The sequence below is a fragment of the Roseateles sp. 22389 genome (assembly GCF_052044995.1).
Lineage (GTDB): Bacteria > Pseudomonadota > Gammaproteobacteria > Burkholderiales > Burkholderiaceae_C > Roseateles.
In genome coordinates this window covers 56,525-111,850 of record NZ_JBQEOF010000013.1, presented here as the reverse complement: position 1 = coordinate 111,850, position 55,326 = coordinate 56,525, and the positions used below count along the sequence as shown (strand labels likewise).

The following is a 55,326-nucleotide window of genomic DNA, read 5'->3' as shown; positions in this document are numbered from 1 at the left end:
CTGCTGTGGGACGGCAAGGCGACCGCTTCGAGCGCCGAGCAGAACAACAACAGCCAGGGCGGCCTGATCGGCATGCTGGTCAAGGCGGTGGTCGACCAGATCGCCAGCAACCTGTCGGACCGCAGCTACCAGATCGCGGGCATGACCAGCAACCGTCTGGTCTACGCCCCCAATGGCCTGCTGCCGGGTCCCCGGGCGCGCCAGCCTGTGAAAAACTAAGGGTCTCGACCACGAACCCGGAAACGGCGGGCGCCGCGACGCGCCAGCCGATCCCAACCCGCCGGTTCGCGCCGGTGGGTTTTCTTTTTTCAGCATGACCACTCCCATCTCCATCACCCGCCACCAGGGCCTCGAGGCCATCGAACTCCGTGCGCCCGATGGCGCTCGCGCGACGCTGCTGCTGCATGGCGCGCACCTGGTGTCCTGGGTGCCCGCGGGCGCCGACGAGCAGCTCTACCTCTCCCCGAAGAGCGCCTTCGCCACCGGCCAGGCCATCCGCGGTGGCGTGCCGGTGATCTTTCCGCAGTTCGCCACGCGCGGCCCGCTGCTGCGCCATGGCTTCGCGCGTGGGAAGCCGTGGCAGCTGGTCAGCGCCGAGTCCGGCAAGGACGACGCATTGGCCGTGCTGCGCCTGAACGACGACGGCGCCACCCGCATGGTCTGGCCGCACGCCTTCGAGGCCGAGATCAGCATCCGGATCGCCGGCCGCGCGCTCGAGATCGAACTCGCCTGCGAGAACCAGGGCGACACGCCGCTGTCCTTCAGCGCCGCGCTGCACACCTACCTGCGGCTGACGCAGATCATGTCGGCGTCGGTCCAGGGCCTGTCCGGCCTGGCGTATTGGGACTCGACGATCGAACGCGCCGCCACCCAGCACGAGGATCTGCTGCGCCTGGACGGCGAGACCGACCGCATCTACCAGGACGTCAAGCACGGCCTGACCCTGCGCGACGGCGACCGTCGTCTGGCGATCCGCCAGCAGGGCTTCGCCGACGCCGTGGTCTGGAACCCCGGCCAGGCCAAGGGCGACGCGCTTCCCGACATGCCCGAAGGGGGCTGGAAGCAGATGCTCTGCGTCGAAGCGGCGCAGGTGCTCAAGCCGGTCGAACTCGCGCCCGGCGAGAGCTGGGCCGGCATGCAGACGCTCGAACTGCTCTGAGCGCGCGTCCCCCGCGAATGCGGGGGCGCTGTTGCTTTGACCCGCAGCTTCCGGGTTCGCACGTAGCGCGCGAGAGGCGCCCTCGGCAAGAATCGCTCCCGCCAATACATAACGATTCCAGTCCGAGGGAGGAAGCATGCGCAGTTCCATTCGCGCCGCGGCGGTGCGCGTGACCGCTTTGGTCACCGCCGTCGCCTTCGTCAGCGCTTGCTCGACCGCGTCGAAGGACATCTCCGCCACCTATGTCTCGCCGTCGCAATACAGCAGCTACGACTGCACGCAGCTGACCGCCGAGACCCAGCGCCTGCAAGCGCGTTATCTCGAGCTCGGTGGCCGCCTCGACCAGGCCGCCACCAATGACAAGACCCTCATGGGGGTCGGCCTGATCCTCTTCTGGCCGGCGCTGTTCGCACTGGGCGGGACCAAGTCGCAGGAAGCGGAGTACGGCCGCCTGCGCGGCGAGTACGACGCCGTCCAGCAGACCTTGATCCAGAAGCGCTGCGCCAGCAGCGACACCCTGGCCGCCGTGTCGCCGGCAGGCCAAGGAACGCCTGCATCCCAGGGCGCCGCACCGGCGGTGGCCACCGTGGCCGCGGCTGATCCGGCCGCCTCCGCCCCGATCCCTGTCGACGCCGCTGCCAGCGCCGTCCGCTGACCTTTTCCATACCAAGGCCACCCGGCCGTTTCACCTCTGAGGAGTACCCATCCCGTGACTTTCCTGCACCGCGCCGCCCAACTGGCCGCCCTGTCCGCCGCCGTCCTGCTCGTGGGCTGCGCCAGCCCCGCCCGCACCGACCAGATGCAAGTCAGCAGCTCGCTGCAGGTCCGCACCGCGGCGTCGCAGTCCGAGCTGAAGGAAAACATCGGCATCAAGGACGTGACCGGCGGCAAGGACACCAATCCGATGTGGGTGTCCAACGTGTCGAGCGCCGACTTCGAGCGCGCGCTCGAAGCCTCGCTGAAGGATGCCGGCCTGCTGTCGGGCAACCGTCAGGGCAGCAAGTACACGTTGACCGCCGACATGAAGAAGCTGGACCAGCCGTTGTTCGGCGCCAGCATGACGGTCACGGCCACCGTGAAGTACACGCTGGTCGAGCGCGCCACCGGCAAGGCCGTGTTCGAGCGCGACGTCGCCGTGCCGTTCACGGCCGAGTGGAACGCCGCCTTCCTGGGCACCGAGCGCCTGAAGCTCGCCAACGAAGGCGCGATCCGCAGCAACATCACGCAGCTGATCAACGACCTGGTCGCGCTGAAGGTCGCCTCCGCCGGCGTGCAGCTGACCAAGTGAAGCAGGGCGCCGGCACGCGGGACCGGGAAGGTCACCGCGCGCGGCGCGCTAAGCTGCGGGCTCCCTCATCTCAGGAGCCCGCATGCCTGACAAGAGCAAGCTCTCCAAGTCCGACTACCTGGACCGCCTGCAGCCGATGCAGGTCGAGCTGAACAACCTGGCCCGGTGGCTGCAGCACACGCGCAAGCGGCTGCTGGTGATCATCGAAGGCCGCGACACCGCCGGGAAGGGCGGCGTCATCAACGCGATCTCCGAGACGCTCAATCCCCGCCAGTGCCGCACCGTCGCGCTGGGCAAGCCCAGCGAGCGGGAGCAGGGCGAGTGGTACTTCCAGCGCTACCTCACCCACCTGCCGTCCGCCGGCGAGATCGTGCTCTTCGACCGCAGCTGGTACAACCGCGCCGGCGTCGAGGCGGTGATGGGCTTCTGCACGCCGCGGCAGACCGAGGACTTCCTCGAGCAGGCGCCGCGACTGGAGCGGCTGCTGGTCGACGACGGCCTGCTGCTCTTCAAGTACTGGCTCACCGTCGACCAGCAGCAGCAGGAAGAGCGCTTCGCCGAACGCGCCGAGGATCCGCTCAAGCAGTGGAAGCTCTCGCCGATCGACCTCGAGGCCCGCAAGCATTACCAGGACTACGGCCGTGCGCGCGACCGCATGCTCGAGCACACGCACACCAAGCACGCGCCCTGGACGCTGGTCGACTTCAATGACCAGCGCCGCGGCCGGCTCACGCTGATCCGCCACCTGCTCGACCACCTGCCGGACGTGACCGTGCCCGCGAAGGAACTGGTGTTCCCCAAGCTCAAGGGCGGGCCGAAAGCCGAGCGCTTCGGCTGGAAGCTCAAGCCGATCAAGAGCTTTTGAGCGCTTGCGGACTGCGACCGCCGCTGGCCCTACAGCACGACGACCGCGTCCGGCAGCTCATTGCGCGGCACCGCGCCCGCTTCGGGCGGGAAGTGCTCGGCGAGCAGCGCCTCCACCGCGCGGATCGCCTCCACCAGGCCTTCCTCGAAGCGGCCATCGCGCAGCGACTGCCGCAGCCCGTCGACGATGGCCTGCCACTGCGCCGCGCTGACGCGCCGGTTCAGCCCGCGATCCGCGACGATCTCGATCGCGTGCTCCGCCAGCAGCAGATAGACCAGCACGCCGTTGTTGTGCTCGGTGTCCCACACGCGCAGCTTGCCGAACAGCGCCAGCGCCCGCTGCCGCGCAGACAGGCCGCGCCACAAGTAGCTGATCGGCAAACTGGCCTCGACACACACCCGGATCTCGCCGGCATGGCGCAACTCGCTCTCGGTCACCCGCGCGGACAGCCGCGCCAGCGCCGCCGCGGGCAGCACGCGACGCACGTCGGCCTCGTCCCAGAAGCGATGGCGGAAGAACCGCCCCAGCCGGCTGGCGTCGCCGGCGTGGCGCGCCTCGTGATCGGTCCGTCGGTTCATCACCAGTCTCCCGAGGCGCCACCGCCGCCGAAGTCGCCACCGCCGCCGGACGAGAAGCCGCCGCCGTCGCCGCCGCCCCAGCTGCCGCCGCCATCACCGCCGCCACCGCCCCAGATGATCGGCGGCGCGATGCCGCCCGATCCATGGGCGCTGCGCCGGTAGGCGCCGGAGGATCCCGAGCCGCGTCGGGCCGCGCCGATGCCGAGCACGCCCACCAGGATCAGCGAGGCGATCGCCGCGCCAGCGCCCAGCAGCAGGCTGCCGCTCAGCCCCCAGCCGACCGCGCCAGCGCCCACGCCAGTGAAGAGGCTGCCGATCTTGCGGCCGAAGATCGCCGTCAGCAGCGCGCCGGCCAGCGGCACGCCGAGGAAGGCGATCATCGCGATCTCGCCGAGGTCGATGCCATGGCCGCCCGTCGATGGCGCCGGTCGCTGCGTCGGTGCGGGCAGATGCTCGCCGCGGATGCGCGCCTGCAGCGAGTCGATCGCCCGGTTCAACCCGCCAGCGTAGTCGCCGGCCTTGAAGGCGGGCGTGATGTCGCGCTCGATGATCTGGCGCGCGGCCAGGTCGGGCACCGCGCCTTCCAGCGCCTTGGCGGTCTGGATGTTGATGCGCCGGTCGTTCTTGGCCACGACGATCAGCAGCCCGTCGCCGACGTCGCGCCGACCGATCTTCCACTGGTCGCCGACTCGCTGAGCGTAGGCGGCGATGTCCTCGGGCGCGGTCGTCGCCACCATCAGCACGACGATCTGCGGCCCGGCCTCGCGCTCGAAGGCGGCGAGCTTGGCATCGATCGCCTGCTGCTGCGCGGCGGTCAGGGTGCCGGTCTGGTCGATGACGCGACCGCTGAGCGCGGGGACCGCCTGCACGTCCTGCGCCCGTGCGCGCGGCAGCAGGCCGACGCTCATCAGTAGGCCGAGACAGGCGAGCGCGAACACGCGCAGCAGCGCGGACCAGCGCGCGGGACAGGCGCCGGCCTCGTTCATCGCCGGGAGTCGCGCCGCCACCGAGGCCGCCCGCATGCGCGGGTCCTCAGTTCGACGCCGGAGAGGCGGCCGGCGCCGGCGTCGCGGGCGCCGTGGCCGGGGCGGGCTTGTCGAAGCTCACCGACGGCGGCGCGGAGATCGCGGCCTCGTTCTGCACGGTGAAGTTGGGCTTGACCTCGTAGCCGAAGACCTTGGCCGTCAGGTTGGTCGGGAAGCGGCGCGTCAGCACGTTGTACTCCTGCACCGACTTGATGTAGCGGTTGCGAGCGACGGTGATGCGGTTCTCGGTGCCCTCGAGCTGCACGCGCAGGTCGCGGAAGCCCTGGTTGGCCTGCAGCTGCGGATATCGCTCGCTGACCACCATCAGCCGGCTCAGCGCGCCGGAGAGCTCGCCCTGCGCGGCCTGGAACCTCTGCAGCGCGGCCGGGTCGCGTGCCAGCTCGGGCGTGACCTGGATGCTGGTGGCCTTGGCGCGGGCCTCGACGACCTTGGTCAGCGTCTCCTGCTCGAAATTGGCCTCGCCCTTGACCGTGTTGACGATGTTGGGGATGAGGTCGCTGCGGCGCTGGTACTGGCTCAGCACCTCGGACCAACTGGCGTTGACCTGCTCGTCCAGGCTCTGGAACTCGTTGTAGCCGCAGCCGGTCAGCGCCAGGGGCGCCCCGACGATCAGCGTGGCGGCGGCCGCGGCGCGCGCGGCGGCAAGCAAACGGGACGGGGTCGATGTCATTCGCGTAACCTCCTTGTGCGCACTGGCATATCGTGTGCCAGCCGCGGGAATTCAAGAGCAGGAAGCCCCGAGGATAATCGCCCTCCCATGAGCGCCCCCCTTCAGAACGACGTCTTCCTGCGCGCGTGCCTGCGCCAGCCCACCGAATACACCCCCGTCTGGCTGATGCGCCAGGCCGGCCGCTACCTGCCTGAATATCGCGACACCCGCGCCAAGGCCGGCAGCTTCATGGGCCTGGCCACCAACACGGACTACGCGACCGAGGTCACGCTGCAGCCGCTGGAGCGTTACCCGCTCGACGCGGCCATCCTCTTCAGCGACATCCTGACCGTGCCGGACGCGATGGGCCTGGGCCTGTCGTTCGCGCAGGGCGAGGGCCCCAAGTTCGAGAAGGTCGTGCGCGACGAGGCGGCGGTGAGCGCGCTGGCCGTGCCCGACATGGACAAGCTGCGCTACGTCTTCGACGCGGTGAGCTCGATCCGCCGCGCGCTGAACGGCCGCGTGCCGCTGATCGGCTTCTCCGGCAGCCCGTGGACGCTGGCCTGCTACATGGTGGAGGGCGGCGGCTCCGACGACTATCGCCACGTCAAGAGCCTGATGTACGCGCGCCCGGACCTGATGCACCGCATCCTGTCCATCAACGCCGACGCGGTCGCCGCCTACCTGAACGCGCAGATCGAGGCCGGCGCGCAGGCGGTGATGGTCTTCGACTCCTGGGGCGGCGTGCTGGCCGACGGCCAGTTCCAGCAGTTCAGCCTGGCGTACTCGCGCCGCGTGCTGGCGCAGCTCAAGGGTGAGCACGACGGCCGCCGCATCCCCAAGCTGCTGTTCACCAAGGGCGGCGGCCTGTGGCTGGACGAGATCGCGGCCTCGGGCGCCGACGTCGTCGGCCTGGACTGGACGGTGAACCTGGGCCGCGCCCGCGCGCAGGTGCAGGACCGCGTCGCGCTGCAGGGCAACCTCGATCCGAACGTGCTGTTCGCGCCGCCGGCCGCGGTGCGCGAGCAGGCGCGCGCGGTGCTCGACAGCTTCGGCGCGCCGCGCCGCGCGGATGGCGCCTGGGGCGGCCATGTGTTCAACCTCGGCCATGGCATCAGCCAGTTCACGCCGCCGGAAAGCGTGGCCGAACTGGTCGACGAAGTGCATCGGCACTCGCGCCGGCTGCGGGGTGACGAGGCCTAGTTATCCCCAAATCCGTGCATGTCACCCAAACGCAGCACACGCGTTGGCTTGCAGCTAGGGCTTTCCCCGATGGGCGTGTAAGTCGTTGATTCCAAAGGGGAGGGAGTGTTTCCCCGGAATTTGACGCCGACAGGCCCTCGCGGCGGCAATCGCATCGGCCTCGAAAATCCCGGGGCGTTTCCCACAAAGTTATCCACAGGCTCTCGACCCCGTTGTGAACACCGTTGGAAATCAGGCACTTGGCGCGTTTTCCTCATGGCCGATGGAGGCCATCCGGGCTGCGGCGGTGGGCGAGCCCCCCAGAGGGCGCGCCCGATGAGCGAGGCGCCGGCCTCACGCCGCGTGCGGGTCGCCGTGGAGGCGCCCCAACACAGCGGGCTGACCGGACCGCTGGACTACCTCGGCCCGCAAGACTTGACCCCGGGCACCCTGGTGCATGTGACGCTGGGCCGCCGGGACGTGATGGGGCTGGTGTGGGACGACCTGCCGGACGGCGTGGACCTGCCCGAGGACGAGCGCCTGCCTGAATCCGAGCTGCGACCGGTGGGCGAGGCGCTCGATGCGCTGCCGCCGCTGTCCGACCGCTGGCGGCGGCTGGTGGAGTTCGCCGCAAGCTACTACCAGCGCAGCGTCGGCGAACTGGCGCTGGCGGTGCTGCCGCCGCAGCTGCGGGACCTGGACGCCAAGCAGCTGCAGGCGCGGCTGAAGAAGCTGGACAAGGCCGACGCAGCGGCCGCGGCGCAGGCGGCCGCCACGCCGGCCACGCCCGCTGACCGGCCCGCGCTGACCGCGCAGCAGCAGGCGGCGCTCGACGCCGTCCTGGAGCTGGCCGCTCGCGACGCGCCACCGCCCGCGCTGCTCTGGGGTCTGACCGGCAGCGGCAAGACCGAGATCTACCTGCGCGCCGCCGAGGCCGCCCTGGAGCGCGGCCAGCAGGTGCTGGTGCTGGTGCCGGAGATCAACCTGACGCCGCAACTCGAGGCGCGTTTCGCCGAGCGCTTCGCCGGCCACGCGATCGTGTCGCTGCACAGCGGGCTCACGCCGGCGCAGCGCCTGCGCCACTGGCTCGCGGCGCACCTGGGTCGCGCGCAGCTGGTGCTGGGCACGCGGCTGGCGGTCTTCGCGTCGATGCCGCGGCTCGGATTGATCGTGGTCGACGAGGAACACGACCCGTCCTACAAGCAGCAGGACGGCGCGCGCTACTCGGCGCGGGACCTGGCGGTCTATCGCGGCCACCTGGAGAAGGTCCCGGTGCTGCTGGGCTCGGCGACGCCGTCGCTGGAGAGCTGGCAGCACGCGCTGGGCGGTCGTTATCGGCGCATCGACCTGACCGAGCGCATCGGCGGCGGCGCGCTGCCGCGGGTGCGGCTGTTCGACATGAACCGGCTCGAGCGCAAGAAGGGCGTCACCACGACGCTGTCGGTGCCGCTGCTGGACGCGCTGCGCAAGCGGCTCGACCGCGGCGAGCAGAGCCTGGTGTTCCTGAACCGCCGCGGCTACGCGCCGGTATTGCATTGCGACCAGTGCAACTGGAAGAGCGACTGCCCGCATTGCAGCGCGCACCAGGTCTTCCACAAGGAGGACCGCACGCTGCGCTGCCACCATTGCGGCGTGTCGGCGCGCGTGCCGCGGGCCTGTCCGTCCTGCGGCAATCCGGACATCGCGCCGCTGGGGCGCGGGACCGAGCGCCTGGAGGAGCAACTCGCGCAGGCGCTGCCCGGGGCGCGCGTGGCGCGCATCGATGCCGACACCACCAAGCTCAAGGGCAGCCTCGAATCGCAGCTCGCGGCCGTGCATGAGGGCGATGTCGACATCCTGGTGGGCACGCAGATGGTCGCCAAGGGCCACGACTTCCGCCGCATCACGCTGGTCGCGGCGGTGAATCCGGACGGCGCGCTGTTCAGCAGCGATTTCCGCGCGCCGGAGCGGCTGTTCTCGCTGCTGATGCAGGCGGGCGGACGCGCGGGCCGCGATGCGGCGCAGGCCGCCGCCAGCGAGATGTGGGTGCAGACCTGGTATCCCGAGCACGCGCTCTACCAGTCGCTGCAGAAGCACGACTACGAGGCCTTCGCGTCCAGCCAGCTGCACGAGCGCATGTCGGCCAACCTGCCGCCGTTCGCGCATCTGGCGCTGGTGCGCGCGGAAGGCCGCAGCGTCGAGGCCGCGCGCGACTTCCTGACCGCGGCGCAGGAGGCGGCGCAGGCGCTGCCCTTGTCGCTCGGCCTGCTGCTGTATCCGCCGGTGCCGATGGCGGTGGCGCGGGTCGCGGACAGCGAGCGCTTCCAGATGCTGATCGAGGCCGGCAGCCGCGCGCAGCTGCAGCGCTTCCTGCGCGCCTGGCTGCCGGAGCTGCACGCGCTCAAGCGCCGTCAGAAGGGGCTGACGCGCTGGGCGGTGGACGTGGATCCGCTGGCGATCTGAGGCGCCAGCAGACGCCGTCTCACAGCAGGCGCGCGAGCGCCTCCTCCAGCACCGGCCACGCGGCGCGCACCGCGGCCAGCGCATCCTCCGAGCCGGTGGCGGCGTCCTGCGCGTCCTGCTCGAGCTGGCGCGCCACTTCGGCGGCATCGGCGTGGCCGAGCGTCAGCAGTACGCTCTTGAGGCTGTGCGCGAGGTGGCGCAGCTTCACATGCTCGCCCCGTTCGCAGGCGCTGCGACCGCTGGCGATGTCGAGCGGGAACTGCATCCGGCAGCGCGCCAGGAAGGCTTGGTACAGCGCGGCGTTGCCGCCGAAGTACTGCTCAATGGCGGCCTGGTGGATCGACGGCATTGCCGCCGGCGGCGACGCGGCGTCGCGCAGGCCGTCCAGGCACGATTGCAGGTCCGCCAGCGAGCAGGGCTTGGACAGGAAACGCGTCACGCCCAGCGCCTCGAGCTGCTCGCGCACCGTCGGATTCAGGCCGGCGCTGAACACGGCCAGCCGCGCCTTGCCGCGCAGTTCGGGCCGCTGCTTGAGCGTCTGCAGCAGGTCCAGCCCGTGACGGCCGGGCAGCATCAGGTCGCTGATGACGAGGTCGAAACTCTGCGTCGCGAGCGCCAGCAGCGCCTCGTCGACCGAGATGCAGGCCTGCAGGCGCACCTCGTCGTCCTCCAGCGCCATCGCGACGAAGCGCTGCAGCGTGGTGTCGTCCTCCACGAGGAGGACCCGGATGCGGGACGCCATGCTCAGCCGGCGAACTGCGGCTGACGGGCCCGGATGCGCTGGACCGCCGCGGCGAGCAGCGGCGGCAGGTCGGTGACGAGCCGCGGCTTGTGCACCAGCGGCAGACCGGCGAGCGCGAATGCGTAGGGCGAGCGCTGCTGTTCGTCCAGCGCGGTGACGAAGATCAGCTCGCTGCTGGCGAACTGCGGCTGCGAGCGCAGGCTGGTCACCAGCGCCGCGCCGTCGATGCCGGGCAGCAGGATGTCGACCAGCAGGATTTCCGGCTGCAACTGCCCGTACATGACCAGACCGCCGATGCCGTCGTTGGCGGTATGCAGGTCGAGGTCGGGGAACTCCTGCTGCGCCAGCAGCATCACCAGATTCTGGTAATGGACCGAGTCCTCGATCAGCAGCGCCTTCAGCCGCTGCGGCGCGCCGTCGGCGGGCGCCAGCTCGGCGGGTTTGGTGGGCGCGAGGCCCCGGCCGGTGAGCCAGGCGTCGAGCGAAGCTCGCAGGATGCGCCGGTGGCCGCCGGGCGTGCGCCAGGCCTGCAGCTCCCCGCGATCGACCATCAGCTGCACCGACCGGACCGCCATGCCGAGGCGCTGCGCGACTTCGCGCGTGCTGAAGTCCTCTTGCATGTCGTCGGGGGTCCGGGCAATGGCAGTCATGAGTCGATTTTGCCGAATTTCCTAAAGTTTTAGGTGGGCAATATCCTCATTTATAAGCGATAAAACTGATAGTCGATGTGACATCCGTGGGAGATCGGGGCTTCCCTTGCGGTCCGGTGGGGCGAACTCTGGTGCAATCCGGGTCCGAGGAGATGCAATGACGATGCGAAGGACCGGACAGGCCATGGCGGGCCGGCTGGCCGCGATGACGGCGGCCTTGTGGCTGCTTGCGTTCGCGCCGGCCGCGAACAGCGCCCCGAAGGCCTCCGAGCCGACCGCCGTGCCGGCGGCGGCCAGCACGCTGCAGCGCATCCAGGCCAGCGGCGTGCTGCGGGTCTGCATCTGGCCCGACTACTACGGCATCACCTACCGCCATCCTCGCGACGAGACGCTCAGCGGCCTGGACATCGACCTCTCCAACGAGCTCGCCAAGGACCTGGGCGTGCGCCTGCGCTATGTCGAATCCTCCTTCCAGCGCCTGATCCCCGATCTCGAAGGCGACCGCTGCGACGTGGCGATGTTCGCGGTGGCCGTGGTGCCGCAGCGCAAGGCGGCGCTCGCCTTCACCCAGCCCTACCTGCAGAGCGACATCTACGCGATCGCGAGCCGCGCGAGCCGCGTCGTCAAGCGCTGGGAGGACATCGACCAGAGCGGGGTGGTGGTCGCCGTGCAGGCGGGCACCTCGATGGAACCGGTGATGCGCGAGGCGCTCAAGCGCGCGCGGCTGCTGGTCGTGCAGCCGCCGGCGACGCGCGAGCGCGAACTGGAGTCCGGCCGCGCCGATGTCTTCATGACCGACTACCCCTACAGCCGGCGGCTGCTCGACAACGCCGACTGGGCGCACCTGATCGCGCCGCCCAAGCCCTTCCACGTCCTGCCGTATGCCTATGCCATCCGGCGCGGCGATTCGGCCTGGCTGGCGCGCCTGGACGAGTTCGTCGCGCGCATCAAGCGCGACGGCCGGCTGCGCGCCGCGGCCGAGCGCCACGGGTTGGGCGCGATCGTGGTCCCCTGAGGCGGAGTCGCGACGATGCTCGGTCCGGCCGTCCGATCCCTCCAGCGCCTGCGCCGCGCGGCGCTGTGGGCCGGCGTCGTCGTGGCGGCGGGCACGCTGGCCGGTCTGATCGGCCCGGCCTGGGTCGGCCGCCAGGAAGCGATCGACGAGGCCCGCGCCCGCGGCGCGCTGCTGGCGCAGGTGCTGGAGAGCGACGCGAGCCGCACCATCGAGACCGCGTCGCTGTCCCTGCATGCGATCGGGGATGGGCTGACGCGATCGATCGCCGATCCGCATGAGGCCGAGCACCTGGAAGCGCATTTCAGCCATGTGCTGGTGGGCTTGCCGTTCATCCGCAGCGTGTCGCTGCTGGACACCCGCGGGAAGGTGCTGATCAGCACGAATGCCGATGAAATCGGCCTGGAAGTGCCGCTGGACGACTTCGGCCGGCTGCCCGGTCCGGACCGCGACATGCTGATGCCGCTGCGACCGGGGCGCGGCCTCGCGGACCTGGCCCGGGGACGACCGCCGCGCAGTTCGCCGGTGGGGATGCTGCCGCTGCTGCTGCAACTGCCGGCGTCGCCGGACACGCCCGCGAGCGGCGCGTCCACGGCGGCCGGCGTCGCGCCCGGTGCGCGCGAGCGGGAGCCGCGCTGGCTGCTGGCGCTGATCAATCCGGATGCGCTGACGCAGGTCCAGCAGCGCGCGCTGCCCTCCGGGCACAGCGCCGCCTGGCTCGCGTCGACGGACGGCCAGCTGCTCGCCGCGATGGAGACGCTGCATCAACTGCCCGGCCAGCGGCTGGACGGCCACCCGGCGTTCGACGCCCTGCGTCGCGGGCGCGAGCACGGCACCTACATCGGCGCCGGCGCCTTGCCGGGCGAGGTCGTCGTGGCCTACCGCGCGGCGCCGCGGCGCTCGCTGATGGTGGGCGTGGAGCAGTCGGTCGAGGAGGTGCTCGCGCGCTGGCACGCCGGCCTGCGCTGGCTGATGCTGATCGGCGCCCTGGCGCTGGCCCTGATCGCGCTGGCGACGGTCACCGTGCGGCGCAGCCTGCAGGCGCGGGCCGAGGCGATGGAAGCGTTGGAGGGCGCGCACGTGCAGCTCGCCGACCGCGAGCGCGACATGCGCGTGCTGCTCAAGAGCGTGCAGGAGGTGATCTTCCGGACCAATCCGTCGGGCACGCTGACCTTCGTGAATGCGCGCTGGACGACGCTGCATCGCGGGCGTCCGGACGAGGCGGTCGGCCGCCGGCTGGCCGACCTCGCCGAGCCGGCCGACCGCGAGGCGGTGGCCGGGCTCTTCGGCGGTGACGAGGGCGTGCGCAGCGTCGAGGCCACGATCCGCAACGGCGAGGGCGCGCCGCGTCGCTACCAGATCGCGACGGTGCCGCTGCGCCGCGACGGGGAGCTGCTCGGCTACGCCGGCAGCGCCGTCGACATCACCGAACGCGCGGCCGCCGAGCGGCTCACCCGCCAGGCGCGCGACGCGGCGGAGGAGGCCTCGCGCACCAAGACCGAGTTCCTCGCCAACATCAGCCACGAGCTGCGCACGCCTTTGCAATCCATCCTCGGCTTCTCCGAACTGGGCATGGCGCGCAGCGGCGGCCAGGAGCGGTTGCATGCGATGTTCTCGGACATCCACGGCTCCGGCCAGCGCATGCTGGCCTTGGTCAACGACCTGCTGGACGCGTCCAAGCTCGACGCCGTCGGCGCGCTGGAACTCCGCGCGCAGGACCTGCGCGAGCCGGTGGGCGCGGTAATGCGGGAGCTCGCGCCCTTGACCGCCAAGCGCCAGCTGACGCTGGCCGCCGAGTTGCCCGAGCCGATGCCCGCGAGCGTCGATCCGCTGCGCTTCCAGCAGGCGGTGCGCAATGTGCTGGCCAACGCGATCAAGTTCGCGCCGCAGGGCGGCACGATCGAGCTGCGTGGGCAACGGCGGTCCGACGGCGCGTTGCACCTGTGCGTCGCCGACCGCGGGCCGGGCATCCCGGTCGATGAGCTGGAGCGCATCTTCGATCCCTTCGTCCAGTCGAGCACGACCAAGGACGGCTCCGGCGGCACCGGCCTGGGCCTGCCGATCAGCCGGCGCATCGTCGAGATGCATGGCGGCCAGCTGTACGCAGCCAACCGCGAAGGCGGCGGGGCCGAATTCCACCTGATCCTGCCCGCCACGGATTCGGCGACGCCCGGGAACGGCGCACTGGCCGCCGACTGAGCCGCCAATTGGGCCGCCGCTGTCCCCTGATCGAGGCCGCCCGCGCGCGGCGCGGCGCCGTCCGACAGCGCCGTCCGGCGCGCTGTGCCATCCTTGCGCATCGTTGGAGCCGGCACACCGGCGGCAGGAGCGCACCATGAAGTGGGAAGGACAACGCGAGAGCGACAACGTCGAGGACGCACGAGGTAGCGGCGGCGGTGGCGGAGGCGGCTTCCCGATGCTCGGCGGACGCGGCATCGGCATCGGTGGCATCGTCATCGCCCTGCTCGCCTCCTGGGCCTTCGGCATCAACCCGCTGACCGTGCTCAGCGCGCTCGACGGCAGCACCGTCCAGACCGGCGGCGAGCAGCGGCCCGTCGCACCCAGCCATCCCCAGGACACGCCCGCCAAATTCGTCAGCGTCGTGCTGGCCGACACCGAAGACGTCTGGAACAAACTCTTCCAGGCCGGCGGCAAGACCTACGAAGCCCCCAAGCTCCGCCTCTTCGAAGGCACCCAGCCCACCGCCTGCGGCATGGGCCAGGCCGCCATGGGCCCGTTCTACTGCCCCGGCGACAGCAAGGTCTACATCGACCTCAGCTTCTACCAAACCCTGCGCGAGCGCCTCGGCGCGCCCGGCGACTTCGCCCAGGCCTACGTGATCGCCCACGAGGTCGGCCATCACGTCCAACATCAACTCGGCATCACCCAGAAAGTCGAAGCCGCCAGACGCCGTCAGTCCGAACAGGCCGCCAACGCCACCAGCGTTCGCGTCGAGCTCCAGGCCGACTGCTTCGCCGGCGTCTGGGCCCATCACTCCCAACAGAGCAAAGGCTGGCTCGAAGCCGGTGACATCGACGAAGCGCTCAATGCAGCCGCCAAAATCGGCGACGACACGCTCCAACGCAACGCCGGACGCGCCGTCGTGCCAGAAAGCTTCACCCACGGCACCAGCGAACAACGCCAGCGGTGGTTCAAGCGAGGCATGGCTCAGGGGGACCTCAGAGACTGCGATACCTTCTCGGCGCGGCAGATCTGAGGCCGCGGGTTGCGGTGGGAGGTCGAGCGCACGCGCTTGGCCGAGACCGCCGGCGAAGCCGAAGCTCAGGGCGCCAACTCGCTCCGCTCACCTTCGGCTCGCTCCGCTCAAACAGACGGCGCCCCAGTCAGTTGACGACGCTTCGGCTTCGCCGGCGGCCTCGGCCAAGCACGTCAATCGAGTCGCTCATTGCGACGATTGCTGGGGCGTGGCGGGGGCGGAGCCCGGGGCAGGGCGCGGACGCGCCTCGGCTCGGGGATCGCCGACGCAACCCCTCAACCATTGACTCATCTCCCATTGCACTTGGCCAGCAGACTCGCGCGAGCTGTAGCCGTGCGCCTCGAAAGGCAGCAAGACATAGCGGGCCGTGCCGCCCAGGCCCGCCAAGGCCTGGTACAGACGCTCGCTCTGCATCGGGAACGTGCCCGAGTTGTTGTCCGCCTCACCATGAATCAGCAACAGCGGATCTTTGATCTGGTTCGCGAACAGGAAGGGCGACAGCTTCAGGTAGACATCCTTCGCATCCCACAACGATCGGCGCTCGCTCTGGAATCCAAACGGCGTCAGCGTGCGGTTGTAGGCACCACTTCGCGCAATGCCACAACGGAACAACTTCGTGTGCGCCAGCAGGTTCACCGCCATGAAGGCGCCGTAGCTGTGACCCCCGATCGCCACACGCCTCGGATCCACCACGCCCAGATCCTCCGCCTTGTCCACGATCGCCCGCGCATTCGCAGTGACCTGCTCGATGAAGCTGTCGTTCATGTTCCGCGAGTCACCCACCACCGGCATCGTCGCGTCCATCAGCACCACATACCCATCCATCAGCAGGTTCAACGGACTGATGCTCGAGAAACTCATGTATCGGCCCGGCGATCCGCTCAGCTGACCCGCGATCGCCGCATCGTTGAACTCCAGCGGATACGCCCACACCAGCGCCGGCCGCTTCTCACCCTCCTTGAGATCCGGCGGCAAATACATCCAGAACGACAGCTCGACGCCATCGTTGCGCTTGAAGCTCACCAGCTCGCGCCGCACCGCCTTGAGCTGCGGCGCCGGATCCTTGATCCGCGTCAGCGGCGTGACCTTGCCGTTCTCCCGCAGGCTCAGGTTGGGCGGCTCATGCTCGGTCTCGCGCTGCGTCACCAGCCGCCGGTCCTCCAGCAGCGCCACCGGCTGCTCGTACACGCCCTCGGCCGACTGGAACAGCCGCTGCACGCTCAGGTCGCGCAGCGACAGCTTGTCGAGGAAAGGCCGGTCGCCCTTGGGACTCGCGCCCTGGCCCGACAGCAGCAGGTCGCCATTGAGCGTCTGCGCGACCTGGTGTCCATTGGCCAGGGTCCGCATGAAAGGGAAGCCCGGGTGCCGGTAGCGCTCGCGCACCGAGTGCTCGAACAAGGGCCGGCTCTGCTTGCCGTTGAGCGGTAGCAGGTAGGTCCGTGACCAGCCGCGGCTGCGGTCCTCCTCCGTCAGCAGCCCATGCACGCCGTCGTCCAGGAAACGCAGCCGCGTGAAGCGGTAAGGCATGCGCTGCACCTCGAAGGGCTCGCCGGTGTAGGGCGGGTCCAGCCGCATGACGCGGTCGCGGAAGGCGGCGCGGTTGGCGGGGTTCCCGCCGTCGAGCGCCTCCACCCAGTAGATCGCCGCGTCCTTGCTCGGCGATGGATAGAAGACCCGCGGGCCGGGCAACGCGCCGTCGATGGCCACGCCCTGCTTGAGCGGCATCTTGGCCAGCTCGCGGATGACCTTGCCGTCGCGCTGGCGCACCTCCACGACGGTGGGGAAGTCGTCGAAGGTGAGCGCGTAGCTGAACGGGCGCACCAGTCGCTCGGTGAGCAGCGCCTGGCCGTTGCCGACGCTGGACACGCTGGTGAACAGGCCCGGCGTGCCGATGTCGCGGCTCTGGCCGCTGGCGATGTCGATCAGCGTGAGCTGCGCGCGCGCGAAGTACTCGAACAGGTCCTCGTCGCGCGGGTTGCGCAGCAGGTCCGGATAGGTGCGCTCGGGCGACGCCTTGCCATGCGTTTCCTGGATCGCCGGGCCGGTCTGCGGCCGGTTGGGCACGGGGCCGCGATCGTCGGGAATGGTGAGCACCACCGCCTCGCGCGGATTCAGCCAGGCGATGTCGTCCGCATCGATGGCGTTGTTGAGCCGCACGTTGTAGATGCGCCAGAGCTGGCCGTTGGACGTCGCCCCGGCCCAGAGCTCTTCGCCGGTGTCCGTGCGCCTGGACAGCAGGAAGCGTTGCCCGTCCGGCGCCCAGACGAAGTTGTGCCAGGTGCCGCCGGCCGGCAGCTCGACCTCGCGCTCGGCCGCCTCGGGATCGAGCAGCGAGCGCAGTCGCACCCGCTGCACCGCGACCAGGTTCTGCTGGCTCGCATTGCGGGGATCGAAGCGGGCGCCGGCCAGCCGCAGCCCGGGGCGGGCCAGCTCTTCCAGCGGCGTGTAGCGGCGTTGCTCGACCAGCGCCAGCGATTGCCGGTCCGGCGAGGGCAGCAGCCGCGGCAGGGCCGGCGTGTCCAGCAGCTCGCGGATTGCCGGCGACGGCTGCTTGTACGGGGAGGGCGCCGCGCCGGCCCGGCCGGGCAGGAGGGTCGCCAGCAGCGTGGTGGCGAGGAGGGCCGCGAGGGCGCCGACGGGCGGGCGGATCAGGCCGACAGAGGGGACGCGGGAGGGCATGGGGCCGAAGTATCGCTGCGCTAGGATTCGCGCCCATGATCGAGCCGCCCAGCCCGCACGCGCCGGAATCCCGCGCCCCGCACGATCCGTCCGCCGCCAGAGGCGGCCGGGCGGTCGCGGCGCTGCCGGCGGTCGGCGAGCGCCTGGGCGTCTGGCGCGTCGCCGCCGAGCTGTTCGAATGCGCCTCCGGCTTCTGGTTCCGCGTCGAGCACGGCAAGGCCGCGGCCCAGACCGGCCTGGCGCTGGTCTATCGCCATGAGGTCGATGCGCAGGCCGTGCTGATGCGCTTCGCCGAGGACTCCGAGTCCCTGTCGCGCTTCCAGCATCCCGCCTACGGCGCGCCGCTGGACAGCGGGCTGAGCCCCACCGGGCTGCCCTACCTCGTCGTGCCGGCGATGGAGGGCGCACCGCTGATGCGCGTGGCGATGGCGCTGCCGCTCAAGCGCCGGATGCAGCTGCTGCTGGACCTCGTCGACCTGCTGGAAGCCGCCCATGCGCAGGGGCTGGTGCTGCACGAGCTCGACCCGGGCACCTTGTGGCTGAGCCCGGCGCAGCAGCTGCACTGGCTGGGCCAGGGCCTGGCCCCGCGCGACAGCCAGGCCCCCGCCGCGCTGGTGCGCGCCGCCGAGCCGCTCGCGAACGCGCGCCAGCGCGCGGGCGGGCGCCCGGACGCGAACAGCGAGGCCCACACGCTGGGCCGCCTGCTGGGGCTGCTGGTCAATGGCCGGCTGCCGCGTCGCGACGCGACCGAGGAGGGATTCGAGGAGGAGCCCGAACCGGGCGCGACGCCGGTCGCCTCGCTGCAGTCCTGGCTGTCGCTGACCGCCGCGCAGCGCGAGAGCCTGGACCAGTTGCTGGACCGCGCCATGATGGACGGCCGCTCCTTCACCGACCGCCAGCTGCTGGCGCAGGCCGTCCGCGACTGGATCGAGGCCGAGCCGGTGCCGGCGACGCGATCCGCCCCCACCGGCGCGCCGGCGTCCGCGCCGATGCCGCTGCTGCCGTCGCCACCGCCGCTGGACCACGAGGCCGACGAGCGCCCCCGGGCGCCCGCCGCGTCGCTCGCGGAACGGCTGGTCGGCATCGCGCTGGTGCTGGCGCTGGCCGCGGTCGTCGCCTGGCTGCTGCTGCGCGCGGGTTGAGGGCGAGTTGAGTCCCGGGGGCGCCCGGGGTGAGGGCTGGAGAGGCGCGGTTGGGACGCCGGCGCCCGGAGCAGCCCAGCTGGATGACGGATTGACGACCTCGATGAGCTAGTCATCTCACGCGTTCCCAGGTCGGGTGCGTCGGAACACCCTGGCGAATCGACTACTTCGCGAGGCCAGTCGCCATCGATGAGTCACAAGCGCCCGAGTTCAGGCGAATTGTTTGGGCGTGGGCGTCTTCCTACGATCCATCTCCTGTCGCCATGGATGGTGACGCGAGGAGATGCGCGTGAGTTTCGAAATCCGGTCGATGTCGGTCGCCGACTGGCGGACCTGCTGGCGGGACGCGGTGACCGACCCCGAATGCTCCCCCTGGCTGCGCGGTGTGCTGGAGAGCTGCATCGACGGGAAGAACGCGCACTGGATCCGGCTGTCCGAGCGCTGGGCCGTGGACGGCGCCACCGGCGACTACCTGGTCCGGCTGCCCTCGCTGATCGGGCGGCAGATCTCGGACCAGTTCTGCGCCCGCGTCGGCGAGCGGCTCTACGGACTCTGCGGCCTGGGGGTGGGCGAGTCGAAGGTGTTCTTCGCGGGCGGCTCCTCGCCGTCCTACGAGGCCATGGCGCAGGTCCACGCGGTGCTGTCCGCGGCCTTCGCGGTGCACGGCTCGTATGCGGAGGACATCGGGCGCGATCCGATCCGCGAGCCGGTGTTCATTCCCGGCGCGCTGATGCCCGAGAACCTCGCCGCCGAGACCCGCGGTTCCTGAGGCCGCAACCCCGTGTCGCGGGGCTGTCCCGCGCGGACCGGGCGCCTATCATCGGCGCTCACATGGACGCCCTCCGCCGCCAACTGCTCCGCCATGCCGCGCTCGGCGCCGCGACCCTCGCCGGGTCGGGGGCCGTCCGGGCCGAGCCCCTGGCGAGTGGCAGCCCAACGGGCAACGCCGCATCGGGCCGGCCGCGATCGGGCCTGGTGCGGATCGTGGGCACCACCTTCGCCCGGCTCTTCGAACCCGGCGCGGACGGCGCCAAGCCGTTCGGCCTGGCGGTGGACCTGCTCGACGCGATCCTGATCCCCGTCGGCCACACGCCGCGCTACGAGTTCTATCCCTGGCTGCGGGCGCAGTCGATGATCGAGCACGGCCCGGCGCAGGTCCTGGTCGGCCCCTACCGGACCCCGGAGCGCGAGCGGCTGATGCGTTTCTCGCGCCAGGCCTTCTACGAGGACGCGCTGGTCTTCTACGCGCGCCGGCGCGAGGAGGGCCTGTGGTGGGGCGACTTCCAGGCACTGCAGCGCCTGCGCATCGGCGCGGTGCAGGGCTGGGTCTACGGCGAGCGCTTCGAGCAGTCGCGCGCGGCGCTCAGCGTCACCGTCGTGCGCGACCTGGCCACCGCGCTGCGCATGCTGCAAGTGGGCCGGCTGGACCTGATCGCCGCCAACCAGCGCAACTCGGAGCCGGTGATCCAGGAACTGGGCCTGGGCGAGCAGGTCGCCCTCTGCGCCCCGCCGTTCGCGCAGCTCAAGGGGCACTTCGCCTTCAGTCGCGAGCCGGCGGGCGAGTCCTGGCTCGCGCTGGTCGACGCCGGCATGCAGCGCCTGCGCGCCAGCGGCGAGCTGCAGCAGATGGCCGCGCGACGCGGCGTCGCGCTGCCCGAGTGAGCGGCGCGCGCCGCCTGCTCAGCTCAAGAGCAGCAGCGCCAGGCCGATGGCGGCCGGCAGCGCCTGGATGAAGAGGATCTTGCGGCTGGCCGTCGCGGCGCCGTAGAGCCCGGCCACCAGCACGCAGGCCAGGAAGAAGACCTTCACCGGACCGCCCGCGGCGCCCAGCACCAGCCCCCAGATCAGGCCCGCGGCCAGGAAGCCGTTGTAGAGGCCCTGGTTGGCGGCCAGCACCTTGCTGGCCTGGGCGAATTCGGGCGTCAGCCCGAAAGCCTTGCGGCCGGTGGGCGTGGTCCAGAGAAACATCTCCAGCACGAGGATGTAGACGTGGATGAGCGCGACGAGCGCGACGACGATGTTGGCGGCTGTGTTCATGGTTCGCACTTTACGTCCCGCTATCATCCCCGGCCCGCCCGCAGTTCCCTGTCCCGCACGTTCCATGTCCAAGACCACGCTCAATCCGGCCCAGCTCGCGGCCGTGCATCACCTGGCGGGGCCCTGCCTGGTGATCGCGGGCGCGGGGTCGGGCAAGACCAGCGTGATCACGCAGAAGATCGCCAAGCTGATGTCCGAGGGCTACCGGCCGAAGAACATCGCCGCGATCACCTTCACCAACAAGGCGTCGCAGGAGATGCGCGAGCGCGCCCGGCACCTGGTGGGCAACAAGGCGGGTTCGGAGCTGGTGATCTCGACCTTCCACTCGCTGGGCGTGCGCATCCTGCGCGAGGACGGGCGGCACCTCGGGCTCAAGGAGCAGTTCTCGATCATGGACTCGGACGACGTGCTGTCCGTGCTCCGCGACGCGGGCGGCACCACCGACGCGGCGACGGCCAAGTCCTGGCAGTGGACGATCTCGCTCTGGAAGAACCAGAACCTCAGCCCGCAGCAGGCGCTGGCCTACGCCAAGGACGATATGGAGCGCGCCGCCGCCGTCGTCATGCAGCGCTACCAGGAACGGCTGACCGCCTACCAGGCGGTGGACTTCGATGACCTGATCGGCATGCCGCTCAAGCTGCTGCAGACCAACGAGGAAGCGCGAGGCAAGTGGCAGGAGACGCTGCGCTACGTGCTGGTCGACGAGTACCAGGACACCAACGCGGTCCAGTACGAGCTGCTGAAGTGCCTGGTCGGCGAGCGCGCGATGTTCACCGCCGTGGGCGACGACGACCAGTCCATCTACGGCTGGCGCGGCGCCACCATCGAGAACCTCAAGAAGCTGCCGGTCGATTTCCCGCAGCTCAAGGTGATCCCGCTGGAGCAGAACTACCGCTCCACCAGCGCGATCCTGCGCGCGGCCAACAACGTGATCGGCGGCAATCCGAAGCTGTTCCCCAAGACGCTGTGGAGCGAGTTCGGCGAGGGCGACCCCATCACGCTGATCGAGGCCGATGGCGAGGAACACGAGGCCGAGCGCGCCGTCGCGCGCATCCAGTCGATCCGCGCCAACCATCCGACGACGAAGTTCTCCGACTTCGCGATCCTGTACCGCGCCAACCACCAGGCGCGCATCTTCGAGCAGGCGCTGCGCCGCGCCGAGATCCCCTACAAGGTCTCCGGCGGCCAGAGCTTCTTCGACCGCACCGAGATCAAGGACCTGTGCGCCTGGCTGCGGCTGCTCGTCAACCAGGACGACGACCCCGCGTTCCTGCGCGCGGTGACCACGCCCAAGCGCGGCATCGGCCACCAGACGCTGGGTCACCTGAGCGACTTCTCGGCGAAGTGGAAGCTGTCGATGTTCGAATCGCTGTTCGCCGAGTCGCTCAAGGCGACGCTGTCGAGCAAGGCGCTGCACGGGCTGCATGAATTCGGCCGCTATGTCGTCGACCTGGAGTACCGCGCCCGTCACGCCGTCGGCGGCGAGGAGGGCAAGGCGCTGATGATGGAGTGGCTCAAGGACATCGGCTACGAGCAGTACCTCATCGACCAGGAGGACAACGAGAAGGTGGCGCAGGCCCGCTGGGGCAACGTGCTGGACTTCGTCGACTGGGTCGCCAAACGTTGCGGCGGCGAGATCACCACCGACGGCGGCATCACCACCGAGAGCCCGCGCCAGTCGCTGCTCGACGTGGCGCAGACCATCAGCGTCATCCTGTCGCTGGCCGAGCGCCAGGAGGAGCAGGACCAGGTCGTGCTGACGACGCTGCATGCCTCCAAGGGTCTGGAATGGCCGCACGTGCTGCTGGCCGGCGTCAACGAGGGTCTGCTGCCCTTCAAGGCCGAGAACGAGGACCTCACGCCGCAGCGCGTCGAGGAGGAGCGCCGGCTGATGTACGTCGGCATCACGCGGGCGCGGCGCACGCTGGCGGTGTCCACGCTGCGCCGGCGCAAGAAGAACCGCGAGACGGTGGTGGGCGTGCCCTCGCGCTTCATCGCGGAGATGAAGCTCAACGAGAGCGGCATCAAGGAAGACCCGCGGGAGAAGCTCAAGCGCATGCGCGAGCAGCTGGCCGCCAAGGCCGCCGAGACCGCGGCCCGGCAGGCGCAGGCGGCCAAGGACGAGCGCTGAGCAACCCCGGTCACCCGACCCACGGGTGCGGGGGCGCAAGCGCAGGATTCTTACTGGTTCGGGTCATTACGAGGCCCTGTCCGCCTTCCTAGCATCCGGTCCCTCTGCGCCCGCCGAGGAGACCCGATGTCCGCCGCCCCCTTCCCCAAGTCGCGCTTCAGCGACGCGCTGCCGCCCGAGGAGGCCGCCGCCCGCCACCGCCTCATCGGCACGATTGCCGATGAACTGCGCCAGGCCCATTGGCATCCCGCCACGCTGCCGGTGAGCGCGCAGGACCTGGCCGAGGGCGCCGGCGTGGAGGTGCGCGCCCGCGGCGGCGCGCAGGAACCGCTGTACCCGTATCGCGGCCGCCTGCTCTACCTCGACGAACGGCCGGTGATCGAGGTCAACCTGGGCGAGGACGCGGCGCGGCGGCGCATCGTGCTGGCGCACGCGCTGGGCCACCACCTGCTGGGCCACGGACCGGTGCCGCCGGAGACGCTGGTCACGCTGTCCACCTGCTGCCCGCGACGCATCGAGCAGGAGGCCCACCACTTCGCGCTGGACCTGCTGATGCCGGAGGTCGCGATCTACCGGTTGATGGATCACGGCATGCTCAGCGCCCGCAAGCTGGCGAACAAGTTCCAGGTCCCCGAGGCCTCGCTGCATGAACGCATGCAGGCGCTCGACCGCCGGAGCGGCTACCTCTGACCGGCGTGCGCGTCCATGCCGTCCTCGCTTTCGTCATCGTCCTTGCCGTCGCCCCTGCCGGCGACCGACCTGTAAGGTCTGCCATGTCACCGGGTCCAGGGGGATGGACGCCATCGGCAAACGGCAGAATGCGGCCGCATGACCGCCTCCGCCGCCAAGCCCGCCTCCCGGATGGGTGTCGCACTGCCGTTGCTGACCTTGCTCAGCGCGGCCGTCGCCATCCTCGCGCTGTCCCAGCCGCCCGAGCTGCCGCCGGCGCTGGCCTTCGTCTTCAAGCCGCTGACGACCGTCCTCATCCTGCTGTACGCCTGGGGGCGGGGCGCGCAGCAGCCGCGCCTGGCGCGCTGGCTGCGGGCCGGCCTGCTGTGCTCGCTGGCCGGTGACGTCGCCCTGCTCTGGCCGGAGCAGGGTTTCCTGCCCGGGCTGGTGAGCTTCCTCGCGGCGCATGTCTGCTACGTCGTTGGCTTCTGCACCCGCAAGCGGCTGGGCGCGGTGCGCTGGCCTTTCCTGATGTTCGGCCTCATCGCGGCGATGGTGCTGGGGCGGCTCTGGTCCAGCATCCCGGCCGCGCTGCAGGTGCCGGTGGTGGTCTACGTGGTCTGCCTGGCGACCATGGCGGCGCAGGCCTGGGCCTGGTGGCGCGGCAGCGTCGGGCAGTCCGACGAGCCGCTGGCCCGCTGGGCCGCGTGGGGCGGCACGCTGTTCGTGCTGTCCGACGCGATGCTGGCGATCAACAAGTTCGCCGGCCCGCTGGACATGGCCAGCTTCTGGGTGCTCGCTAGCTACTGGCCGGCGCAGTGGTGCATCGCCAGCAGCCTGGGACGGGCGCGCGCATGAACTTCGTCCTACCCCGGCGCCTGCCGGCCCTGGCCACGCTGGCGGCGGGCGCCGCCTGCGCCGTCGCCGGGCTGTGGCTCGCGCGTCATTACCCCGTCGAACCGGCCGCCGCCGTCGCGCTGTGGACGGCGCTGGCCGTCGCCAGCTTCTTCGGCTGGCGCGCGCTGCCCTTCCTCGTGCCGGCGCTGGTGCCGGCGATCGGCTTCGCGCCCTGGACCGGCTGGATCACCTTCGAGGAACTGGACCTGGTCGTGCTTGCCGTGGCGGCGGGCGGTTACGCGGCACTCGCGCTGACGGCACCCGCGCACCAGCCGGTGCCGTGGCGCTACCGCACGCTGCGCTGGCGCGCCGCGGTGCGGGTGCTGATGGCGGTCTTCGCGCTGTCGGCCTTCATCGCGGTGTGGCGCGGCTTCGTGCATGCCGGCGGCGTGCAGTCCGGCTTCTGGCAGGGCTTCCAGGAGCCGATGAACAGCCTGCGCGCGGGCAAGAGCTTCTTCCTGGTGCTGCTGTTGCTGCCGCTGTGGCAGAAGGCCTCCGACCTGCGGCCCTCGTCGGTGCAGCGCCTGTCCCGCGCGGCCTGGGTGCTGGTGCTGCTGAGCACCTCGCTGGGCGCGCTGTGGGAGCGCTGGGTCTACACCGGGCTGCTGGACTTCTCGACCGACTACCGGACCACCTCGCTGTTCTGGGAGATGAATGTCGGCGGCGCGTCGCTGGATGGCGCGCTCGCGCTGAGCCTGCCGTTCGCGCTGCTGTGGGCGATGCGGGAGCGCCGCCCGCTGCGTTTCCTCGGCGCGCTGGCGGTGCTGCTGCTGGCCTTCTACGCCTCGCTGACGACCTTCTCGCGCGGCGTCTACCTGGCGGTGCCGCTGGGCATGGCGCTGTGCGCGCTGCTGTGGGCGGTGCAGCGCCGCGAGACCCTGGCGGCGGCTCGGCAGGAAGGGGCGTTGCCCGGCAGCCTGGCGGCGACCGGTGGCCCCGTGCCGCTGGGCTGGTCCGCCGGCGTGATCGGCGGTACCGCGCTGGCGGCCTGGGTGCTCTTCGGCGCTGGCGGGTATCGGGCCCTGCTCGCGCTCGCGGGCAGCGTCGCGGTGCTGCTGGCAATGCCGGCCTCACGCGCCTCCTGGCCGCGCGGACAGCAGCGCGCGCTGCTGATGCTGTCGCCGTTGCCAGCGCTGCTGCTGGCGCTTGGCGGAGGGCTGCTCATCGACCTCGTGCCCAAGGGCGCCTACCTCATCGATGGCGCCGTGGTGCTGCTGGGCCTGGGAATGGGCTGGCTGTGGCGCGGCGGGCTGACGCAGCCTGCGCAGGCCTTCGCGTTCGCGGTGGTGTGGATGGCCACGCTGGCGGGCGCCGGCCTGGTCGCGGCGCATTGGGGCGACGGCCGCGGACTGGGGCCGGTCGCGGCGGTGCTGGCCGTGCTCGCGATCGGATGGATCTCGACGCAATGGTCGCCGCGTGTCGGCGCCGACCTGCGCAGCGTCGGCTGGCGCATCCGGGGGCTGGTGTGGACCGGCTGCCTGCTGGCCTGCGCGGTGGTCGCGGCGCTGGGCGGGGGCGCGTACATCGGCCAGCGGATGTCGACCGGGCAGCAGGACTTCGAGGGCCGCCTTGAGCACTGGCGCATCGGCCTGGACCTGCTCAAGACCATGGACGAATGGCTGCTCGGCAAGGGCAGCGGCCGTTTTCCCGCGAGCTTCGCCAATGGCGGCCCCTTCGACGAGCGTGTCGGCGACTACCGGTGGAACCCGGCGCGCGAGGACGGGTTGGCCGTGGGGTTGCCGGGTGCGGAGCCGTCGCCGCGGCCGACCGTCACGCTGACCAGCGGCCTGCACATGATGGGCAACGGCGAGATGTTCCGGCTCAGCCAGCGCGTGCCGTCGGTGGCGGGCGAGGTGGCCGCGACGGTGACCCTGCGGACCCAGTTCAAGACCCGGCTGCGGGTCGAGGTCTGCGAGAAGTTCCTGCTCTATCCGCTGCGCTGCGTGGACCGCGAGGCGGATGTCGAGCCGCTGGGCGGTGCCTGGCAGGCGGTGCAGCTGAAGCTGGGTCATGTGCCGCCGGACTTCGGCGGATCGATCTGGGCGCCGCGACGGCTGGTGGCCTCGGTCACGCAGAACTGGCGGGGTGGCGTGCTCGAGATTGCGTCGGTGTCGATCGCGGACAGCGTGCACGGACCGCTGCTGCGCAACGGCGACTTCAGCGAGGGCCTGGCGCGCTGGTACTTCACCAGCGACCGCAACCACATGCCGTTCCACATGAAGAGCCTGCCCTTGCATGTGCTGTTCGAGCAGGGCCTGTTCGGCCTGGCGCTGTGGAGCAGTTTGCTGGTGACGGTGCTGTGGCGCTGCACCTTCGGTGCGGGTCGCCGCCATCCGCTGTCGCCCGCCGTCGTGGGTGGCCTGTCGGCCTTCGTGATCGTCGGTCTCTTCGACAGCCTGATCGATGCCCCGCGGATTGCGTTCCTCTTCTACGCGCTGATGGCGCTGGGCCTTGGCCTTCGCACGCCTTCGCGTCGCCCCGGCGGCCCTGGCGACCTTGACTCCAGCCACGGCCTCGAGACGGTGCAGCCCGACATGGATTCCGACTTCGAGGGTGCCCCCGAGGTTCGCCGTGCGATGAAGGCTGCTGGCGTCAAGCTCAAAGCTCCCCCTCGCTAATTCCCCAGGGATGCCTGCCACGAGTGACGCGGTTGCGAGTCGGGCGCCGGGCTAGGCGCAAACCGCAGCCATAGCAGCGCTATGGCGAGGATTTGCAACACCGCCCGGCACCCGACTCGCAGCCGCGTCACATGCCTTTGAAGAGGTGGGTGTAGGAGCGGCTCACCTCGAGTTTTTCGTCGAGTCCGCGCACGCCCACGAGCTGGCGGCCGCGGAAGTCGCGGCTGATGCCGTTGATGGCTTTCACGTTGACCAGTGTCGAGCGGTGGATCTGCCAGAACAGTTGCGGGTCGAGTTCCTCGACCAGTTCCTTGATCGGCTTGCGGATCAGCGCCTCGACGGTGGGCGTCTGGACGCGGGTGTACTTCTCGTCGCTGATGAAGAACAGCACGTCCTCCACCGGAATCATCTGAATGGTCTGGCCGACCGACGCCTGAATCCACTGCAAATACTTCGGCGCCCCCCCCGCGTTGTTCACCCGCGCCGACAGCGAGTGCAGCAGCTGCTGCAGCGTGCCGGTGGCCGGGCCTTCGGGTTCGGCCTCGCCGCTGCGCTGGGCCAGGCGCTTCTTGATGCGTCCGACGGTGACCTGCAGCCGGTCGCGTTCCGCGGGCTTGAGCACGTAGTCGCAGACGCCCTGCTCGAAGGCCTCGACCGCGTACTGGTCGTAGGCGGTGATGAAGACGATCTCGGGCAGCGCCCACTCGTCGTCGTCGGGCAGCTGCGCGATCTGCTTGGCCGCTTCCACGCCGGTCAGGCCCGGCATGCGGATGTCGAGGAAGACCAGGTCGGGCTTGTGTTCCTTGACCAGCTCGACGGCCTCCAGGCCGTTCTTGGCCTCGGCGACGATCTGGAGCTCGGGCCAGACCTCGGCGATGCGGCTGCGCAGCTGCTCGCGCATCAGTCGTTCATCGTCGGCGAGGACGGCGCGGGGGGCGGAGGTGGTGTCGCTCATGAGGGGCGATGTTAGGGCAGGCGCCGGTCCGCGGACCGGCAGGAAGGAAGGCTCAGGCGTGCAGGGTTGGCTCGGTGGGCGCTTGAGGCATGTTCGGCATGAGAGCCGGGCCGACCGGCGCGGCGGGCGACACCATCGGCGCCTTGCGCGGCTTGTCGCGCACCAGCAGCCAGACGACCAGGCCGATCAGGATCAGCGGCGAGCCGACGATCGCGCCCACCCCCACCAGCGCCGCCAGCCCGGCCAGCACCAGCGCGCCGATGATCAGCAGCGGCAGGCCCAGGCCCAGCAGGAGCAGCAGCGGCACGAGCAGGCACATCACGCCGATGGCGATGATCAGCCCCAGCCCGGCGCCGAAGGCATCGGCCAGGTCGAGGCTGGTCCAGACGACGTCGTCGCCGTCGATGGTGAGATGTACGCCGGGCACGTCGCCCAGCAGGTGGACCGCGCCCCAGCCGAGCAGCGTCGCCACGCCGACCAGGACGAAACCGAAGATCAACAGGGCCTTGAACAGCGTTTTCATGCGTGTGCTCCTTGTTCCTGCGCGTGGTGGGCGGAGGTCCGGTACGGGACGGTGATGGTGACGACGGTGCCGGAGGGCTGGTTCTCCGCGACGGTCAGGCTGGCCGCCTTGCCGTAGAGCAGCGACAGGCGTTCGCGGATGTTGGCCAGGCCCACGCCGGTGCCGGAGGTCGCGGCCCGGCCGAAGCCCAGGCCGGTGTCGGCGACGGTGACCTGCAGCTTGCCGTGGACGATCTCGGCCTTGAGGGTCAGGCTGCCGCCTTCCGCCTTGGGTTCGAGGCCGTGCTTGATGGCGTTCTCGACCAGACTCTGGATCATCATCGGCGGGAACTCGGCCGAGAGCAGGCCCTCGGGCACGTCGATGCGGGTCTGGAGCCGCTCTTCCATGCGGACCTGCAGGATCTCGAGGTAGGGCCGGATCACGGCCATCTCGCGGCCCAGGTCGCGCACGCCGCCGTTGGCATTGGCCTCGCGCATCGTCGGCATCGAGGCCCGCAGCAGCGCGATCAGGTTCTTCTGCATCTGCGAGGCGCGCGGCGGGTCGGTCTCGATCAGGTGATCGATGGAGGCCAGCGTGTTGAACAGGAAGTGCGGCTCGACCTGGGCCTGCATCGCGGCCATGCGGGCCTCGACGACCTGGCGGCGCAGCGATTCGGCCTCGGCGGTCTCGGTGGCCTTGGCGGCCTTGACCTCGGCCTGCAGCCGGCCCTTGTAGGTGGCCTTCAGCAGCGCCGAGGCCAGCACCACCAGGATGGCGAGCTTGTCGAGGAAGTCACCCAGGTGGACGGTGCGGTAGCGGGTCTTGCGCGAGGTCTCGCGCTGGGCCTGCTCGAGTTCATCCTTGGCTTCCTCGGCTTCGGCCTTGGCCTGGCGGGCCTCCTCGGCGGCCTCTTCCAGCACGCGCTTGGCGTCGTTGACGGCGGTGCGGACCGCTTCACGCACCGCGTCGCGCTGCTTCTCGTTGGGGATGCGGATGTCGATGGCGGGCAGGTTGGGATCGGTGACCTCGGCCTCGGACGCCGCACCGCTGGCCGCCGCGCTGGCGGCGCTGAGCGGCTTGCGCGGCACGATGCGCACGCCGCGCTTGTCGATCTGGACTTCGTAGCGCAGGCCCTCGAGGTCCTCGGCCTGGATGCCGCTGGCGGCGGAGGCGGCATGCTCGGGCTCGGCTTCTTCGCCGGAGCGCTGCGAGCGGGCGGCCCGCTCGGCCTCGGCCGCCTGCTTCTCGGCCTTGGCGGCGGCCTTTTCCGCGGCCTTTTCCGCTGCCTTCTCGCGGTCGCGATCCCGGCGCAGGTCCTTGGGCGGGTGGATGGTCTCGGTGGTCTCGACCGGCAACTGCCAGCTGAAGGAGAAGGGCGGCAGGGTCTGGAGAATGTTGGCGCCGATGATCAGCATCACCGACAGCAGCGCGAAGCGCTTCCAGGTGATGGAGACCAGCCAGCTGCCGTAGCTGTGGAAACCCTGCTCGGCGGCTTTCATGAAGCGCTGCCAGCGCTGGCGCGGGGTGGGGGAGGCGGGAGTCGGCGCGTTCATGGGGGGACCTGTCGTATGGGGCGCACTGTACGCAAGTCCCCTGGGCGCCCGAGGCGGCGGGCGACGCGCCGTGCGGAGGCCGGGATGGACTGCGCCGATCCGCGACAGGCCGGGGCGTCGGCGCGGCGGTCCGGCCCGCTCCAGGCGACCGCCCGCAAACGCGAAAGGCCCGCTTTCGCGGGCCTTCCGGCATCGGGTGTGAAGGATTCCCGGGGACTTACTGCTTCACCGCCTCGACCTGGACGATGACCTTGATGTCCTTCGAGAAGCCGTACTGGATGCCGTAGTCGACACCGAAGGCCGTGCGGTCGAAGGTGGTCTCGAAGTCGCCGCCGCAGACCTCGCGCTTGAGCATCGGGTTGTCGTAGCAGTTGAAGTTGGTCGCGGTCAGCGTCACCGGGGCGGTCTTGCCCTTGAGCGTCAGCTGGCCGGACACCGAGGCCACCTTGTCGCCCGAGAAGGTGAACTTGTCGCCGACGAACTTGGCCGTCGGGTTGTTGGCCACGTCGAAGAAGTCCTTGCTCTTCAGGTGGTTGTCGAACTGGGTCGAGCCGGTGCTGATGCCGTTCATGTCGAAGGTGATCTCGACCTTGCCCGACTTGCCGGCCTTGTCGAACTGCACGGTGCCTTCCTTCTTGTCGAAGCGGCCGCGGTTGGTCGAGGTGCCGAAGTGCTTGATCTCGAAGGTGGCGTAGGTGTGCGTCGGGTCGATCGCGTAGGTCGCGCTCTGGGCTTGCGCCAGGCCGGCGGCGGCGATCAGGGAGGCGAGCAGCAGGGCTTTCTTCATCATCGTGGGGTCCTGTCGAACAGTTGGGATGGAAAGGAACCGGGCGAGGACCCGGACCGGTTGGAGGAACTCGGAGGAACTCGAAGGAATGGCGGCGGGCCGCTTACAGCGGCGCCATGCCGGTGAGGGCCAGCTTGAACTTCACCTGGACGTCGTTGGCGACCATGGAGGTGTCCTTCCACTCGCCCTCGCCGATGTTGAAGTCCAGCCGCTTGATCGCGAACGCGCCGGTGGCGGTCGTGGTGCCGCCGGCCTGCGCCAGCGCCACCGGCACGACCACGTCCTTCACCTGGCCCTTGATCGTGAGCTTGCCGGTAGCCTCGAACTTGCCGCCGCCCAGCGCCTTGATGGCGGTGCTCTGGAAGGTGGCGGTCGGGATCTTCTTGACGTTGAACCACTCGGGCTTGACCAGCTCCGCGTCGGTGGCGGCGTCGCCCAGCGTGGCGCTGCCCAGCTCGATCGACAGCGACACCTTGCCGGCGGCCGGGTTCTTCGGATCGAAGGCCACCTGCGCGTCGAATTTCTTGAAGTGGCCGTCCACCGGCACGCCCATCTGGCGGAAGGTGAAGGCGATGTCGCTCTGCGCCGGCACCAGCTTGGCGGTGGCGGGCGCGGCCGCGGCGGCGGCGGCGGCGGGCGTGGCCGGCTTGGTCTGCGCCATCGCCGGCGCGGCCAGGATGAAGGCGGCGCTCAGCACCGACAGCGCGGTCATCGAGAGATGGGTGGCCATACGTGCGGTCATGAAATCCTCTGCGGGGTCGGAAGTCTTGGGGTCAGGTGTTGTCCAGGGCGATTGCCGCGCCGATGCCGCTCAGGCGCGGCCCGGGAGCATGCGCCGCAGCAGGCCGTCCTTGTCGAGCACGACGTGCTTGACCACGGCGCCAAGGTGGGCAAGGACGAGCAGGCCGAGGCCGTAGGCAAAAAACTGGTGGAGCTGCTTGAGCGATTCCGCCAGCGCCTTGTCCTTGGGCACGAAGTCGGGCAGCGGCAGCACGCCGAACCACACGATCGGGAAGCCAGCCGCCGAGCTGTAGGCCCAGCCGCTCAGCGGCACCGCGAAGAAGGCCGCGTACAGCAGCCAGTGCACCGCGTGCGCGCCCAGCTTCTGCCACGCCGGCATCGGCAGGTCCGCCGGCGGGCGGTGCCCCAGGCGCCACAGCAGCCGCAGCGCCGACAGCGCCAGGATGGTCACGCCGGCCCACTTGTGCCAGTTGAAGAGCTTGAGCCGGGTCAGCGAGAACGGCAGGTCGGCCATGTACCAACCCACCGAGAAGGTCCCGATGATCGCGATCGCCAGCACCCAGTGGAACAGCATCGCCACGCCGTCGTAGCGGGTCTTGACCGCCGGCATCGGCGCCGGCGCGGCGACCGGCGCCACGGGCAGGGCGGCCGCCTCGGCCGGCTGCGTCGGGGCGTTGTCGGGGTCCTGGGGCTGGTCGTCGATCGTGGTCATGGAAAGCTCGCGTCCTGGGAAAGTTCCTGGGGCAGATCCCCGGGCCGTCGAGGGCCGGAGCGTCCGGAATGGAACGAAGTGTCTGCGTGCGCCGTACGTCGTCGGTTCACCGGAACTGAGGCCACTGTTCAGTCGATTTGAATGAGAACCCCATCGTCGCTTCACAGACCCGTCATCGGCGGGGTCGAGACTGGCGCCGCTCCGCCCTTGGAGTGACGTCGAGGATTCGTCATGGACCTGATCGCGAAGGTCGAGGCCGTGTTTCACCGTCGCGGCCACCTGCAGTACGGCGACGAGCGCCGCGAGCCGGTCACCGCGCTGGAGCACGCGCTCCAATGCGCGCAACTGGCCGAATGGGCGCACGCGGAGCATAGCCTTGTAGCCGCGGCGCTGCTGCATGACGTCGGCCAACTGATGGACGGTGGTTCAACCGCCCCTCTGCGGGATGACCAGCATGAATTGACCGCGCTGCCGCTGCTGCGCGCGGGCGGTCTGGGACCCGACGTGCTGGAGCCGATCCGGCTGCATGTCGACGCCAAGCGCTACCTGGTGAGCACCGATCCCGCCTACGGGCCCGGCCTGTCCGAGGCCTCGCGCCACAGCCTGGCGCTGCAGGGCGGTCCGATGAACGCGGAGGAGCGCCTGCGCTTCATGACCCAGCGGCATGCGAGCGCCGCGCTGCAGCTGCGCCGCTGGGACGACCTGGCCAAGCGGCCGGGCATGCGGACGCCGCCGCTGGGCTACTACCTCGCGCTGCTGGAGGAACTGCTGCGCGACAGCCATGCGCCGGAGCGACTGCGGATCGCCTGAGCGGCATGAGCGCCTTGCCCGAACGCCGCGGACCTGCGGGAGGCCGAGGCCCTCGGCGCTCTCCCTCTTGAGGGGGATACCGGGCGGTGGCCTCCCTTCGCATACTGGGCACCGATCGCGCGCTGCCTGGACCTCAGCGTTGTGATCAAGGGGAGGAGTGCTATGCCGACCTACCAAAGCCCGATGGGGCGGCGGTGGTCGGCATAGTTTTATCCGCGCTGCGCTTTTTAGCCTTTCTCGCGATTTGCGCGGCGACCCGGCCGCGATGCGGTGCCGCCCCCAGGCATGGCACTTGGGTGTGAGGGTTCGGCAAGATATATTGCCGGCCCAGTACAAGCCTTACACAACCCATGCATCTCCACTCGCGGCAGCGGCCAGGCGCTGCCCCCTCCGGTCATGGCGGGTGAGCGCAGCGCCGAGCAGGCGAGCGTCGAGCTCGAACTGCTGCGCCTGATCGGCAAGCAGGGCCGCCGCGTCCCGTATCCGGTGAGCATCGCCGCGCTGATGATGGCGATGATGGCGGCGCAGGTGATGTCGCCGTGGCTGGCCTACGGTTGGCTGGGCGTGGTCTTCGTGGTGCTGGCGGCGCGCTGGGTCGTGCTGGGCCGGCTGCCCGAGATGCATGAGCGCCCCCTCGAGCAGCGCCTGGACTGGGCGATCTGGCTGAGCCTGGCCAACGGCCTGGTCTTCAGCGTGTCGCTGGTCGCCGCGCCGCACCTGAGCGATTTCCAACGGATGGTGCAGACCATCGTGCTGCTGGGCCTGTGCGCCGGCGCGGTCGCGACGACCGCCGGCCATCGCGTCGTGTTCCAGGTCTTCCTGTGGCCGGTGACGCTGGCCAATGCGCTCGCGTGGGGCCTCTTCCACCAGCCCGGCGAGCAGCACCGCTGGCTCGACTGGGTGCTGTCGGCGCTGATCGTCTTTTTCGGCGTCATCCTGACCGGCCTGGCGCGCGACACCTACCGCGTGTTCGCCGAGTCGGTGCTGATCCGGCTGCAGCAGAACAAGAGCAACCAGCAATTGCGCCAGGCGCTGTCGCAGGCGGAGTCCGCGATGGCGGCCAAGACGCGTTTCCTCGCCTCGGCCAGCCACGACCTGCGCCAGCCGATGCACACGCTGTCGCTGTTCGGCGCGGCGCTGGACAAGCGGCCGATGGATGACGAAGGCCGCGTCATCGTGACGCAGATGAACCTGGCGCTGCAGTCGCTCTCCTCGCAGATGGACGCGCTGCTGGACATCTCCAAGCTGGACGCCAACGTCGTGCCGGTGAACAACCAGGTCTTCGCGCTGCAGCCCTGGCTGGGCCGCTTGCAGCGGGAGTTCCAGCCCGCGGCGCTGCGCAAGCAGCTGCTGCTGCGCCTGGACTGCCCGCCCGAGGCCTGCGTCGAGAGCGACCCGGTGCTGCTCGAGCGCGTGGTGCGCAACCTGATCGACAACGCCATCAAGTACACGATGCGCGGCGAGGTGGCCATCGAGGTCAACCGCGGCCAGGACGAGGAAGTCTGGCGCCTGTCGGTGCGCGACACCGGCATGGGCATCCCCGAGCACGAGCAGCAGCGCATCTTCGAGGAGTTCTACCAGGTCGGGAATCCGGAGCGCGACCGCGCCAAGGGCCTGGGCCTGGGGCTGTCCATCGTCACGCGCCTCGTCGACCTGCTGGACCTGCACCTGGGCCTGCGATCGGCGCCGGGGCATGGCTCCAGCTTCATGCTGAACGTGACGGCCGCCGACATCGCGCTGGTGCGACCCGGCGCGGCGCCCAGACAGGGCCCGGCGCTGCCGCCGATGCGGGTACTGGTGATCGACGACGAGGAGCCGGTGCGCGTGGCCATGCATGCGCTGCTGAGCGCGCACGGCTGCCAGGTGCTGCTGGCGGGCAGCACGCGGGAAGGCCTGCTCAAGAGCATGGGCCAGCAGCCGGACCTGCTGCTGACCGACTTCCGGCTGCGCGGCGGCGAGGACGGCATCAGCGCCGTGCGCTCGCTGCGCAGCGCCTTCCCCGGCCTGCCGGCGCTGATCGTCAGCGGCGACACCGCGCCGGAGCGGCTGCGCGAGGCCCACGAGGCCGGCTTGACGCTGCTGCACAAGCCGGTCACCGAAGAGCTGCTGATCAACGCGATGCAGGCCGCGCTGGCCGAGTACCGCAGGGAGGGTGTCGATGTCTCGTCCGTTCGAGGAGGCGCCGCCAGCCCCGTCTGACGGTGCCGCCGCCGGCCGGCAACGGTCGCTGGGCACGCGCTGGCTGTCGCGCCCGCTGGAGGACTGGATGGTCGAGCGGCTGGGCGCGCCCGCGCCCGGCCCGGCCGCCGTGGACGTGCTCATCGTCGGCAGCGGCTATGGCGGCGCGGCCGCCGCGCAGGCGCTCGCGGGTCGCCGCGACGCGGACGGCCGGCGCCTCGAGGTCGTGTTGCTGGAGCGCGGCCGGGAGTACCTGCCCGGCGCCTTCCCTAGCCGCTTCGCCGACCTGCCCGGGCATGTGCGGCTCGCGCGGGCCGGCGCGTCCGCGCCGATGGGCCGCCGCGAAGGGCTCTTCGATGTGCGGCTGGGACCGGATGTCTGCGTCGCGCTGGCCAATGGCCTGGGCGGCGGCTCGCTGATCAACGCGGGCGTGATGGAGCGGCCCGATCCGGCGGTGTTCCGCGAGCCCGGCTGGCCGCAGGCCTTCCTCGACGAGGACATGACGCCGTGGTTCGAGCGCGCCGAGCGGCTGCTGGGCGTGCGCGACGCCCAGGGCGACAACACCATCGAGCGGCTGCGCGCGCAGCGGCCCGAGGCCGCGCGCCGCCGGCTCGACGCGCTGCGGGCGCTGGATCCGGCGCGCACCCGGGCGGCGCGCTTGCAGGTCGCCATGGACGCGGGGCCGCGCGGCGCCGCGGACTGGGCGCACCGGCCCTGCCTCGCCTGCGGCGATTGCGCGACCGGCTGCAACCACGAGGCCAAGCTGTCGCTGGACACCGGGCTGCTGCTGCAGGCCTGGCGGCAGGGCGCGGAGCTGGTCTGCGGCGCCAGCGTCGAAGGGCTCGAGGCGGTGCCCGGCGCCGGCTGGCGCGTGGCCGTGCAGCACACCGACGAACTGCTGCGCGACCGGCAGGGCGCGCCCTTCGAGGTGATCGCGCGCCGGGTCGTGCTGGCGGCCGGATCGCTGGGCTCGACGGAGATCCTGATGCGCGCGCGCGACCGCGGGCTGCCGCTGTCGCGGATGCTGGGCCAGGCGTTTTCCGCCAACGGCGACGCGATCGCCGTCGGCCACGACTGGCCGCGCGCGGTCCACGCCGTCGCCGACGAGGACCAGCCGCCCGCGTCGCGGCAGGTGGGCCCGACCATCACCGGCGTGCTGGACGCGGGGCCGGACCATGTCGTCGAGGACCTCGCGATCCCGGGCGCGCTCCGGCCGATCTTCGAGGAAGGCTTCGCGCTGGCCGCGACGCTGGATGCGCTGGCGCGGCCGAACGCCGGCCCGCATGAGGAACGCGCCGACTTCGACGATCCCTTCGCCGTGCGGCCGTCCACGACGGCGCGGCAGCTGCCGCTCGCGATCATCGGCCGCGACAGCGGCACCGGGCGGCTGGTGCGGTCGGAGGGCTTCGCGGAACCTGGCGGGTTGCAGGTCGACTGGCCGGGCCTGCGCGATGAACCCGCGGTCGTCCGCCGCCACGAGGCCCTGCAGCGCCACCTCGCCGCGCAGGGCGCGCGCCTGCTGCGCAATCCGCTGTGGCAGTTGCTGCCGCCGGAGATGGCCTTCCTCGCGAACGATGCGCGAGGCCCCATGGTCAGCGTGCATCCGCTGGGCGGCTGCGCGATGGGCGACCGCGGCACCGATGGCGTCGTCAACGCGATAGGCCAGGTCTTCGCCGGCGATGGCGAGGCGGTGCATGACGGGCTCGTCGTGCTCGACGGCGCGATCGTGCCGGGCTCGCTGGCGATCAATCCGGCGCTGACGATCAGCGCGCTCGCGCAGCGCGCGCTCGACCACCTGGTGGTGGCCTGGGGGCTGGGCGGATCGTCGCCGGTCGCTCAGCGACGCGAGCGCGAGCGGCCGGTGTTCCGGGACCTGTCCCATGAGCGCGCCCCGGCGACGCCGTCCGCGCCTGATGGAGCCGCCCACGATCGAGCCGCTCGAGGTCCCGCCTCTACCGACCGACTCGCTGCCGACCGACTCGCCGGCGAGCGAGCCACTGCCGATCGCGCCGATGGCGTCTCGCCGCACGACACCGTCATCGAGGTGCGCGAGCGCCTCGGCGGTTTCGTCCACTGGCCCGGTGCGTCCGGCTCGCCGGTGAAGTACCTGGAGCTGTGCGTCGTCTATCGGCCGGCCGCGCTGGCCGCGCTGCTGCGGCCGGGGCCGGAGCGCCGGCTGGTGGTCGCGCCGGGCAGCCGGCTGCGCGTCTTCGAGGCGAGCGAGAAGCGCTCGGGCGGCTTCGAGCTGGTCGGTCCGAAGGCCGGTGACGGCCGGCTCTGGCCGCACGAGGAGCACGGCGACGATCACGCGCTGTTCAGCGTGCCGCTGGCCGACGGCGAGCTGACGCTGTTCCAGCGCGAGGCCTCGGGCCCGCTGCGCCGTCATGCACGCGGGCTCTGGGCCTGGGCGATCAACCGCGGCATCCGCGACAGCTGGCAGGGCCTGGTCGACTGGGCCGGACAACGCGCCGCGCCGAAGGCCCCGGGCGCGGCCCGGGTGGGACTGCGCGCGCGCGCGGTCAACGCCTGGCATCTCGCCGGCCACGCGGGCGAGGCGCGCCTGATGCGCTATCGGGTGCGCGTCGATCCCGCGGCCGAGCTGCCGGCCTGGGCGGCCGCGCTGCGCGGTCAGGACCTGCACGGCTGCAAGCGCATCAGCTACACCCGGCGCGGCAATCCGTGGACGCAGCTGAGCCGCATGGTCCTGACGCCGGTCGCGGGCCTGGCGCCGCCGCCGGGCGCGCGCGCGATCACGCTGACCGTCGACCTGCATCACCTCGCCCGCGAGCGCCTGCCGCTGCTGCGCGTGCGCCAGGCCCGGGACGTGCCGTCGGCGGTGCGCGATGTCGGCGCGCTGATGGCCTACATCGCGCGGATGACCATCGGGCTGCATGCCTGGACCTTCCGCAAACCCGACGAAGCGCCGCCGCGGCGCGTCTCGCGCCTGCCTGGCGCGGTGCCGGGGCTGCCGGAGCCGGTGGTGATCGAGATGGCCGCGGGCCGCTGGGGCGACGCGGGCGCGCAGCGCCAGGACCTGGACCGCCCGCCGCGCGCCGACGACGACCGCCCGGTGCTCATCCGCCTGACGCGCTACGCGCGCCCGGGCGGCGTGCCGATGCTGATGATCCATGGCTACAGCGCCAGCGGCACGACCTTCGCCCATCACTCGGTGAGGCCCGGGCCGGCCAAGCTGCTGTGGGACGCGGGGCACGACGTGTGGGTGCTGGACATGCGCACCAGCGCCGGCCTGCCGACGGCGACGCTGCCCTGGACCTTCGAGGAGTCCGCGTTCAACGACATCCCGCTGGCCGTGGACCGCGTGCTGCGCGAGACCGGGCATCGGCGCCTGAACGTCTTCGCGCACTGCATGGGCTCGGTGATGCTGCACATGGCGCTGCTGGAGCCGCGCGAGCAGCCCTGGGAGCGCCACCATCCGCTGCGCGTGCTGCTGAAGGACCGGATCGCCAAGCTGGTGATCTCGCAGGTGACGCCGCTGATGGTGATGTCGCCGACCAACAGCCTGCGCGGTGTGCTGATGCAGTACCTGCGGCCCTACCTGCCGATGGGCGGCTACACCTTCCGGCCCGAGGGGCCGCCGACGCTGGTGGACCAGCTGCTCGACCGCCTGCTGGCCAGCCTGCCGTATCCGGACCGGGAGTTCGACCTCGAGAACCCGCCGCCATGGCCGCCCTGGCGCATGCGCCGCACGCCGTGGACGGCGACGCGGCACCGCATGGACCTGCTCTACGGGCGGGACTTCGCGGCCGCGAATGTCGACCAGCCGGTGCTCGACTTCATCGACGACCACTTCGGGCCGCTGAACATGGACACCGTCGCGCAGGCGATCCACTTCGCGCGCTGCCACGAGATCACCGACTGGCAGGGCGCGAGCCTCTACCTCGACAGCCTGGCCAAGAGCCTGGCGCTGCTGGAGGCCTTCCCGGTGCTGTCTCTGCACGGCGAGGACAACGGGCTGTGCAGCGCCGACAGCGCCGAGCTGCTCAAGGACCATTACGACCAGGCCGCGCCGGGCCGCTACCGCTATCGCGTGATCGCCGGCCACGGCCATCAGGACTGCCTGATCGGCCGCCATGTGGCGACGCTGGTGTTCCCGCATGTGCTGGCCTTCCTCGCCGAGGAGTCCCCGCCATGAGCGGCGCGAGACACCGCACCGCCCGGACCGCCATCAGCGGGCTGCTGATCGGCGCCGAGGCGCCCGGCCATCGCGTCGAGCGCGCGGCGCCAGTGAACGGCCGGGTGCCGCTGCTGACCGCGTTGCGGCCGGAGCGCGGCTGGCCGCACTGGCTGCTCTGGGTGCCGATGCGCTGGCGCGGCGGCTGGGACTATGAGCGCCTGCCGCTGCCCTGGCGGCTGGAGGCCTTCGTGCCGCCGGGCATCGGGCGGCCCGGCGAGCCGTGGCGCGGCGCGGTCGAGGTCGAGCACTTTCCGGCCTCGCCGCGCCAAGGCCCGACCGGCGGTGCGCCGGCGCTCGACCTTGATTCCGACATCGACGTCGACAACGACAACAACGTCGACCTGAGCGGCCTGCTCCTCCTGGCGCTGTACCTGGAGCCGCGCGCACTGGCGATGGAGGGCGCGCATCACGGCGTCATGCACGAACTGGGCAAGGACGAGCTGCAGGCGCAGGTCGAGGGCGCGCTGGAACAGCTCCTGGTCCTGCCGCCGCATCGCTGGGCCCATGGCTTCGTGCCGTCGCCGGACGCGCCGGATGCGCCGGACGCGAGCGCCTCCGGCGACGTCGACCTCTGCTTCGTGCTCGCGGCCTGCCAGTACCCGCCGGGGCTGCTCGACGTGAGCCCGGGCTGGGAGCTCGACGCCGACGAGGCGGGGCCGGCGCTCGCGTCGCTGGCGCGGCTGCATCGCTTCACGCGGTCGACGGCGCGGGGGCAGGCCTGCTCGCTGGTGCTGTTCGCCGGCGACCAGATCTACGCCGATGCGAGCGGCGGGCTGGCGGACTCGCGCAGCGGCGTCGAACGTTACGGGCGCGCCTATGGGGAGTTCAAGGCGGGGCCGATACGGCTGCTGCCGCCGACCGTCGCGCGCCTGGTGCACGCGCCCGACGATCACGAGATCGTCGACAACTGGGAGCCGACCCCGGGCGCGAGCCATGGGGGCAAGGGGCCGTGGTTCGATGTCGCGCGGCAGGCGGCCTGGGATCACCGCTGGGAAGCCGGCGCCCGCGTCGGCGGACCGGGCCTGATGTGGCACGAATTCGACTGGCGCGGCGCTGCCTTCTTCATCGCCGACGCGCGCGGCGAACGCGAGGCGCGTCGGGTCGCCAACTGGTCGACCGCACGCCTGTGGTCGGTCGCGCAGCGCGATGCCTTCGAGGACTGGCTCGGCCGCACGCAGGGGCGGCCCCGCTTCCTGCTGTCGGGATCGCTGCCGCTGCCGCGTCGCCGCACGACGGCCGAGCATCCGGCGAGCTGCCTGCGCTCCGACGCCTGGGACGGTTATCCGCACAGCCTGCATGAATTGCTCGGCGCGATCTGGCGGCAGCGCGCGACCGGCCTGGTGTTCCTCTCCGGCGACGAGCACCGCTCCGGCTGGCTGAGCGCGCGGATCGAGGCGGTGGACGGCGAGGACCGCGCGCCGGTGCAGCTCCATTCGGTCCACAGCTCCGCGCTCTACGCGCCCTGGCCGTTCGCGGTCACCGCGGCGGAGGAGCTGGCCGCGCCGGACGCGTTCGAGTTCGTCGAGCCCGGCGGGCGGCGCCTGCGCTGCGTGGTCGGCGCTTGGCACGACCATCCCGGCGACGGCTTCGCGGTGCTGCGCGCGAGCCAAGGCGGCGTCGATCTCTGGTTCGATCGGGCCGGCCCCGCGCGGGCGGCGCCCGACGGGCGGCTGTCATGGCCTGCGTGCGACACTGCCGGATGACCGAAATCGAGCTGCGCTTCCAGATCCCCGCATCGCCACTGGCCGCGGTCCGCCGCTGGGTCGCCGGCAGCGCCCAGTCGCCGGCCACGGAAGAACGGCTGCAGGCCATCTACTTCGACACGCCGGCCCGCGACCTCGCACGGGCCGGCTTCGCCTTGCGCCTGCGACGCGAAGGCGAGGTCTGGGTGCAGACGCTCAAGGGCGCCGCGCCGGACGGCATGACCCGCCTCGAACACAACGTCGCGCTGGGCGACGCGACGCCGGCGCTCGATGTCGCGCGACATGCCGACCATCCCGCCGGACAGGCGCTGCAGGCGCTGGTCGACACGCTCCCCGCCGACGCGCTGCAGGCGCTGTTCCGCACCGACATCACCCGCCTCAGCCGGACGCTGCGCACGCGGCATGGCGTGGTCGAACTCGCGCTCGACCAGGGCGCGCTGCTCGCCGGCGAGGGTGACGCGCTTCGGCGCACGCCGGTGGCCGAGCTGGAGATCGAGCTCAAGAGCGGCCAGCCGCGCGCGGTGCTGGAGGTCGCGCGGGTGTGGGCGATCGAGCGCTTCGGGCTGTCGCTGGAACTGCGCACCAAGGCGCTGCGCGGCGACCTGCTCGCGCGCCAGGCCGAGGTCGCGCCGGTGGCCGCGTCCAAGCCCCTGCGCTGGACCGAGGACCAGTCCCGCGAGGCGGCCCTGGGCGCCTTGCTGCGGGCCTGCCTTGAGCCGGTCGTCGGCAATGCCTCGCAGATCGCGAGCGGTCGCCATCTGCCGGAACACTTGCATCAGATGCGCGTCGGCTTGCGCCGGCTGCGGGTCGGCCTGCGGCTGCTCGCCGGCGAGGACGAATCGGCGATGCTGGCGCTCGCGGAAGGCGCCGGACAGCTGTCGCGCCGGCTCACTGCAGCGCGCGACGCCGACGCGCAGGCCGAGGCGCCATGGCGCCAGGAGCTGCTGGCCGCCTGGCGCGCCGAGCGCCCGTCCGCGGCGACGGCGACGCCCGAGGCGCCACCGGCCGACGTGGCTGGCCTGCTGCTGACGCGCGAGGTCCAGGGCTGGATGCTCGCGGTCATCGGCTGGCTGGCGCGTCCGGTGCCGGATCCGGCGAGCGGCGAGGCACCGGGCCTGGACGGCGTCCACGCGCGCATCGCCCAATGGCGCGCGGCGGTGGACAAGCAGATCCGCCGCTTCGACCGCCTCGATGCCGAGGGCCGGCATCACCTGCGTCGTCGCTTGCGTCGCCTGCGGCTGGCGCTGGAACTGAGCGCCGCCGTGCCCGGTGGCGCGGCGGGGCGGCGGCTGTCGAAGAAGGAATCCGAGGCGCGCGGCAAGCTGCTCGCGCGCGTCCATGAGGCCGCTCAGCGGCTGGGCGCGCTGAACGACCTCGAGGTCGGCCTCGCGCAGGCCCGCGAGCAGCTGGCGATGGCGATGGCCAGCGGCGACGTGCCCGCCGCGGCGCAAGCGGGGTTCTCGCTGGGCTGGCTGAGGCCCCGCCAGCGGCAGGCGCTGGAGAAGGTGCGCAAGGCGGTCCGGGCCGTCAAGCCCGCGACGCCGGGCAAGCCGCCCAAGGGCAAGAACTAGAGGGAGAGGCGCCCGGGCGCACCGAGCGGACCCAGCGCGCCGGACCGAGCCGTCCGAGCGGACGCGTCGTCAGGCGCTTCCACCCAGGTGCCGCGCGGCGCCCAGCATCTCGTGGACGTCGTGCGTCATCACCGCGAGGAAGGCCGCCAGGCCGATGTAGTAGGCGGCGTACTCCCACTTCACGCGGGTCGGGACCGCGTAGTACGTGAGCGCCTCGTCGCTGTCGGCTCTGTACTTCCAGGCCTTGACCAGCTGCGGGCCCGCCATCAGCGCGATCAGCAGCAGCATCGGGCTGGGCCGGTACAGGAACAGCCCGACCAGCACCGGCACGCCGGCGAACCAGATCCGTGGCGACAGCACCGCGGTGATCCGGCCGCCGTCGAAGGGCGACAGCGGGATCAGGTTGAACAGGTTCAGGAAGAAGCCGGCATACGAGACCGCCAGCAGCCAGTCCAGGTTCCAGCTCCGGGCCAGCAGGTAGCAGACGGTGGCGCCGACGGTGCCCAGCAGCGGCCCGCCCAGGCCGATGTAGGCCTCGGTCTGCGCGTCGTGGGGCATGTGCTTGAGCTCGACCCAGGCGCCGACGAAGGGAATGAAGGTCGGCAGCCCGACGTCCAGGCCCTTCTGGCGCGCGGCGATGAAGTGGCCCATCTCGTGCACGAACATCAGCGCGACGAAACCCACCGCGTAGCGCCAGCCGTAGACCCAGGCGTAGAGCAGCACCGACAGCAGCATCGTGCCGCCGCTGAGCAGCAGCTTGCTCAGCTTGGCGCCCGACAGCAGCAGCAACAGCAGCTTGGTCATCGCCTCAGGACTCCGCGGCTTCGGACTTCTTGCGGCCGAACAGCTTCAGGATCGCGCCGCCGAAGGCCACGCCCGCCAGCAGGATGACCTTGGCGAACTTCAGGAAGAAGGCGCCGATCACCGCCAGCAGGCCCAGCTTCTTCGCACCGACACCCAGCACCAGCGCGGCCAGGCCGTACTCGGCCACGTGGTCGGTGCTCGCGTTGAAATCGGCGTAGCGCTTGCCGTCGTTGAACTCAAGCGCGCCCAGCAGCTGCTGCGCATCGCCCTGGTACTTGGGCAGGTCGTTCAGGCCGGTGACCAGGTTGAGCGACATGTAGCCCTCGCGGCCCAGCGCATAGGTGTTGTAGTTGACGCCCAGCGGCTCGTCGGCCGGCGCGCCCACCTCGCGCGACTTCATCGCCCACACCAGCCGGTGGGTGTCGGCCGCGTAGGTCGGCTGCTGCGCCCAGCCGGTGATCTCCAGCGCGCGGCCGCCCATCTTCTTGCGCTCCTCGTTGCTGGCCTCGGTGCCTTCCTTGAAGCTCTTGAGCATGTCGGCGGCGTCCCAGTGCTTGGCGTCGTCGTCCTTGATGTAGCCCGACTTCTCGAAGCGCAGCGTCGCGAACCACTCGCCGTCGCCGCGCGGGAACACCACGCCCTCCAGGTCGCTGTAATCGCCCGGGTTGCCCATCGCGTGCATCAGCTTGGCCGCATGCGGTTGCGGCACGTAGACCTTGCCCTCGGGCAGGTGCAGCACGGCCTGGGTGGACAGCTTGATGTCCTGCGGGCCCTTGACGATGTCGTTCTGCGCGGCGGCGATGACCTTGGCGAATTCGTTCTCGCCGGCCTGCGCCCAGACCGGCGCGGTGACCAGGGACAGCGCGCCCAGCAGGGCGGCGGCGAAGGCCCGCAAGGCGCGGGCGGGGGTGGTGGCAAGCATGGGGACTCCCTCGAAACGGACGGATGCACGGCCTCTGGCGGGCCGAGGGGTGCGAGTCTATCGATGTGGGCCATCGAAAAAGACGCACCTCCCCCTTCCGGGGGCGTCGCCTTGCGCCCAGGGTGACAAAAGACACACGGCCCGCCGGGGTGTCCCCCGGGCGGGCCGTGTCGGTGACCGGGCGGACCGGGTGGTCCGCCGCTCAGGCGCGGCGGGTCACGCCGCGTTCTGCCACTGCTGCTTCAACTGCTCCCACTTCAGGCGAGCGGCCTTGACGTGGCGCTCCTTGACGTGGCCGTAGCCGCGGATGTCCTCCGGGATACGGGCCAGATCGACGGCCACCGGCAGGCGCTCGGCGCTCAGGCCCTTGGCCAGGATGGCCTCGATCGTCGCGCGGTAGTCGGCGATCAGCTGGCGCTCCATCTTGCGTTCCTCGGTGTGGCCGAACGGATCGAAGGCGGTGCCGCGCAGGCCCTTCATCTTGGCCAGCACGCCCATGGCCGGACGCACCCAGCCGCCGAAGGGGCGCTTCTGCAGCTCGCCCTTGTCGTTCTTCTTGGCGAGCATCGGCGGCGCGAGGTGGTGCACGACCTTGAAGTCGCCTTCGAACTGACCCTTGATCTTGTCGAGGAACTTCGTGTCCGTGTGCAGGCGGGCGACCTCGTACTCGTCCTTGTAGGCCATCAGCTTGAACAGATAGCGCGCGACGGCCTCGGTCAGCCGTGTGCCGCCCACCGGCTGCTCCGCTTGGCGGACCTTCTCGACGAAGGTCCGGTACTGCTCGGCGTAGGCGGCGTTCTGGTAGTCGGTCAGGAACTCGACGCGCTTGGCGATCAGCTCGTCCACGCCCTGGCGCTTGACGAAGTTGATCACCTGCTGCGCCGCGAACAGCGACTGCACCGCGGCCAGGTCATGGGCGCAGCGGCGGCCCCATTCGAAGGCGGCCTTGTTGTTGTCGACCTGCACGCCGTTGAGCTCGATGGCGCGCATCAGCGCGGCGTGGCTCAGTGGCACGCGGCCCTTCTGCCAGGCGAAGCCCAGCATCAGCGGGTTGGTGTACAGCGAGTCGCCCAGCAGCTTCACCGCGACCTCTTCCGCGTCGAACATGCCCAGGTGCGGCGCGCCGACGGCCTTCTGCACCGCGGCCTCGCAGGCGGCGCCGGGGAAGGACCAGTTGGCGTCGTTGACCAGCGTGGCGGTGGGCGAGCCATGCGTGTTCAGCGCGACGAAGCTGCGGCCCTCGCGCATCACGGCCAGCGTCGTCTTGTTGGCGGCGACGATGGAATCGCAGGCGATGACCAGGTCCGCCTCGGCGGTGCCGACCTTGGTGCAGTAGATCGCTTCCGGCGAGTTGGCGATCTGGATGTGGCTCCAGGTCGCGCCGCCCTTCTGCGCGAGGCCCGCGGCGTCCTGCGTGACGACGCCTTTGCCCTCCAGGTGCGCGGCCATGCCCAGCAGCTGGCCGATCGTGATCACGCCGGTGCCGCCGACGCCGGCCACGACGATGCCCCAGGCCTCGACCGGGTTGGGCACCAGCGGCTGCGGGATTGCCGGCAGCGAGGCATCGAAGGGGCTGACGCGCTTGTCCTTCTTGGGCTTCTTGAGCTCGCCGCCCTCGATGGTGACGAAGCTCGGGCAGAAGCCCTTCACGCAGGAGAAGTCCTTGTTGCAGGTGTTCTGGTTGATCTGGCGCTTGCGGCCGAACTCGGTCTCGAGCGGCTCGACCGACAGGCAGTTCGATTGCACCGAGCAGTCGCCGCAGCCTTCGCAGACGAGCTCGTTGATGACGGTGCGCTTGGCCGGGTCGACCAGCTTGCCGCGCTTGCGGCGGCGGCGCTTCTCGGTGGCGCAGGTCTGGTCGTAGATGATGACCGTGGTGCCGGGGATCTCGCGGAACTGGCGCTGGAGGGCGTCGAGCTCGTCGCGGTGATGCACGGTCACGCCGGCTGCGAGCGGCTTGCCGTCGTACTTCTCCGGCTCGTCGGTGACGATGACCAGCTTGGCGACGCCTTCGCTGATCAGGCTGTTCATGATCTGCGTGACGCTGTGGCCTTCGGGGCGCTCGCCGACCTGCTGGCCGCCGGTCATCGCGACCGCGTCGTTGTAGAGCACCTTGTAGGTGATGTTCACGCCGGCGGCGATGGACTGGCGGATCGCCAGGATGCCGCTGTGGAAGTAGGTGCCGTCGCCGAGGTTGCTGAAGATGTGCTTCTCGTCGGTGAACGGCGCCTGGCCCACCCAGGGCACGCCTTCGCCTCCCATCTGGGTGAAGGTCGCGGTGTTGCGGCCCGGCATCCAGGTGACCATGTAGTGGCAGCCGATGCCGCCGACGGCGCGCGAGCCGTCCGGCACGCGAGTGCTGGTGTTGTGCGGGCAGCCGGAGCAGAACCAGGGCGTGCGGTCGGCGCCGCCGGCGGTCTTCTCCTCGCTCTTGAGCGACTGCTCCTTGGCGTCGATCAGCGCGACGCGCGAGTCCAGGCGCGCGGCCGTGTCGGCGTCCACGCCCAGCTTCTTCAGGCGCTTGGCGATGGCGCGGGCGATGATGGCCGGCGTCAGGTCCGCTTGCGGGCGCAGCAGCCAGTTGCTGCTGGGGTTGGGCTGGCTCCATTCGCCGCCGCTGCGGTCGCCGTCGGACTCGTCGAACTTGCCCAGCACGTTCGGGCGCACGTCCGGACGCCAGTTGTACAACTCTTCCTTGAGCTGGTACTCGATCATCTGGCGCTTTTCCTCGATGACGAGGATCTCCTGCAGCCCGGTGGCGAAGTCGCGGGTGATGGTCGCTTCCAGCGGCCACACGACATTGACCTTGTGCAGCCGGATGCCCAGGCGGCGGCAGCTGTCGTCGTCCAGGCCCAGGTCGTGCAGCGCCTGGCGGGTGTCGTTCCAGGCCTTGCCGGAGGCGATCAGGCCGATGCGGTCGTTGGGCGTGCTGATGACGTTGTGGTTGAGCTTGTTCGCGCGGACGTAGGCGAGGGCGGCGTACCACTTGAAGTCCATCATCCGGGCTTCCTGGTCCAGCGGCGGATCGGGCCAGCGGATGTGCAGGCCGCCCGGGGGCATCTGGAAGTCGGTGGGCAGCACGATGTCGACGCGGTCGGGATCGATGGAGACGCTGCTGGAGGACTCGACGATCTCCTGGATCGTCTTGAGCCCGGACCACAGGCCCGAGAAGCGGCTCATCGCGAAGGCGTGCAGGCCCATGTCGAGGATGTCCTGGACGCTCGACGGGAAGAAGACGGGGAAGCCGACCGCCTTGAAGACGTGGTCGCTCTGGTGGGCGGCGGTGGAGCTCTTGGCGATGTGGTCGTCGCCGGCGATGGCGATCACGCCGCCATGCTTGCTGGTGCCGGCCATGTTGGCGTGCTTGAAGACGTCGATGCAGCGGTCGACGCCCGGGCCCTTGCCGTACCACATGCCGAAGACGCCATCGAACCTGGCCTTCTCGGGGAACAGGGCCATCTGCTGGGTGCCCCAGACGGCGGTGGCGCCGAGTTCCTCGTTGACGCCGGGCTGGAAGACGATGTTCTGCTTGGCCAGGTGCTTCTTGGCGGCCATCAGGGCCTGGTCGTAGCCGCCCAGCGGGGAGCCGCGGTAGCCGGAGATGAAGCCGGCGGTGTTCAGGCCGGCGATGGCGTCGCGGGTGCGTTGCAGCATCGGCAGGCGGACCAGCGCCTGGACGCCGCTCATGAAGGCGCGGCCCTCGTCGAGTGCGTATTTGTCATCCAGCGTGACCTTCTCGAGGGCGCGCAGGATGTGTTCGGGCAAGGGGGCGTTCATGCGGGGAGTCTCCTGATGGGTGGCTGACCTCCGGTCCCCGCTTGTGGCGGGGCCGTGTGCCGTGGCTGCCGACGCGTCGCCAGTATGGGCGCGCGCGGAAAACGCAGCGAACAGTGTAGGAAACAATGCCCGGCGAGTGTTTGCTAGTTCTCCGCCATCGCGGGCTGTTTGAGCAAGAATCTTTCCCGAATCGGTTCAAGGAGTTCGTATGGCATCGAAAAATGGCGAATCAGGGAAAACCATGAGGGCGCCGGCAGGGTTGCCGGGCGGCGACGACGCCGAGGACGGGGTGGGGCCGGGCGGGTCGACCGGTGGGGCGAGTGGCGGACTGAATGGCGGGGCGCCGAACGGGGAACTCGACCGGTATCACGTGGCCATCCTGGCCGAACTGCAGCGCGAGGCGCGGCTGTCCAATGCCGAGCTGGCGGTGCGGATTGGCTTGTCGCCGGCGCCGACCTGGCGGCGGGTGCGGTGGCTGGAGGAGCAGGGCTTCATCACCGGTTACCGCGCGGAGATCGACCGCCGCCGGCTGGGCCTGGGCGTGCTCGCGTTCGTGCGGGTGGACGCGGACCGCAACAACGGCGCCGCGACGAAGGAGCTCGAGGAGGCGATCCGGCAACTGCCGGAGGTGATCGCCTGCCACTACATCAGCGGCGCGGGGACCTTCGAGCTCGAGGTCATGGCGACCGACCTGGATGCGTTCAGCCGGTTCTCGATCGACACACTGCTGAACCTGCCGAACGTGAAGGACATCCACACGAGTTTCTCGCTCGGCGAAGTGAAGGCGGGCGGCGCATTGCCGCTGGGCCATTTGAAACCGAAGGGATGAGCGACGGCGGAGAAACTTCCGGCATATCTGTCGATCCTTTTTCCAGCGAAAAGGAAAGTGCGGTCGCCGAATACTCGACGACCGCAGGTGGTTTCTAGTCACGTTTCTCAAACCCGCCTGCCGTCCAGGCGATCAGGCTGAGCAAGAGGGCCGTGCAGAAAACCGTCAACGCCCAGGAAGGCAGTGTGGGCCAATCTCCGAACAAGCCGCGTTGGACAACCGGTTGGAGGATGGCGATCAGGCTCACCGACTTGGCCAGCCAACGCGGTGACAACGTCGTCGCAGGATGCGTCGTCGCGGAAACTGGCTTGTCGGCCAGGAAGCGCTTCACTGCTGCGCGTGGGAGATTTGGCGCTCGGAGCTGAGGCCGCCGCTGAACAGCCCGCCGCCGATGAAGCCGCCGATGCCGCCCGCGATGAACCCGACGCCGAAACCAAATGCCGCGCCGGGGCCCAGCACCGCGCCGGTGATTCCCCCGGCGATGCCGGTCCCGACCGCGCCGGCCCAGGCCCCTTGGACGGCAGCTTGCGTGTCCCAGCCGCCGGCCACGCTGTCGATTTCCTCCGCAGACAGTTCGCGGAATCCGGCTTGGGAGAGTTCCATCGTCAACATATGCGTTCTCCTATGAATCCTGTCGATATTGAAGGCCGCCGGGATGGCGGCGCCAGGAGCGACCCCTTCGTATTTCTCGAGTCGCGGAGCAACGCTAAATGCCCATGGATATCGCTGGAACTAGGGGAAATTCCATCATGAATATCGGTTAACTGAAATCAGTGGAACTTCCTCCGCATGCTCGCTGCGGCCCGGTGAAAACAAGTCGGTCAGGCATTCGAGCCCGGCGGTGGTCAATATTAAGTGGCTGAAAATCGTCAGGCGCCAGCGACGTCCGCTGTACCGGTCGGCGCCGCAAGTCCCTGTACCGGGCCGCCGCGCGGGCCCGCTGGCATAGTCGGCGATCCCCCGCTCGCCCTGGCCGCCATGACGCTCCCGCTCCGCCATTTCCTGCTCGCGCTGACCGTGGTCGCCATCTGGGGAAGCAACTTCGTCGTGATCCGCTGGGGCCTGAACGCGTTCCCGCCGCTGCTGTTCGCCGCGCTGCGGTTCACGCTGGCGACCTTGCCGGCCATCCTCTTCCTGCCGCGGCCCAAGGTGGGCTGGCGCAACCTCGCCGCGTATGGCGCCTTCGTCGGCGTCGGGCAGTTCGGCCTGCTCTACCTGGCGATGCGCTCGGAGATCTCGCCCGGGCTCGCCTCCCTGGTCATCCAGACCCAGGTCTTCTTCACCCTGCTGCTGGCCATGCGCCTGAGCGGCGAACGCGTCCAGGGCTTCCAGTGGCTCGCGCTGGCCATGGCCGCGGCCGGCATCGGCGTCATCGCGTCGCACACCGACGGCACCACCACCGTGCTCGGCCTGGCGATGGTGCTGCTGGCGGCCTTCAGCTGGTCCAGCGGCAACATCGTCGGCAAGCGCGCCGGCGCCGTGAACATGCTCGCCTACGTGGTCTGGAGCAGCGCCTTCGCCGCGCCGCCGCTGTTCGCGCTCTCCTTCGTCGTCGAAGGCCCGGCCCGCATGGGCGAGGCGCTCCAGCACGCCGGCCTCGGCGCCTGGGCTGCCGTGCTCTGGCAGGCGGTCGGGAACACGCTGTTCGGCTACGGCGCCTGGAGCTGGCTGCTCTCGCGCCATCCCGCCGCGACCATCGTTCCGATGGCGCTGCTGGTCCCGGTCTTCGGCATGAGCTGCTCCGCGCTGCTGCTGGGCGAAGGCCTGCCGCCCTGGAAGTTGATGGCCGCGGCGCTGGTGATGAGCGGCCTGGCGGTGAACCTGCTGTGGCCGCGGATGCGCGGCGCGCTGCGCGCCGCATGACCGCCTCGGCCGCGGCGGCTGCGCGTGTCGCCGCCGCGCTCGTGCTGGCCTCGTCCGCGGCGCTCGCCCAGTTCGTGCCGCCGGAAACCGGCAAGACGCCGGCCGCACCCTCGGTGCGCAACCAGGAAATCGCGGAATGCCGCCCCGGCGAGCTTCAGACCTGGGGCGATGGGCGCGATCGCCCGATCGCCTCGCGCGCGCTGCGCTTCGCCTACCGGCACGACAACGCGCCGCCGTGGTTCAGCGAGGCGCAGGTGATGGCGCTCGTGACGCGCTCGGCCCAGGCCTGGTCCGCCTGCGGGCTCAAGCTCGCCGTCATCGCGGTGCCGCGCGGCCAGGCGCCGCCCGAGGACGCCATCCAGATCCTGTGGAGCGACGTCGGCAGCCGCGGCCAGTTCGCACTGGCCAACGTGGGCGCGCGCAGCCTGTCGATCGGACCGGCCCTGTTCGCGCTGCTGCGGGAGCGCAACCCCGGACACCCGGCGGCGCAGACGCTGCAGATGGTGCTGTCGCACGAGATGGGGCATTTCCTCGGCCTGATGGCGCATTCGAAACGCTGCGTCGACACGATGTCCTACTACGACAACGGCAAGGGTGAACGCTGCGCGCTGCGGGATCCGAAGACCTGGGGCAGCGTCGTCGAGTACCGCTCGGCGCTGCCCACCGCCTGCGACATCGAGCGCTGCCGCGCGCTCAACCGCTGAGCTCGCGCGGCGGCAGGGCCGCGCCGCACGACGGCCGCGACGGCCGACGGCGTATGCTGCCGCGATGAACCCGACACGCCGCTTTGTCCTTTCCGCCGCGTCTCCCGTCGCGCTCCTCGGCGTGCTGCTCGGGGCCAGCGCCGCCTTGATGGGGCCCGCCCGCGCGCAGGGCCCGAAGCAGAACCTGCAGGTCGAGCTGCGCTGGGTCGAATCGGAGCTCAGCGGCGCCACCGTCGCCGGCCTGCGCGATGGCAGCACCGTCGTGAGCACCGGCGGCAGCGTCTCCGCGCGCGGCGGCGTGACGCTCTCCACCGAGAACCGCGAGCAGCGCCAGCAGCTCTTCCCGCGCCTGCTGGTGCTCAACGGCGCGCAGGCCTCGTTCACGATGACCGAATCGACGCCGATCCAGTGGGTCGACGTCGCGCTGGACCGCCAGCAGGGCGAGCGCGATCGCGTGGTGGTGGTGCCGCGCCAGGGGCTGGCCGAGCGGGTGCGCGGCATCGTCGTGCGGCCCAGCTGGCCGGGCGGCCGCAATCCGGTGAACGTCGAAGTCCGGGCGTCGGACCAGGCGCAGATGCCATCCGGCGGTGCCTACGGGACCTCGCTGCCCGACGCCCAGCAGCGGCCCAGCACCGACGTGCTCAGCACCGTCCAGGCGCCGTTGGGGATCTGGGTCACCATCGCCCGCACCGGCAGCGTGACGGCGAGCGCCAGCCGCAACGTCTACAGCACGCGCGACGCCGAGGTGCAGAAACTGCGGGAACTGCAACTGCGGGTGGATGTCGCGCCGTAACGAAAGTGGCTCCATAACGGTCTTTTCGAACCGCGCTTCTCGGCGAAATTGGTATTTGACTGGTGTTGATATTCACGGTGATCGGCTAAGCTCCGGCGTCCATTGGAGACCCGCATGCCCGCTCGAGTCCTGTCCCACCTGCCCACCCCATTGACCGCGGCGATTGCTTCGCTCGGGGCCATCGCCGCCTCGGCCGCCATCGCCGCCACGCCCGCGCCCGGCGCGGCGGCCGGCTCCGCGCCCGATGCCGCAGCCGAGGCCGCGGGCTACCCGCTCTTCGGCGGCAAGCCGGTGGCGTTCGAGCGCACCGGCAACAAGGTCGTCGGGATCTATGTCCCGAACTGGGAGCCGGTCGAGCTGATCGAGCGCGTGCCGCCGCAGAACCTGACCCACGTGCTCTACGCCTTCCTGCGCCTGTGCGGCCCCGGCCAGTTGGAGAAGGACGCCGCCAAGTGCGTGGGCAGGCAGGACTTCGAGATCGGCACCGGACCGGTCGACGCGCGCTTCGATGCCGCCTTCCAGCGCTACAAGCAGCGGGCGCCGCACCTGAAGATCGTCGCGTCGATCGGCGGCTGGGGCGGCTCGGATCCGATCTTCCATCTCGCGGGCGATCCGGCCCGGCGCGCGGTCTTCGCGGCCTCGGCGCAGCGCTTCCTGCGCGAGCATCCGTCCTTCGACGGCATCGACATCGACTGGGAGCATCCCGGCAACAACGGCGCGGCCAACGGCGTGCAGCTCGGCAGCCCGCGCGACGGCCAGTCCTACGCCGAGTTGATGGCCGACCTGCGGCGGGCGCTGGACGCGCTGACCGCCGAGACCGGCCGCCCCTACCTGCTGACCACGGCGGTCAATCCGATGGACTCGATCGTCGGCAAGATCAATTTCAAGGACGCCGCCAAGCCGCTCGACCTCGTCTTCATGATGAGCTACGACTTCTACGGCATGTGGTCGCCGGTGGCCGGCCATCACACCGCGCTGCGGTCCTCGTCGGCGCAGGCGGACGACAGCCTGGAGCGCGCGGTGCGCAACCTGGAGACCGCGGGCGTGCCGCGCGCCAAGCTGGTGGCCGGCGTGGCGATGTACGGCCGGGGCTTCACCGGTGTCGACCAGACGCGGGCCGGCGCGGCCAAGACCGGCGCCTATCCGGGCGCCGAAGGCGCGCAGGGCTATCGCGAGATCGCCGGGCGCATCCTCGACGCGAAGGGCCAGGGCCGTGTGGGCTACCAGTCCGCCTGGGATCCGGTGACGCAGTCGTGGTCGCTGTACCACCCGAAGCTGAAGCTCTGGATGGGGTACGACGATCCGCGGGCGGTGCTGGCCAAGGGCCGCTTCGCGCGGGAGCTCGGCCTGGCGGGCGTCTTCGCCTGGGAGCTGAGCCAGGACAACGGCGACCTGCTCAATGCGATGAACCGCGGGGTCGGCAATCTGCCGCTGACCGGCGCCACGGCGCAGGAGCCGGCGGCCCGGGCCGCGACGGCGGCGCAGAAAGAACCGCGTCGGTAACTCGTGGCCCGTGCGCCGGGCCTACGATCGCGCCATGACCGCAACGACCTCCCTCGACCTGCCGGCGGCGAGCGCCGCTCCCGCGCGCCTGCGCATCGCCCTGATCGCCCACGATGGCAAGAAGGACGAGATGGTGATGCTCGCCACCGAGTTCGCCGACTTCCTCGGCGGCTGCGAGCTGGTCGCGACCGGCACGACCGGCGCGCGCCTGACGGCCGAGGTGGGCCTGGTGGTCGAGCGCATGCTGTCCGGTCCGCATGGCGGCGACCTGCAGATCGGCGCGCGGCTGGCGGTGGGGCAGATCGACGCGGTGGTGTTCCTGCGCGACCCGATGACGCCGCAGCCGCATGAACCCGACATCAACGCGCTGGTCCGTGCCTGCGACGTGCACGACGTCGCCTGCGCCACCAACGTGGCCAGCGGCCGGCTGATGCTGCGGTCGTTGCAGGTGCTGGGCGCCGCGGGTGGCGGGCGGGAGTAGAGTCGTCCGCCGAAGCCGGCGACCCGTCGCTCGCCGGCCGACGACAAGGAGACTCCGATGCAACGACGTTCCCTGGTCGCTGCGGCGACCGCGATGCCGGCGCTGTTGCCGCTGATGGCGCTGCCGTCGCGCAGCCGCGCTCAGACGCTGGCGGCCGAGCAGCAGTGGTTCATCTTCCTGGAGACCGGCCGGCCGGTGCCGGAGGACAAGGCCGCGGTTGCGGCGATGCAGGCCGGGCACCTCGAGAACTTCAAGCGGCTCTTCGCCGACGGCAAGCTGTTCGCGGCCGGCCCGATGCGCGACCCGGCGCGGGTCAAGCGCGGCATCGTCGTGGTGCAGGCGCCCAACCGCCAGGTGCTGATGAGCTACTTCCAGCCCGACGGGTACGTCCGCGAGGGCTACATGACGGTCAACGCGCAGCCGGCGAAGGTCCACCAGGCGCTGAACCACACCGGCATCGATCCCAATGGCATCGAGGAGCACCGCATCGTGCTGTTCAGTCGCGCGGAGGAGAAGGACCGGGAGGCGGTGCCGGTGTTCCTCCAGCGCGCGCTCGACGAGGGCGTCATCGGCGCCTGGTACTCGCTGGAGGACGGCCCGGTCGGCGAGGTCGTCTTCGTGCGCGGCACCGACGAGACGGCGCTGCGCAAGACCATGGCCGAGTACCCCGGACTCTCCGACCAGCGCGTCACGATGAAGATCTGGGCGCAGTGGCTGGGGAAGGGCGTGCTGAAGTAGTCGCCGGAGGCGGGCACCGGGGCCCGGTAGTCAAATCGAGAACGCGCCGTTGGTCAGCAAAATGACCAAAATGCCGCGTTTTGATTAATATGCTGACCACATGAGCGGCGCCTCCGTCATTTCCGTGCTGGATCGCCAGCTGCTGTTGCAGCTTGGTGAGCGCCTGCGCCGTCTGCGCAAGTCGCAGGGACTGGGCACAGTG

Annotated in this window: 48 protein-coding genes (2 of these 48 only partly in view); 30 read left to right on the top strand and 18 right to left on the bottom strand. The window is 70.7% G+C overall.

Features of this window, described 5'->3' with window-relative positions:
• The 5 genes from ACTJKJ_RS18280 to ppk2 form a co-directional block, all read left to right on the top strand.
• Positions 1–219 carry the end of a DUF799 domain-containing protein gene (locus tag ACTJKJ_RS18280; RefSeq protein WP_297380317.1) on the top strand. It extends 444 nt beyond the left edge of the window, so the window shows 219 of its 663 coding nt (coding positions 445–663); the start codon falls outside the window, past its left edge; its stop codon occupies positions 217–219.
• Between the two features lie 94 nt (positions 220–313).
• Positions 314–1,159, top strand: coding sequence for a D-hexose-6-phosphate mutarotase (locus tag ACTJKJ_RS18275; RefSeq protein ID WP_297380319.1), 846 nt, complete (start codon positions 314–316; stop codon positions 1,157–1,159).
• 136 nt (positions 1,160–1,295) lie between these two features.
• Entirely contained in the window at positions 1,296–1,814 is a 519-nt protein-coding gene (locus ACTJKJ_RS18270) for a hypothetical protein (protein WP_297380321.1), read from the top strand.
• Positions 1,815–1,868: 54 nt separating this feature from the next.
• The gene (locus ACTJKJ_RS18265; protein WP_147239849.1) at positions 1,869–2,447 is read left to right on the top strand and encodes a hypothetical protein; all 579 of its coding nucleotides are present in this window, start codon (positions 1,869–1,871) and stop codon (positions 2,445–2,447) included.
• Positions 2,448–2,529: 82 nt separating this feature from the next.
• Positions 2,530–3,312, top strand: a complete 783-nt coding sequence (gene ppk2 / locus ACTJKJ_RS18260) for a polyphosphate kinase 2 (RefSeq protein ID WP_297380324.1) — start codon at positions 2,530–2,532, stop codon at positions 3,310–3,312.
• A gap of 29 nt (positions 3,313–3,341) precedes the next feature.
• Here the strand turns inward: ppk2 and ACTJKJ_RS18255 are convergent, their stop codons facing one another.
• The 3 genes from ACTJKJ_RS18255 to ACTJKJ_RS18245 are packed head-to-tail and all read right to left on the bottom strand — an operon-like array spanning position 3,342 to position 5,606.
• The gene (locus ACTJKJ_RS18255; RefSeq protein ID WP_297380326.1) at positions 3,342–3,890 is read right to left on the bottom strand and encodes a TPM domain-containing protein; all 549 of its coding nucleotides are present in this window, start codon (positions 3,888–3,890) and stop codon (positions 3,342–3,344) included.
• The gene (locus ACTJKJ_RS18250; protein WP_440821302.1) at positions 3,890–4,912 is read right to left on the bottom strand and encodes a TPM domain-containing protein; all 1,023 of its coding nucleotides are present in this window, start codon (positions 4,910–4,912) and stop codon (positions 3,890–3,892) included. Before ACTJKJ_RS18250 ends, ACTJKJ_RS18255 begins: the two co-directional genes overlap by 1 nt.
• A gap of 10 nt (positions 4,913–4,922) precedes the next feature.
• The gene (locus tag ACTJKJ_RS18245) at positions 4,923–5,606 is read right to left on the bottom strand and encodes a LemA family protein (protein ID WP_297380328.1); all 684 of its coding nucleotides are present in this window, start codon (positions 5,604–5,606) and stop codon (positions 4,923–4,925) included.
• Between the two features lie 87 nt (positions 5,607–5,693).
• Between ACTJKJ_RS18245 and hemE the strand changes: the two genes are divergently transcribed.
• A complete protein-coding gene (gene hemE, locus ACTJKJ_RS18240; RefSeq protein WP_297380331.1) occupies positions 5,694–6,788 on the top strand; it encodes a uroporphyrinogen decarboxylase in 1,095 nt (364 codons plus the stop codon).
• Between the two features lie 315 nt (positions 6,789–7,103).
• On the top strand, positions 7,104–9,209 hold the full coding sequence (locus ACTJKJ_RS18235; protein ID WP_440821301.1) for a primosomal protein N': 2,106 nt from the start codon (positions 7,104–7,106) through the stop codon (positions 9,207–9,209).
• A gap of 19 nt (positions 9,210–9,228) precedes the next feature.
• Here ACTJKJ_RS18235 and ACTJKJ_RS18230 read toward each other — a convergent pair whose 3' ends face one another.
• A complete protein-coding gene (locus ACTJKJ_RS18230) occupies positions 9,229–9,951 on the bottom strand; it encodes a response regulator (protein ID WP_440821300.1) in 723 nt (240 codons plus the stop codon).
• 2 nt (positions 9,952–9,953) lie between these two features.
• Positions 9,954–10,601 carry a helix-turn-helix domain-containing protein gene (locus tag ACTJKJ_RS18225; protein ID WP_091728352.1) on the bottom strand — a complete coding sequence of 216 codons (648 nt, stop codon included), beginning with the start codon at positions 10,599–10,601 and terminating at the stop codon, positions 9,954–9,956.
• A 157-nt stretch (positions 10,602–10,758) separates the two neighbouring features.
• Here ACTJKJ_RS18225 and ACTJKJ_RS18220 point away from each other — a divergent pair, with 157 nt between their 5' ends.
• The 3 genes from ACTJKJ_RS18220 to ypfJ all read left to right on the top strand — a co-directional run bounded on the left by ACTJKJ_RS18220 (position 10,759) and on the right by ypfJ (position 14,830).
• On the top strand, positions 10,759–11,616 hold the full coding sequence (locus ACTJKJ_RS18220) for a substrate-binding periplasmic protein (protein ID WP_440821299.1): 858 nt from the start codon (positions 10,759–10,761) through the stop codon (positions 11,614–11,616).
• A 15-nt stretch (positions 11,617–11,631) separates the two neighbouring features.
• Complete coding sequence (locus tag ACTJKJ_RS18215) at positions 11,632–13,812, top strand: ATP-binding protein (protein WP_440821298.1); 2,181 nt, start codon at positions 11,632–11,634, stop codon at positions 13,810–13,812.
• Between the two features lie 136 nt (positions 13,813–13,948).
• Positions 13,949–14,830: a KPN_02809 family neutral zinc metallopeptidase gene (ypfJ, locus tag ACTJKJ_RS18210; RefSeq protein ID WP_297380350.1), complete on the top strand. Its 882-nt coding sequence runs from the start codon at positions 13,949–13,951 to the stop codon at positions 14,828–14,830.
• A gap of 186 nt (positions 14,831–15,016) precedes the next feature.
• On the opposite strand, the gene ACTJKJ_RS18205 is transcribed toward ypfJ, so the two are convergent.
• Entirely contained in the window at positions 15,017–17,509 is a 2,493-nt protein-coding gene (locus ACTJKJ_RS18205) for an alpha/beta hydrolase family protein (RefSeq protein ID WP_440821297.1), read from the bottom strand.
• A gap of 35 nt (positions 17,510–17,544) precedes the next feature.
• On the opposite strand from ACTJKJ_RS18205, the gene ACTJKJ_RS18200 reads away from it, so the two are divergent.
• The 3 genes from ACTJKJ_RS18200 to ACTJKJ_RS18190 all read left to right on the top strand — a co-directional run bounded on the left by ACTJKJ_RS18200 (position 17,545) and on the right by ACTJKJ_RS18190 (position 20,313).
• Positions 17,545–18,651: a hypothetical protein gene (locus ACTJKJ_RS18200; protein ID WP_440821296.1), complete on the top strand. Its 1,107-nt coding sequence runs from the start codon at positions 17,545–17,547 to the stop codon at positions 18,649–18,651.
• A gap of 289 nt (positions 18,652–18,940) precedes the next feature.
• Positions 18,941–19,420, top strand: coding sequence for a hypothetical protein (locus ACTJKJ_RS18195; RefSeq protein ID WP_175538368.1), 480 nt, complete (start codon positions 18,941–18,943; stop codon positions 19,418–19,420).
• A 62-nt stretch (positions 19,421–19,482) separates the two neighbouring features.
• A complete protein-coding gene (locus ACTJKJ_RS18190; protein WP_440821295.1) occupies positions 19,483–20,313 on the top strand; it encodes a substrate-binding periplasmic protein in 831 nt (276 codons plus the stop codon).
• Positions 20,314–20,331: 18 nt separating this feature from the next.
• Here the strand turns inward: ACTJKJ_RS18190 and ACTJKJ_RS18185 are convergent, their stop codons facing one another.
• Positions 20,332–20,688, bottom strand: a complete 357-nt coding sequence (locus tag ACTJKJ_RS18185) for a DUF1304 domain-containing protein (protein WP_183493086.1) — start codon at positions 20,686–20,688, stop codon at positions 20,332–20,334.
• Between the two features lie 64 nt (positions 20,689–20,752).
• Between ACTJKJ_RS18185 and ACTJKJ_RS18180 the strand changes: the two genes are divergently transcribed.
• The 4 genes from ACTJKJ_RS18180 (at position 20,753) to ACTJKJ_RS18165 (ending at position 27,003) form a co-directional block, all read left to right on the top strand.
• On the top strand, positions 20,753–22,819 hold the full coding sequence (locus ACTJKJ_RS18180; RefSeq protein ID WP_183493085.1) for an ATP-dependent helicase: 2,067 nt from the start codon (positions 20,753–20,755) through the stop codon (positions 22,817–22,819).
• A 126-nt stretch (positions 22,820–22,945) separates the two neighbouring features.
• On the top strand, positions 22,946–23,509 hold the full coding sequence (locus ACTJKJ_RS18175) for an ImmA/IrrE family metallo-endopeptidase (RefSeq protein ID WP_091728326.1): 564 nt from the start codon (positions 22,946–22,948) through the stop codon (positions 23,507–23,509).
• A 138-nt stretch (positions 23,510–23,647) separates the two neighbouring features.
• On the top strand, positions 23,648–24,346 hold the full coding sequence (locus tag ACTJKJ_RS18170; protein ID WP_091728324.1) for a lysoplasmalogenase: 699 nt from the start codon (positions 23,648–23,650) through the stop codon (positions 24,344–24,346).
• A complete protein-coding gene (locus tag ACTJKJ_RS18165; protein WP_440821294.1) occupies positions 24,343–27,003 on the top strand; it encodes an O-antigen ligase family protein in 2,661 nt (886 codons plus the stop codon). The genes ACTJKJ_RS18170 and ACTJKJ_RS18165 overlap by 4 nt, the downstream gene beginning before the upstream one ends.
• A gap of 127 nt (positions 27,004–27,130) precedes the next feature.
• On the opposite strand, the gene ACTJKJ_RS18160 is transcribed toward ACTJKJ_RS18165, so the two are convergent.
• The 6 genes from ACTJKJ_RS18160 to ACTJKJ_RS18135 form a co-directional block, all read right to left on the bottom strand.
• Positions 27,131–27,958 carry a LytR/AlgR family response regulator transcription factor gene (locus ACTJKJ_RS18160; protein WP_091728318.1) on the bottom strand — a complete coding sequence of 276 codons (828 nt, stop codon included), beginning with the start codon at positions 27,956–27,958 and terminating at the stop codon, positions 27,131–27,133.
• A 52-nt stretch (positions 27,959–28,010) separates the two neighbouring features.
• The gene (locus ACTJKJ_RS18155; RefSeq protein WP_440821293.1) at positions 28,011–28,481 is read right to left on the bottom strand and encodes a hypothetical protein; all 471 of its coding nucleotides are present in this window, start codon (positions 28,479–28,481) and stop codon (positions 28,011–28,013) included.
• On the bottom strand, positions 28,478–30,013 hold the full coding sequence (locus tag ACTJKJ_RS18150; RefSeq protein WP_440821292.1) for a sensor histidine kinase: 1,536 nt from the start codon (positions 30,011–30,013) through the stop codon (positions 28,478–28,480). Before ACTJKJ_RS18150 ends, ACTJKJ_RS18155 begins: the two co-directional genes overlap by 4 nt.
• A gap of 217 nt (positions 30,014–30,230) precedes the next feature.
• Positions 30,231–30,800: a YceI family protein gene (locus tag ACTJKJ_RS18145; RefSeq protein ID WP_091731674.1), complete on the bottom strand. Its 570-nt coding sequence runs from the start codon at positions 30,798–30,800 to the stop codon at positions 30,231–30,233.
• Positions 30,801–30,903: 103 nt separating this feature from the next.
• Entirely contained in the window at positions 30,904–31,461 is a 558-nt protein-coding gene (locus tag ACTJKJ_RS18140; RefSeq protein ID WP_440821328.1) for a YceI family protein, read from the bottom strand.
• Positions 31,462–31,611: 150 nt separating this feature from the next.
• A complete protein-coding gene (locus ACTJKJ_RS18135; protein ID WP_091731667.1) occupies positions 31,612–32,151 on the bottom strand; it encodes a cytochrome b in 540 nt (179 codons plus the stop codon).
• A 333-nt stretch (positions 32,152–32,484) separates the two neighbouring features.
• Between ACTJKJ_RS18135 and ACTJKJ_RS18130 the strand changes: the two genes are divergently transcribed.
• The 5 genes from ACTJKJ_RS18130 (at position 32,485) to ACTJKJ_RS18110 (ending at position 42,710) form a co-directional block, all read left to right on the top strand.
• Positions 32,485–33,063: an HD domain-containing protein gene (locus ACTJKJ_RS18130; RefSeq protein ID WP_091728313.1), complete on the top strand. Its 579-nt coding sequence runs from the start codon at positions 32,485–32,487 to the stop codon at positions 33,061–33,063.
• A gap of 396 nt (positions 33,064–33,459) precedes the next feature.
• Positions 33,460–35,262, top strand: a complete 1,803-nt coding sequence (locus tag ACTJKJ_RS18125) for an ATP-binding response regulator (RefSeq protein WP_175538365.1) — start codon at positions 33,460–33,462, stop codon at positions 35,260–35,262.
• Positions 35,222–39,394: an alpha/beta fold hydrolase gene (locus ACTJKJ_RS18120; protein ID WP_440821291.1), complete on the top strand. Its 4,173-nt coding sequence runs from the start codon at positions 35,222–35,224 to the stop codon at positions 39,392–39,394. The genes ACTJKJ_RS18125 and ACTJKJ_RS18120 overlap by 41 nt, the downstream gene beginning before the upstream one ends.
• Complete coding sequence (locus ACTJKJ_RS18115; protein ID WP_440821290.1) at positions 39,391–41,139, top strand: alkaline phosphatase D family protein; 1,749 nt, start codon at positions 39,391–39,393, stop codon at positions 41,137–41,139. Before ACTJKJ_RS18120 ends, ACTJKJ_RS18115 begins: the two co-directional genes overlap by 4 nt.
• The gene (locus ACTJKJ_RS18110; RefSeq protein WP_440821289.1) at positions 41,136–42,710 is read left to right on the top strand and encodes a CYTH domain-containing protein; all 1,575 of its coding nucleotides are present in this window, start codon (positions 41,136–41,138) and stop codon (positions 42,708–42,710) included. The genes ACTJKJ_RS18115 and ACTJKJ_RS18110 overlap by 4 nt, the downstream gene beginning before the upstream one ends.
• A gap of 69 nt (positions 42,711–42,779) precedes the next feature.
• Here ACTJKJ_RS18110 and ACTJKJ_RS18105 read toward each other — a convergent pair whose 3' ends face one another.
• The 3 genes from ACTJKJ_RS18105 to ACTJKJ_RS18095 all read right to left on the bottom strand — a co-directional run bounded on the left by ACTJKJ_RS18105 (position 42,780) and on the right by ACTJKJ_RS18095 (position 48,213).
• Positions 42,780–43,514, bottom strand: a complete 735-nt coding sequence (locus ACTJKJ_RS18105) for a site-2 protease family protein (RefSeq protein WP_147242323.1) — start codon at positions 43,512–43,514, stop codon at positions 42,780–42,782.
• 4 nt (positions 43,515–43,518) lie between these two features.
• On the bottom strand, positions 43,519–44,436 hold the full coding sequence (locus tag ACTJKJ_RS18100) for a DUF2167 domain-containing protein (RefSeq protein ID WP_147240725.1): 918 nt from the start codon (positions 44,434–44,436) through the stop codon (positions 43,519–43,521).
• A gap of 216 nt (positions 44,437–44,652) precedes the next feature.
• Positions 44,653–48,213 carry an indolepyruvate ferredoxin oxidoreductase family protein gene (locus ACTJKJ_RS18095; RefSeq protein WP_440821288.1) on the bottom strand — a complete coding sequence of 1,187 codons (3,561 nt, stop codon included), beginning with the start codon at positions 48,211–48,213 and terminating at the stop codon, positions 44,653–44,655.
• A 328-nt stretch (positions 48,214–48,541) separates the two neighbouring features.
• On the opposite strand from ACTJKJ_RS18095, the gene ACTJKJ_RS18090 reads away from it, so the two are divergent.
• A complete protein-coding gene (locus ACTJKJ_RS18090; protein ID WP_297380607.1) occupies positions 48,542–49,042 on the top strand; it encodes an Lrp/AsnC family transcriptional regulator in 501 nt (166 codons plus the stop codon).
• A gap of 94 nt (positions 49,043–49,136) precedes the next feature.
• Here the strand turns inward: ACTJKJ_RS18090 and ACTJKJ_RS18085 are convergent, their stop codons facing one another.
• Positions 49,137–49,373 carry a hypothetical protein gene (locus ACTJKJ_RS18085; RefSeq protein ID WP_297380418.1) on the bottom strand — a complete coding sequence of 79 codons (237 nt, stop codon included), beginning with the start codon at positions 49,371–49,373 and terminating at the stop codon, positions 49,137–49,139.
• Positions 49,370–49,654, bottom strand: coding sequence for a hypothetical protein (locus tag ACTJKJ_RS18080; RefSeq protein ID WP_091728276.1), 285 nt, complete (start codon positions 49,652–49,654; stop codon positions 49,370–49,372). The genes ACTJKJ_RS18085 and ACTJKJ_RS18080 overlap by 4 nt, the downstream gene beginning before the upstream one ends.
• Before the next feature lie 366 nt (positions 49,655–50,020).
• On the opposite strand from ACTJKJ_RS18080, the gene ACTJKJ_RS18075 reads away from it, so the two are divergent.
• From ACTJKJ_RS18075 to ACTJKJ_RS18045, 7 genes are all read left to right on the top strand, one after another.
• Positions 50,021–50,905: an EamA family transporter gene (locus ACTJKJ_RS18075; RefSeq protein WP_297380422.1), complete on the top strand. Its 885-nt coding sequence runs from the start codon at positions 50,021–50,023 to the stop codon at positions 50,903–50,905.
• Positions 50,902–51,609, top strand: a complete 708-nt coding sequence (locus tag ACTJKJ_RS18070) for a hypothetical protein (protein WP_440821287.1) — start codon at positions 50,902–50,904, stop codon at positions 51,607–51,609. Before ACTJKJ_RS18075 ends, ACTJKJ_RS18070 begins: the two co-directional genes overlap by 4 nt.
• Before the next feature lie 64 nt (positions 51,610–51,673).
• Positions 51,674–52,402, top strand: a complete 729-nt coding sequence (locus ACTJKJ_RS18065) for a hypothetical protein (protein WP_440821286.1) — start codon at positions 51,674–51,676, stop codon at positions 52,400–52,402.
• A 114-nt stretch (positions 52,403–52,516) separates the two neighbouring features.
• Complete coding sequence (locus tag ACTJKJ_RS18060) at positions 52,517–53,905, top strand: glycoside hydrolase family 18 protein (protein WP_440821285.1); 1,389 nt, start codon at positions 52,517–52,519, stop codon at positions 53,903–53,905.
• A 34-nt stretch (positions 53,906–53,939) separates the two neighbouring features.
• On the top strand, positions 53,940–54,386 hold the full coding sequence (locus ACTJKJ_RS18055; RefSeq protein WP_440821284.1) for a methylglyoxal synthase: 447 nt from the start codon (positions 53,940–53,942) through the stop codon (positions 54,384–54,386).
• A 57-nt stretch (positions 54,387–54,443) separates the two neighbouring features.
• The gene (locus ACTJKJ_RS18050; protein WP_297380436.1) at positions 54,444–55,124 is read left to right on the top strand and encodes a YciI family protein; all 681 of its coding nucleotides are present in this window, start codon (positions 54,444–54,446) and stop codon (positions 55,122–55,124) included.
• A gap of 100 nt (positions 55,125–55,224) precedes the next feature.
• On the top strand, positions 55,225–55,326 hold the beginning of the coding sequence (locus ACTJKJ_RS18045) for a helix-turn-helix transcriptional regulator (protein WP_297380439.1). It continues 594 nt past the right edge of the window; the window shows 102 of its 696 coding nt (coding positions 1–102); the start codon lies at positions 55,225–55,227; the stop codon falls past the right edge of the window.

Excerpts from the sequence above, each read along its gene's own strand:
- ACTJKJ_RS18275 (WP_297380319.1), top strand. The coding sequence starts at position 314 with ATGACCACTCCCATCTCCATCACCCGCCACCAGGGCCTCGAGGCCATC.
- ACTJKJ_RS18270 (WP_297380321.1), top strand. The coding sequence starts at position 1,296 with ATGCGCAGTTCCATTCGCGCCGCGGCGGTGCGCGTGACCGCTTTGGTC.
- ppk2 (WP_297380324.1), top strand. The coding sequence starts at position 2,530 with ATGCCTGACAAGAGCAAGCTCTCCAAGTCCGACTACCTGGACCGCCTG.
- ACTJKJ_RS18255 (WP_297380326.1), bottom strand. The coding sequence starts at position 3,890 with ATGAACCGACGGACCGATCACGAGGCGCGCCACGCCGGCGACGCCAGC.
- ACTJKJ_RS18250 (WP_440821302.1), bottom strand. The coding sequence starts at position 4,912 with ATGCGGGCGGCCTCGGTGGCGGCGCGACTCCCGGCGATGAACGAGGCC.
- ACTJKJ_RS18245 (WP_297380328.1), bottom strand. The coding sequence starts at position 5,606 with ATGACATCGACCCCGTCCCGTTTGCTTGCCGCCGCGCGCGCCGCGGCC.
- hemE (WP_297380331.1), top strand. The coding sequence starts at position 5,694 with ATGAGCGCCCCCCTTCAGAACGACGTCTTCCTGCGCGCGTGCCTGCGC.
- ACTJKJ_RS18235 (WP_440821301.1), top strand. The coding sequence starts at position 7,104 with ATGAGCGAGGCGCCGGCCTCACGCCGCGTGCGGGTCGCCGTGGAGGCG.
- ACTJKJ_RS18230 (WP_440821300.1), bottom strand. The coding sequence starts at position 9,951 with ATGGCGTCCCGCATCCGGGTCCTCCTCGTGGAGGACGACACCACGCTG.
- ACTJKJ_RS18225 (WP_091728352.1), bottom strand. The coding sequence starts at position 10,601 with ATGACTGCCATTGCCCGGACCCCCGACGACATGCAAGAGGACTTCAGC.
- ACTJKJ_RS18220 (WP_440821299.1), top strand. The coding sequence starts at position 10,759 with ATGACGATGCGAAGGACCGGACAGGCCATGGCGGGCCGGCTGGCCGCG.
- ACTJKJ_RS18215 (WP_440821298.1), top strand. The coding sequence starts at position 11,632 with ATGCTCGGTCCGGCCGTCCGATCCCTCCAGCGCCTGCGCCGCGCGGCG.
- ypfJ (WP_297380350.1), top strand. The coding sequence starts at position 13,949 with ATGAAGTGGGAAGGACAACGCGAGAGCGACAACGTCGAGGACGCACGA.
- ACTJKJ_RS18205 (WP_440821297.1), bottom strand. The coding sequence starts at position 17,509 with ATGCCCTCCCGCGTCCCCTCTGTCGGCCTGATCCGCCCGCCCGTCGGC.
- ACTJKJ_RS18200 (WP_440821296.1), top strand. The coding sequence starts at position 17,545 with ATGATCGAGCCGCCCAGCCCGCACGCGCCGGAATCCCGCGCCCCGCAC.
- ACTJKJ_RS18190 (WP_440821295.1), top strand. The coding sequence starts at position 19,483 with ATGGACGCCCTCCGCCGCCAACTGCTCCGCCATGCCGCGCTCGGCGCC.
- ACTJKJ_RS18185 (WP_183493086.1), bottom strand. The coding sequence starts at position 20,688 with ATGAACACAGCCGCCAACATCGTCGTCGCGCTCGTCGCGCTCATCCAC.
- ACTJKJ_RS18180 (WP_183493085.1), top strand. The coding sequence starts at position 20,753 with ATGTCCAAGACCACGCTCAATCCGGCCCAGCTCGCGGCCGTGCATCAC.
- ACTJKJ_RS18175 (WP_091728326.1), top strand. The coding sequence starts at position 22,946 with ATGTCCGCCGCCCCCTTCCCCAAGTCGCGCTTCAGCGACGCGCTGCCG.
- ACTJKJ_RS18170 (WP_091728324.1), top strand. The coding sequence starts at position 23,648 with ATGACCGCCTCCGCCGCCAAGCCCGCCTCCCGGATGGGTGTCGCACTG.
- ACTJKJ_RS18165 (WP_440821294.1), top strand. The coding sequence starts at position 24,343 with ATGAACTTCGTCCTACCCCGGCGCCTGCCGGCCCTGGCCACGCTGGCG.
- ACTJKJ_RS18160 (WP_091728318.1), bottom strand. The coding sequence starts at position 27,958 with ATGAGCGACACCACCTCCGCCCCCCGCGCCGTCCTCGCCGACGATGAA.
- ACTJKJ_RS18155 (WP_440821293.1), bottom strand. The coding sequence starts at position 28,481 with ATGAAAACGCTGTTCAAGGCCCTGTTGATCTTCGGTTTCGTCCTGGTC.
- ACTJKJ_RS18150 (WP_440821292.1), bottom strand. The coding sequence starts at position 30,013 with ATGAACGCGCCGACTCCCGCCTCCCCCACCCCGCGCCAGCGCTGGCAG.
- ACTJKJ_RS18145 (WP_091731674.1), bottom strand. The coding sequence starts at position 30,800 with ATGAAGAAAGCCCTGCTGCTCGCCTCCCTGATCGCCGCCGCCGGCCTG.
- ACTJKJ_RS18140 (WP_440821328.1), bottom strand. The coding sequence starts at position 31,461 with ATGGCGCAGACCAAGCCGGCCACGCCCGCCGCCGCCGCCGCCGCGGCC.
- ACTJKJ_RS18135 (WP_091731667.1), bottom strand. The coding sequence starts at position 32,151 with ATGCCGGCGGTCAAGACCCGCTACGACGGCGTGGCGATGCTGTTCCAC.
- ACTJKJ_RS18130 (WP_091728313.1), top strand. The coding sequence starts at position 32,485 with ATGGACCTGATCGCGAAGGTCGAGGCCGTGTTTCACCGTCGCGGCCAC.
- ACTJKJ_RS18125 (WP_175538365.1), top strand. The coding sequence starts at position 33,460 with ATGGCGGGTGAGCGCAGCGCCGAGCAGGCGAGCGTCGAGCTCGAACTG.
- ACTJKJ_RS18120 (WP_440821291.1), top strand. The coding sequence starts at position 35,222 with ATGTCTCGTCCGTTCGAGGAGGCGCCGCCAGCCCCGTCTGACGGTGCC.
- ACTJKJ_RS18115 (WP_440821290.1), top strand. The coding sequence starts at position 39,391 with ATGAGCGGCGCGAGACACCGCACCGCCCGGACCGCCATCAGCGGGCTG.
- ACTJKJ_RS18110 (WP_440821289.1), top strand. The coding sequence starts at position 41,136 with ATGACCGAAATCGAGCTGCGCTTCCAGATCCCCGCATCGCCACTGGCC.
- ACTJKJ_RS18105 (WP_147242323.1), bottom strand. The coding sequence starts at position 43,514 with ATGACCAAGCTGCTGTTGCTGCTGCTGTCGGGCGCCAAGCTGAGCAAG.
- ACTJKJ_RS18100 (WP_147240725.1), bottom strand. The coding sequence starts at position 44,436 with ATGCTTGCCACCACCCCCGCCCGCGCCTTGCGGGCCTTCGCCGCCGCC.
- ACTJKJ_RS18095 (WP_440821288.1), bottom strand. The coding sequence starts at position 48,213 with ATGAACGCCCCCTTGCCCGAACACATCCTGCGCGCCCTCGAGAAGGTC.
- ACTJKJ_RS18080 (WP_091728276.1), bottom strand. The coding sequence starts at position 49,654 with ATGTTGACGATGGAACTCTCCCAAGCCGGATTCCGCGAACTGTCTGCG.
- ACTJKJ_RS18075 (WP_297380422.1), top strand. The coding sequence starts at position 50,021 with ATGACGCTCCCGCTCCGCCATTTCCTGCTCGCGCTGACCGTGGTCGCC.
- ACTJKJ_RS18070 (WP_440821287.1), top strand. The coding sequence starts at position 50,902 with ATGACCGCCTCGGCCGCGGCGGCTGCGCGTGTCGCCGCCGCGCTCGTG.
- ACTJKJ_RS18065 (WP_440821286.1), top strand. The coding sequence starts at position 51,674 with ATGAACCCGACACGCCGCTTTGTCCTTTCCGCCGCGTCTCCCGTCGCG.
- ACTJKJ_RS18060 (WP_440821285.1), top strand. The coding sequence starts at position 52,517 with ATGCCCGCTCGAGTCCTGTCCCACCTGCCCACCCCATTGACCGCGGCG.
- ACTJKJ_RS18055 (WP_440821284.1), top strand. The coding sequence starts at position 53,940 with ATGACCGCAACGACCTCCCTCGACCTGCCGGCGGCGAGCGCCGCTCCC.
- ACTJKJ_RS18050 (WP_297380436.1), top strand. The coding sequence starts at position 54,444 with ATGCAACGACGTTCCCTGGTCGCTGCGGCGACCGCGATGCCGGCGCTG.